We start from the raw sequence: 52,945 nt of genomic DNA, 5'->3' as shown, positions 1-52,945 counted from the left end.
CATTAGGAAACGCCCCCCGAGCAATCGGGGGGCGTTTCTCTATTCCTAATTGAATTGAATTCCGCGTATTCGAACAATGCCGAATTGTGGGTCTCTCGGTGCTGCCCGTATCCTTTACAGGTGGTTGACGACAGGCAAGGTAATTCCGGTGGACGTCCCGCGCGGCGCCCCTCCGGTGCAGGCGGTGCTTCGGGCCGCGACCGTCGCGGCCCCAAGGCTCCGTACCGTTCCGGTGGCGGACGGGCGCGCCAGGCCCAACCGCACTATCCGCCCGACGCCCAGGACACGGCGGCCCGGCCAAGCGGCCCGACGATCCCGGCGTCCATCGAAGCTAAACAGCTCGCGCCCGAAATCCGCCGTGAGCTCTCAACTTTGGACAAGACGACCGCGGACACGGTGGCCCGCCACCTCGTCGCTGCAGGCGAACTGATCGACGAGGACCCCGAGGCTGCACTGGCCCACGCGCAGGCCGCCCGCGCCCGTTCCGGCCGCATCGCCGCCGTGCGCGAGGCTGTCGGTATTGCGGCCTACGAGTGCGGTGATTGGGCTCAGGCGCTGTCGGAGTTCCGCGCCGCCCGTCGGATGGGCAGCAAATCCCAACTGCTGCCGCTGATTGCGGACTGCGAGCGCGGTGTCGGACGTCCCGAGCGTGCCATCGAATTGGCCCGTAGCGCCGAGGCGGCCGAACTCACCGGCGACGACGCCGACGAGATGCGGATCGTCGCCGCCGGCGCCCGCGCCGACCTCGGCCAGCTCGAGCAGGCCCTGGCACTGCTGTCGAGCCCGCAACCGGATTCCTCCCGCACCGGGACCACCGCCGCCCGGCTGTTCTACGCCTACGCCGAGGCGCTGCTGGCACTCGAGCGCAACGACGACGCGCTGCAGTGGTTCATCCATGCCGCAGCCGCCGACGTCGACGGTGTCACCGACGCCGAAGAGCGGGTCAGCGAGCTTGCCTGACGTGACAACACTTGTGCAGCAACATGATTGCCTGCTACTCGACCTCGACGGCACCGTCTTTCGGGGCCACGAGCCCACCGAAGGAGCCATCGAGGCGCTGGAGACGGCCGACACCCGCACATTGTTCGTCACCAACAATGCGTCTCGAGCCGCCGACGAGGTGGCCGAGCATCTGCGTGAACTCGGCTTCACCGCGACCGCCGACGACGTGGTGACCAGTGCGCAAAGCGCCGCCGGTCTGCTCGCACAGCAGCTGCCACCCGGGGCAAAAGTCCTCGTCGTGGGAACTGATGCCCTCGCCGGTGAGGTGGCCGCGGTCGGCCTGCAGCCGGTGCGCCTTTTCGCTGATGATCCCGTGGCGGTGGTGCAGGGACACTCGACGACCACCGACTGGCCGATCCTTGCCGAGGCCGCACTGGCGATTCGGGCGGGAGCCCTGTGGGTGGCGGCCAACGTGGACCGCACGTTGCCGACTGAACGCGGCCTGTTGCCGGGCAACGGTTCGATGGTCGCGGCGCTGAAAACCGCCACCGATGCCGAGCCGCAGGTCGCCGGCAAGCCGGCGCCGGCGCTGATGCGGGATGCTCTGGCCCGCGGCACATTCCACACACCGCTGGTGGTCGGCGACCGCCTCGACACCGACATCGAAGGTGCCAATGCCGCGGATCTGCCGAGTCTCATGGTGCTGACCGGGGTCAACAATGCCGCCGACGCGGTCCACGCGCGTCCTGAGCAACGCCCCACCTTGATCGCGGCGGATCTTCGCGATCTCCACAGCGAGGCCGCGGCCCTGGCGGTCGCGGCCCACCCGGCGTGGCGGGTCGAGGTCAGCGGGGCGACGGTGACTGTCTTCGCCGGCGGCAGCGGCCCGGTGGATGACGAGCTGTCGGTGGTCCGTGCGACCGCTCGTGCGGTCTGGGATGCATCCCCGGACGGCCGCGCCGTCACCGTCATCGCGGGGGACGACACCGCCCGCGCCGCGCTGGAGCGCTGGGCGCTGCTGGCGGCGGTTGATCGGCTAGCGTGAACGGTGAGATGACCACCGATCCTGAACAGATTCGCGCCGAGATCGATGCTGTCCTGGCCGAGTTGCCTAGCGTCGACTCCGAGCATGCAGACTTCGACGTCGTCGATATCGACGACGTCGGCCGCGGTCTCGAGGAAGCGCACCAGATCCTGGTCCGTGCGCTGGAGTCGGTGGAGAAAGGCTGAGGTCAGCGTGACGCGGCGTGCCCGGGTTGACGCAGAACTGGTCCGTCGTGGCCTGGCGCGGTCGCGCCAGCAGGCGGCCGAACTCATCGGCGCCGGCCGCGTCAGCATCGACGGTATGCCTGCGGTGAAACCGGCGACGGCGGTGTCGATCACCGCCAACCTCACCGTGGAGAGCGACGGCGAGAAGACCTGGGTGTCGCGCGGCGCCCACAAACTCATCGGCGCGCTGGACACGTTCGCCATCGACGTGACCGGCAGGCGGTGCATGGACGCCGGCGCCTCGACAGGCGGCTTCACCGAGGTGCTGCTGGATCGCGGCGCCGCCGAGGTCGTCGCCGTCGACGTCGGGTACGGGCAGCTGGCGTGGTCGCTGCGCTCCGATCCGCGGGTGCGGGTGATCGAGCGGACCAATGTGCGGGATCTGAGCTTCGAGGCCATCGGTGGTCACGTCGGCATCGTGGTCGCCGATCTGTCGTTCATCTCGCTGGCCACGGTGTTGCCTGCGCTGACTGCATGCGCCGATCCGGGCGCCGATATCGTTCCCATGGTGAAGCCCCAGTTCGAGGTCGGCCGCGACCAGGTGGGGTCCGGAGGCGTCGTCTCCGATCCGCAGTTGCGCGCTACCGCGGTACTGGCCGTTGCCGCCCGCGCCGAAACGCTGGGCTGGCAGACCGTCGACGTGACCGCCAGTCCGTTGCCCGGCCCGTCGGGCAATGTCGAATACTTCCTGTGGTTGCGCGCCCAGACCGATCGCGCGCTGGTGGGAACCGAACTTGACGCCGCGGTGCGCCGCGCCGTCGCGGAAGGACCGCAATGACTCAGGAGCGGGTGATCCTGCTCGTCGTGCACACCGGCCGCGACGAGGCCACCGACACCGCACGCCGCGTCGAAAAGGTGTTGAGCGACAATGGAATCGCGTTGCGCGTCCTGTCCGCCGAGGCCGTCGACCGAGGGGCGCTGCACCACGATCCGGCCGAGGTGCAGGGGCTCGAGGTGGTCGACGCCGACGAGCGTGCCGCCGAAGGCTGTGAACTGGTCCTGGTGCTCGGCGGTGACGGAACATTCCTGCGCGCAGCCGAACTGGCCCGCAACGCCGAGATCCCGGTCCTCGGCATCAACCTCGGGCGCATCGGTTTCCTGGCGGAGGCCGAGGCCGAAGCCATCGACACCGTGCTGGACCACGTCGTGGCCCGCACCTACCGCGTCGAGGAGCGGATGACGCTCGATATCGCGGTGCGGGTCGAGGGCAAGGTCGTGTCGCGCGGCTGGGCACTCAACGAGGCCAGCCTGGAGAAGGGCACCCGGCTTGGCGTGATCGGCGTCGTCCTGGAGATCGACGGCAGGCCGGTGTCGTCCTTCGGCTGCGACGGCGTGCTCGTGTCGAGTCCGACCGGTTCCACTGCATACGCCTTCTCGGCCGGCGGCCCCGTGGTGTGGCCCGACCTGGAGGCAATCCTGGTGGTGCCCAACAACGCCCACGCGTTGTTCGCCCGGCCGATGGTCACCAGCCCGCACGCGACGATCGCGATCGAGATCGATGCCGACAGCCACGACGGGTTGGTGCTGTGCGACGGCCGCCGCGAGATGCGGCTACCGGCCGGCGGGCGCCTCGAGGTGACCAAGTGCAGCACCCCGCTGAAATGGGTGCGGTTGGACAGCGCCCCGTTCACCGACCGTCTGGTGCGCAAGTTCCGCCTGCCGGTCACCGGCTGGCGCGGACGGTAACCCGACGATGCTGGCCGAGATACGGATCCAGGCGCTGGGTGCGATCAGCGCCGCGACCGCCGAGTTCGACAAGGGCCTGACCGTGCTCACCGGCGAGACCGGCACCGGCAAGACGATGGTGGTGACCGGCCTGCACCTGCTCGGCGGCGCGCGGGCCGATGCCACCCGGGTGCGTTCGGGTGCCGATCGGGCTGTCGTGGAGGGCCGTTTCACCACCGACGACCTCGACCCGGCCACCGCCAGGCAGATCGACGAGATCCTCGACTCCTCCGGTGCCGACCGCGACGACGACGCCAGCATCATCGCGCTGCGCTCGGTCAGCCGCGACGGGCCGTCGCGAGCCAACCTCGGCGGCCGTAGTGTGCCGGCGAAGTCGCTGACCGCTTTCACCAACGGTCTGCTCACCCTGCACGGCCAGAACGATCAGCTCAGGCTGATGCGGCCGGACGAACAGCGTGGCGCACTGGACCGCTTCGCCGGCGTCGAGGCCAAACTCGAGCGCTACAAGAAGGTCCGCAACGAGTGGCAGGTCGCGCGCCGTGACCTGGTCGACCGCATCAACCGGGCTCGGGAACTCGCCCAGGAGGCCGACCGGCTGAAGTTCGCGCTCACCGAGATCGACGGCGTCGACCCCAAACCCGGCGAGGACGAGTCGCTGGTCGCCGACATCCGTCGGCTCTCCGAGCTCGACGCGTTGCGGGAGGCCGCCGCCGGTGCGCGCGCCGAACTGTCTGCGTCGGACGACGTCTCCGAGGGCCAACCACATTCGGCCACCGACAGTCTCGGCCGGGCCATCGCCGCGCTGCAGTCCACCGACGACGCCGTGCTGGCCGCGCTGGCCCGCCAGCTCACCGAGGTGCTGACCGTCGTCGGCGATGCCGCCCGGGAGCTCAGCGACTTCCTCGGTGAGCTCCCCAGCGATGCCAGCGCGCTGGAGACCAAACTCGCCCGGCAGGGCGAGCTGCGCAGCCTGACCCGCAAGTACGCCGCCGACGTCGACGGTGTGTTGCGCTGGGCCGCCGAGTCGCGCGAGCGCCTTGCCCAGCTCGACGTCTCTGAGGAGGCGCTCAGCGGGCTGGCGCGCCGGGTCGAGGAGCTGGCGGGACAGGTGGCCGCGGCGGCCGGTGAACTCACCAAGGTCAGGACCAAGGCGGCCAAGGGACTGGCCAAGGCGGTGACCGCCGAACTCGCCGGGCTGGCGATGGCCGACGCCGACTTCACCGTCGAGGTGTCGGCGCTGCCCGCCCGCGATGACGACAGTGCGCCGCTGCGGTTGCCGTCCGGGCAGGTCGTGCATGCCGGTGCGGACGGGGTCGATCTGGTGGAATTCGGCTTCACCGCCCACCGCGGCACCGACGTGTTGCCGCTGAACAAGAGTGCCTCCGGCGGTGAGCTGTCCCGGGTGATGCTGGCGCTGGAGGTGGTACTGGCCGCCTCGGCCGAGGGAACAACCATGGTGTTCGACGAGGTCGACGCCGGTGTGGGTGGCCGGGCGGCAGTGCAGATCGGCCGACGGCTGGCGCGGCTGGCGCGCAGCCACCAGGTCATCGTCGTCACCCACCTGCCGCAGGTGGCCGCCTACGCCGACACCCACCTGGTGGTCGAGTCCGGGCGCAACGGGGCCAGCGAGGTGCGCAAGCTGGACACCGAGCAGCGGGTGGCCGAGCTGGCGCGGATGCTGGCCGGGCTGGGGGAGTCCGACACCGGGCGGGCCCACGCCCGCGAGTTGTTAGCAGCCGCGCAGGAGGACGACGCCGCAACCTGATCGTGTTGCTGATGTGACAGTTTGTGACTTGTGGGGCTGGTGTTACGGCGCGCCTCCGTCGATTAGCGCATCCTCGCCGACAGAATCGGCCCATGAAGATGTCAGCGCTCCTCTCGCGAAATACCAGTGCACGCCCAGGTGTGACCGGGACAGCCCGCGTCGACCGCGACATCGATCGGCTGCTGCGCAGGGTCGGCGAGGGCGACATCGTCGTGCTGGACATCCTCGATCTGGACCGGATGACCGCTGACGCTCTGGTGGATGCCCGCGTTGCCGGAGTGGTCAACGCCTCGCCGTCGATCTCGGGTCGCTATCCGAACTTGGGCCCCGAGGTGCTGGTGGCCAACAACATCGCCCTGATCGACAGTGTCGGCGACGAGGCTTTCAAGAAGATCAAGGACGGCGCCAAGATCCGTCTGCACAACGGCGGGGTGTACGCCGGCGACCGCCGCCTGGTCCATGGTGTCGAGCGCAGTGACGAAGAGATCGCCGACCTCATGCAGGACGCCAAGACCGGGCTCGTCGCGCATCTGGAAGCCTTCGCCGGCAACACGATCGAGTTCATCCGCAGCGAGAGCCCGTTGCTCATTGACGGAATCGGCATCCCCGACATCGACGTGGACGTCTTCCGCCGTCACGTCGTGGTCGTAGCCGACGGGCCTGGCGCCGAGGAGGACCTCAAGGCCCTCAAACCGTTCATCAAGGAGTACCAGCCAGTGCTTGTGGGCGTCGGCGGCGGCGCCGACATCCTGCACAAGGGCGGCTACCGGCCCGCGCTGATCGTCGGCAATCCCGATTCGATCAGCGCCGACGCTCTCAAGTGTGGCGCCCAGGTGGTGCTGCCTGCTGACGCCGACGGCCACGCTGTCGGCCTGGAGCGCATCCAGGACCTCGGCATCGGGGCGATGACGTTCCCGGCCGCCGGTTCGGCCGCCGACCTGGCGCTGCTGCTCGTCGACCATCACGGGGCGTCACTGATCGTCACTGCCGGACACTCGGCGACCATCGAGGAGTTCTTCGACCGCTCCCGCCAGCAGAGCAACCCCTCGACCTTCCTCACCCGGCTCAAGGTCGGCGAGAAGCTGGTCGACGCGAAAGCCGTAGCCACCCTGTACCGCAACCACATCTCGGGTGGCGCGATCGCCATGTTGATCCTGGCGGTGCTGTTCGCGATCATCGCAGCGCTGTGGGTGTCGCGCGCCGACGCGGTGGTCATCGACTGGATCGTGACCTACTGGAACCGCTTCACGGTGTGGGTGCAAGGCTGGGTGACCTAGCCCGGCCGCAGAGCAGAAAGGCTCATCGGCTGTGATTTCGCTACGCCACCATGCCATTTCGCTGGCAGCGGTGTTCCTCGCCCTTGCCCTCGGCGTCGTCCTGGGTTCCGGGGTGCTCTCCGATACGCTGCTGTCCGGCCTGCGCAGCGAAAAGCAGGACCTGGCCAACCAGATCAACGCACTCACCGACCAGCGCAACGCGCTCAACGAAAAGCTTGGTGCTGCAGACGAATTCGACACCGCGATGTCGGGTCGTATCCTGCGGGACGCGTTGGCTGGCAAGTCCGTGGTGCTGTTCCGCACGCCGGACGCCGACAATGACGACGTCGAGGCGATCAGCCGCGTCGTGGGTCAGGCCGGTGGCGCAGTCTCCGGAATCGTCGGGCTGACCCAGGAGTTCGTCGAGGCCAACTCCGCCGAGAAGCTGCGAACGGTGGTCAGCTCGTCGCTACCCGCGGGGGCACAGCTGAGTACCACGATGGTCGATCAGGGCTCGCAAGCCGGTGATCTGCTCGGTATCGCGCTGCTGATCAACCGCAACCCCGAGATCAAGCCCGTCGACGACCCGCAGCGTGACACCGTGCTGGCGGCCCTGCGCGAGACCGGCTTCGTCACCTACCAGGGCGATCGCATCGGAGCGGCCAACACCGCGATCATCGTCACCGGCGGCGCCCTCGGGGACGACGCGGGCAACAAGGGGTCCACGGTCGCCCGCTTCGCCTCCGGGCTCGCCCCGCACGGCACGGGGACGCTGCTGGCCGGCCGTGACGGCTCTGCGACCGGGACGTCGGCGATCGCGGTGACCCGCGCCGATGCCGGGATGGCGGCCGCGGTGAGCACTGTCGACGACGTCAGCGTCGAGTCGGGCCGGATCACCGCCGTGCTGGCGCTGCAGAAGCTGATCGACGGTGCACCGGCCGGGCAGTTCGGGATCGGGCCCGGTGCAGCCGGCATCACCGTCCCGCAGTAGTAGCCAGGGGTAGCAGGGACGTAACGCAGCCCACTGGCGTGTTAGCGACGGCTTGTCGGTGTCGGTGTTAGGGTGAGTTTCCGTGGGTCGGCAGGCCCCAACCAGATCTCGATCGTGATGTGAGACCTGGAAAACCAAGTCCTGCGCCGTCATCACGGAGGTTGCTCTTGCCACCATTGCGCAAGCACCCACAGACCGCGACCAAGCATCTGTTCGTCACGGGAGGTGTGGTGTCGTCACTCGGCAAGGGCCTCACCGCGAGTAGCCTCGGCCAGTTGTTGACGGCCCGCGGACTGCAGGTGACCATGCAGAAGCTCGACCCGTACCTGAACGTGGACCCGGGCACCATGAACCCGTTCCAGCACGGTGAGGTCTTCGTCACCGAAGACGGTGCCGAGACCGACCTCGACGTCGGCCACTACGAGCGATTCCTGGACCGCGACCTGTCCCAGTCGGCCAATGTGACCACCGGTCAGGTGTATTCAACGGTGATCGCCAAGGAGCGCCGCGGTGAATACCTCGGCGACACGGTGCAGGTCATCCCGCACATCACCGACGAGATCAAGAGCCGGATCATGGCGATGGCGCTGCCGGACGCGAGTGGCAACCGGCCCGATGTGGTGATCACCGAGATCGGCGGCACCGTCGGCGACATCGAATCGCTGCCGTTCCTGGAGGCGGCCCGCCAGGTGCGCCATGAGGTGGGCCGGGAGAACTGCTTCTTCCTGCACGTATCGCTGGTGCCGTATCTGGCGCCCTCCGGTGAGCTAAAGACCAAACCGACCCAGCACTCGGTGGCCGCCCTGCGCAGCATCGGTATCTCCCCGGATGCGCTGATCCTGCGGTGCGACCGCGATGTGCCCGAGCCGTTGAAGGTCAAGATCGCGCTGATGTGCGACGTGGACGTCGACGGTGTGATCTCCACCCCGGATGCGCCGTCGATCTACGACATCCCCAAGGTGCTGCACCGCGAAGAACTCGACGCCTATGTGGTCCGCAGGCTGAACCTGCCGTTCCGCGACGTCGACTGGTCGGAGTGGGACGACCTGCTGCGCCGCGTGCACGAGCCCAAGGAAACCGTGCGAATCGCGTTGGTGGGCAAGTACGTCGACCTCTCCGACGCCTACCTGTCGGTGGCCGAAGCGCTGCGCGCCGGCGGCTTCGCCCATCGCGCCAAGGTCGAGATGCGCTGGGTGGCCTCCGACGACTGCGAGACCGACAGCGGCGCGGCCGCGGTCCTCGACGACGTGCATGCCGTGCTCATCCCCGGGGGTTTCGGCATCCGCGGCATCGAGGGCAAGATCGGTGCCATCCGCTATGCCCGCCACCGCGGACTACCGGTACTCGGGCTGTGCCTGGGCCTGCAGTGCATCGTGATCGAGGCCGCCCGCTCGGTCGGCCTGACCGATGCCAATTCGGCCGAATTCGACCCGGACACACCGGATCCGGTGATCTCGACGATGGCCGACCAGCGTGACGCGGTGGCCGGTGACGCTGACCTCGGCGGCACGATGCGCCTGGGTGCCTACCCCGCGATCCTGGAGCCGGGATCGATCGTGGCCCAGGCCTACGACGCCACTCGGGTCTCCGAACGCCACCGGCACCGTTACGAGGTCAACAACTCCTACCGCGACCAGATAGCGGGCAGCGGGCTGAAGTTCTCCGGCACCTCCCCGGACGGGCATCTCGTCGAGTTCGTCGAGTATCCCCGCGACGTCCACCCGTTCCTGGTGGGCACCCAGGCCCATCCCGAGCTCAAGAGCCGGCCCACCCGCCCGCACCCGCTGTTCGTCGCCTTCATCGGCGCGGCCATCGATTACAAGGCGGCTGAACGGCTTCCGGTGGAGATACCCGAGCAGCACTCCAACGGCAGGGAACACCACGACACAACGGCACCGTCGCTGCCCGATCAGGTCCCAGAACACGTCACCCGTGGCTGACCACGATTTCGAGACCGTCTCCTCTGAAACCGTCTACCGCGGAAAGATTCTCGCGTTGCGCACCGACGAGGTGCGGATGCCGGGCGGCAACACGGCAAACCGGGAAGTGGTCGAACATTTCGGGGCGGTCGCTGTCGTCGCCGTTGACGACAACCGCCGCATTGCGATGGTCTATCAGTACCGCCACCCGGTGGGGCAGCGGTTGTGGGAGTTACCCGCCGGGCTTCTCGATGCCGCGGGGGAGGACCCGGCCGTGACCGCAGCGCGGGAACTGCACGAAGAGGCCGGACTGGCGGCCCAGCAGTGGAGCGTGCTGGTCGACATCGTGACCTCGCCGGGGTTCAGCGACGAGGCGGTGCGGGTCTATCTGGCCCGCGAGCTGTCCAACGTCGCCCGCCCGGACGCCGACGATGAAGAAGCCGACCTGACGCTGCACTGGGTCGACATCGAGCAGGCGGCACTGCAGGTGCTGGCCGGTGAGATCGTGAATTCGATTGCCGCCGTGGGCATTCTGGCTGCACATGCGGTGATCGTCGACGGCAAACAGACCCGCCCGGTGGACGCCGCATGGCCGCTGCGGCCGAGCGCGTTCGCCGCGGGGCAGGGGGCTCATGACCACGTTTAGCATCGCGGCCCTCGACGGCCAGCTGCAGGGCTACCTCGACCACCTCACCATCGAGCGGGGTGTCGCCGCCAACACGCTGAGCTCGTATCGGCGTGACCTGCGCCGCTACGCCGAGCATCTGCAGTTGCGTGGCATCGATGATCTGCGCAACGTCAGCGAGAACGACGTCAGCGACTTCCTGGTCGCACTGCGCCGCGGCGATCCCGAGGCCGGGGTCACCCCGCTGTCGGCGGTCTCGGCGGCACGCGCGCTGATCGCGGTGCGGGGGCTGCACCGGTTCGCCGCGGCGGAAGGCATCATCGACGCCGACGTCGCACGGGCGGTCAAGCCGCCCACGCCGAGCCGGCGGTTGCCCAAGAGCCTGAGCCTCGACGAGGTGCTGGCGCTGCTCGACGGCGCCGGCGGCGACGAGCCCTCCGACGGCCCGCTGACGCTGCGCAACCGCGCTCTGCTGGAACTGCTGTACTCCACCGGCGCACGTATCTCCGAGGCTGTCGGCCTCGACATCGACGACATCGACACCGAGGCCCGCTCGGTGCTGCTACGCGGCAAGGGCGGCAAGCAGCGGCTGGTTCCGGTGGGCAGGCCCGCGATCGCCGCCCTGGACGCCTACCTGGTGCGCGGTCGCCCCGAACTGGCCCGCCGGGGCCGAGGGCTCGGATCCTCCCCGGGTCGCTCCGCTCCTGCCCCAGGGGGCGCGATCTTCCTCAACGCCCGCGGCGGCCGGCTGTCCCGTCAGAGCGCCTGGCAGGTGCTGCAGGATGCCGCCGAGCGCGCCGGGATCACCGCGGCGGTGTCCCCGCACACGCTGCGGCACTCGTTTGCCACCCACCTTCTCGAGGGCGGCGCCGACGTCCGCGTCGTACAGGAGCTGTTGGGCCACGCCTCGGTGACGACCACCCAGATCTACACCCTGGTCACAGTGCACGCGCTGCGCGAGGTGTGGGCGGGGGCCCACCCGCGTGCGTGATGTCACCGGTATGGCTCTCGGGGAAACAACAGATGGCTAGACTTGCGCGGATGTTCACGCCGCCGATGTGCCTGTTCCGGGGGGCTTGGGCGTGACCGACGAGGCAGACGACGACGCGCCGATCGGTCTCACCGGCCGCCCGCCCCGCACCATTCCTACTCCCACCCCGCTGACCTCCCACGGTCCGGCCCGGGTGATTTCGATGTGTAACCAGAAGGGTGGCGTCGGCAAGACCACCTCGACGATCAACCTCGGCGCGGCGCTGGCCGAGTACGGCCGCCGGGTGCTGCTGGTCGACCTGGACCCGCAGGGCGCGCTGTCGGCGGGCCTGGGGGTGCCGCACTACGAGCTGGCACAGACCGTGCACAACCTGATGATCGAACCGCGGGTGAGCATCGACGACGTGCTGATCCACACCCGGGTCAAGGGCCTGGATCTGGTGCCGAGCAACATCGACCTGTCGGCCGCGGAGATCCAGCTGGTCAACGAAGTCGGGCGGGAACAGACGCTGGCTCGTGCCCTGCACCCGGTGATCGACCGCTACGACTACATCCTGATCGACTGCCAGCCGTCGCTGGGTCTGCTCACGGTCAATGCCCTGGCGTGCTCGGACGGGGTGATCATCCCCAGCGAATGCGAGTACTTCTCGCTGCGCGGTCTGGCGCTGCTCACCGACACCGTCGACAAGGTCCGTGACCGGCTCAACCCGCGGCTTTCGATCAGCGGAATTCTGATCACCCGCTTCGACACCCGCACGGTCAACGCGCGTGAGGTGATGGCACGGGTGATGGAGCGCTTCGGTGATCTGGTGTTCGACACCGTCATCACCCGCACTGTGCGCTTCCCCGAGACCAGTGTCGCCGGCGAGCCCATCACCACGTGGGCGCCGAAATCGGCTGGTGCACAGGCATACCGATCGCTGGCCCGCGAGGTCATCGACCGATTCGGCAAGTGAGCGCCGAGCCCGCGCCCGAGAAGGGCGGATTCCGCGTCCGGCTGACCAACTTCGAGGGCCCGTTCGATCTGCTGCTGCAGCTGATCTTCGCGCACCGCCTCGACGTCACCGAGGTGGCGCTGCATCAGGTCACCGACGAATTCATCTCCTACACCAAGGAGATCGGGCCCAAACTGGAACTCGACGAGACCACCGCCTTCCTGGTGATCGCGGCCACCCTGCTCGACCTCAAGGCCGCCCGGCTGCTGCCGGCCGGCGAGGTCCACGACGAGGAGGACCTGGCGCTGCTGGAGGTACGCGACCTGTTGTTCGCGCGGCTGCTGCAGTACCGGGCGTTCAAGCATGTCGCGGAGATGTTCGCCGAACTGGAGGCCGCTGCGCTGCGCAGCTACCCCAGGGCGGTGACCGTCGAGGACCGCTTCAGCGACCTGCTGCCCGAAGTGATGCTCGGTGTCGACGCCGCCAGCTTCGCCCAGATCGCGGCCGCCGCGTTCACGCCGCGGCCGGTGCCTGCGGTGCGCACCGACCACTTGCACGAGCCGCAGGTGTCGGTTCCCGAGCAGGCCGAGCGGCTGCTGGAGCTCCTCGAGCAGCGCGGGGTGGGGCAGTGGGCGTCGTTCAAGGAGCTGGTCGCCGACTGTGACGAGCCGATGTTGATCGTCGGGCGGTTCCTGGCGCTGCTCGAACTGTTCAGGGCCCGGACGGTAGCATTCGAGCAGTCAGAACCGCTTGGTGTGCTCCAAGTTTCGTGGACCGGAGACCGGCTGGTGAATGAAGAGCTGGTCAAAGCCGAGTGGGAAGAAGAGTAAAGCCGACCATGACCGACGAAGTCCCCGATCTCGACCTGGGTGTCGACGTCGCCAATGCTGAATTGGACGACGACGAGTTGACCCGGGTACTGGAGGCACTGTTGTTGGTCGTGGACACCCCGGTGAGCGCCCAGACCCTGGCGTCGGTGACCGAGCAGCCGGTGGAGCGGATCGGCGCGACGCTGACCGCGATGGCCGCCGAGTTGGCCGAGCGGGACAGTGGGATCGACCTGCGTGAGGCGGGCGGTGGCTGGCGGCTGTACACCCGTGCGCGGTACGCACCGTATGTGGAGCGGCTGCTGCTCGACGGGTCGCGTTCGAAGCTGACGCGTGCCGCGCTGGAGACCCTGGCGGTGGTGGCCTACCGCCAGCCGGTGACCCGGGCGCGGGTCAGCGCCGTGCGCGGGGTCAACGTCGACGCGGTGATACGGACGCTGGTCGCGCGCGGGTTGATCACCGAGGCGGGAACCGACGAGGACAGCGGTGCGACGACGTTCGCCACCACCGAGCTGTTCCTCGAGCGCCTGGGGCTGAGCTCGCTGACAGACCTGCCTGATATCGCCCCGCTGCTACCGGATGTGGATGTGATCGACGATTTGAGTGAGACCCTGGACAGTGAGCCGCGCTTCGCCAAGCTGGCCGGTGTCGGGCAGTCCAGTGGCGAACGCATTGCTTTCGATGTGGACACCGATGGCTGACACCGAGGGCGTGCGGCTGCAGAAAGTGTTGTCGCAAGCCGGAATTGCATCGCGTCGGGTGGCCGAGCGGATGATCCTCGACGGCCGGGTGGAAGTCGACGGGCGAATCGTCACCGAGTTGGGCACCCGGGTGGACCCCGACAACTCCGAGATCCGGGTCGACGGCAGCCGGATCGTCCTCGACGACTCCATGGTGTACCTGGCGCTCAACAAGCCGTTGGGCATGCAGTCGACGATGTCCGACGACCGCGGCCGCCCGTGCATCGGTGATCTGGTCGAGCACCGGGTCCGCGGCAACAAGAAGCTCTTCCACGTCGGGCGCCTGGACGCCGACACCGAGGGACTGCTGATACTGACCAACGATGGGGAATTGGCGCATCGGTTGATGCACCCGTCCTACGAGGTGCCCAAGACCTATCTGGCGACGGTGAGTGGCTCGGTGCCAAGGGGTTTGGGCAAGACGTTGCGCGCCGGTGTGGTTCTCGAGGACGGCCCGGCGTCCGTTGACGACTTCGCGGTGGTCGATGCCGTGCCCGGTAAGACGCTGGTGCGGCTGACGCTGCACGAGGGGCGTAAGCGGATCGTGCGCCGGCTGCTGGACGCGGTGGGCTATCCGGTGGAAGCCCTGGTGCGCACCGAGCTCGGGTCGGTCACGCTCGGGGAGCAGCGGCCGGGCAGCCTGCGGGCGCTGACCCGCAAGGAAGTCGGCGATCTCTACAAGGCGGTCGGGCTGTGAGTCCTGTGGTGGTGGCGGTCGACGGACCGGCCGGCACCGGAAAATCCTCGGTGTCAAGGGGTTTGGCGCGTGCACTGGGTGCCCGCTACCTCGATACCGGGGCGATGTACCGGATCGTGACGCTGTCGATGCTGCGCGGCGCCGTCGACCTCGATGACCCCGTCTCGATCGCCGCAGCGTCCGACGTGCCGCTGTCGGTGGGATATGACCCCGAGGTCGACCGTGCTTACCTTGGCGCAGAGGATGTTTCGGCCGAGATCCGCGGCGATGCGGTAACCCGCGCGGTGTCTGCGGTGTCGGCTGTGCCCCAGGTTCGGGCGCGGCTGGTGGCGTTGCAGCGTGAACTGGCCTCCGGCGCCGACAGTGTCGTGGTCGAGGGCCGTGACATCGGCACGGTCGTGCTGCCCGACGCGGACGTGAAGATCTTCCTCACCGCCTCGGCCGAGACCCGGGCCCGGCGGCGCAATGACCAGAACGTCGCGGCCGGCCTGGCCGACGACTACGAGACCGTGCTGGCCGATGTGCGCCGCCGCGACCACCTGGACTCCACCCGGGCAGTGTCACCGCTTCGGCCCGCCGAGGATGCGTTGATCGTCGATACCAGTGACATGACCCAGTCCGAAGTGGTGGCGCACCTCGTGGAGCTGGTCGAGCAGCGAAGCGGAGCGATGCGATGACCGAGGACGGCACGTGGTCTGACGAGAGTGACTGGGAAGTCGGCGACAACGGCTTCGCCGAGGACTCCGACGAGGGGGGTGCCCCGCCGCCGGTGGTCGCGGTTGTCGGCAGGCCCAACGTCGGCAAGTCCACGCTGGTGAACCGGATCCTGGGCCGGCGCGAAGCCGTCGTCCAGGACCTTCCGGGTGTGACCCGCGACCGGGTGTCCTATGACGCGTCCTGGACCGGGCGGCGCTTCGTCGTGCAGGACACCGGCGGTTGGGAGCCCGACGCCAAAGGCCTTCAGCAGCTGGTGGCCGAGCAGGCCTCAGTGGCGATGCAGACCGCCGACGCGATCATCTTCGTCGTCGACGCGGTCGTCGGCGCCACCACCGGTGACGAGGCGGCGGCGAGGATTCTGCGCCGCTCGGGCAAGCCGGTGTTCCTGGCGGCCAACAAGGTCGACAACGAGAAGATGGAAGCCGAGGCCGCCTCGCTGTGGTCGCTGGGACTCGGTGAGCCGCACGGCATCAGCGCCATGCACGGTCGTGGAGTGGCCGATCTGCTCGACGACGTCCTCGAGGCGCTGCCCGAGGCCTCCGAAGTCGCTTCTGCCCCAGGCGGTCCGCGCCGGGTGGCACTGGTGGGCAAGCCCAACGTCGGTAAGAGCTCGCTGCTGAACCGGCTGGCCGGCGCGCAACGCTCGGTGGTCCACGATGTCGCAGGAACGACCGTCGACCCGGTGGACTCGCTGATCGAATTAGACGGCAGGATATGGCGTTTCGTCGACACCGCCGGGTTGCGCCGCAAGGTCGGGCAGGCCAGCGGGCACGAGTTCTACGCCTCGGTGCGCACCCATAGCGCGATCGACTCTGCCGAGGTGGTGGTGGTGTTGGTCGACGCGTCGCAGCCGCTGACCGAACAGGACCAGCGGGTGCTGACGATGGTGATCGAGGCGGGCCGCGCGCTGGTGCTGGCGTTCAACAAGTGGGACCTGGTCGACGAGGACCGGCGCTTCCTGCTGGACCGGGAGATCGACCTGCAGCTGGCGCAGCTGCAGTGGGCGCCGCGGGTCAACATCTCGGCCAAGACCGGCCGGGCGGTGCAGAAGCTGGTGCCCGCGATGGAAGGCGCGCTGGAGTCGTGGGACAAGCGCATCTCGACCGGCCAGCTCAACACCTGGATCAAGGAGATCGTCGCCGCCAACCCGCCGCCAGTGCGTGGCGGCAAGCAGCCCCGCATCCTGTTCGCCACCCAGGCCACCGCGCGCCCGCCGACGTTCGTGCTGTTCACGTCGGGTTTCTTGGAGGCCGGCTACCGGCGATTCCTGGAGCGCCGGCTGCGCGAGACGTTCGGTTTCGAAGGCAGCCCGATCCGGATCAACGTGCGGGTCCGGGAGAAGCGCAAGCTCAAGCCCCGCTGAATCAGCGGTTCGCAGGGTCATCGCGGCGTCCGCGCAGTAGATTGCCAGTATGAAGTTTGCTGTGGCGGGTATCGCTGCCCTAGTCCTCGCGGGGGTTCCCGCTGGCGTGGTCGTGGCCGAGGTTTTCTCCGCGCCCGCGCCGCACATGCTGGCCTGCTCGGAGACCGATCAGGAGGACAGCTTCTCGATGGACTGTGCCCCCACGATCATTCCGGACACCTCAGACAACCTGACCGAAGCCGAAGTCGCCGAGCCTGGATGGAACGCCCATCCCGGTGGCAGCAGCGGCGGAGGAGGCGGCGGACACGGGCACGGCTGAGCCGTTACGTGTTGAGCCAAGCCCGTTTTCCGTAGCCGTCGAGGTGCACCACCTGTTCGACCGGTTTGCGCGTGGTCGGTCCGTAGCGTCCCTTGGGCCAGCCGAGCGGCACCACACACACCGGGGTGACGTTCAGCGGTAGGCCGAGGATCTTGCGCGCCGAGGTCACGTTCCACAGCGGCATGGTGATCAGCGACGCCCCCAGACCCATCGCGCGGGCGGCCAGCAGAAGGTTCTGCACGCTGGGGTAGATCGAGCCGAAGAACGACGTCTCGGCGACGAACGGCGAGGGCACATACGGCGGCCGGCCGCCGCGCAGGCACGGGATGACGAGCACCGGTATCTCGCTGAAGTGCTCGACCTGCCACTGCACTGCCCGCAGGATCTTCTGCATCGACTCGTCGCCGGCCGTCTTGCGCTGGCCGATCTTGTGGTAAATCGCCCACGGCTGGCGGTATCGCTTGGCGAGCTGGTCCTTGATGTGCTGATCCTTGACGACGATGAACTCCCAGTTCTGGCCGTTGGACCCGGTGGGTGCGCGCAGCGCGAGTTCGATGCACTTCAGGACGACGGCGTCGTCGACCGGGTCGGGGCGGACCCGGCGCACCGCGCGCTGGGTCATCATCGCGTCGAGCAAGGGCATGTCGAGGGCGGCCAGCGCCTGCTCGGTGGTCGGCACAGGGGTGGGGGAGTCGGTCATGTTTTCGAGGCTACGGGTGTTGCTTGGGCGCGAACAGCTTTCGCGGCTTTCCCCGGCGGCTGCGCTGGGGTGACGTCCGGGGTGGGCGGCGGCGGCCATAGGGTTGTCGGGTGTCTGTGGCCCACATGATTCTGATTGCCCTGGCCGGTATGGGGGCGGGTGCGATCAATTCGCTCGTCGGGTCGGGGACGCTGATCACGTTCCCGACGTTGGTGACGCTGGGCTATCCGCCGGTGACGGCGACGATGTCCAACGCGATCGGATTGGTCGCCGGCGGAGTGTCGGGCACCTGGGGGTATCGCCGCGAGCTGTCCGGGCAGTGGCGGCGGCTGCGCTGGCAGATTCCGGCGTCACTGACGGGTGCGGGGATCGGTGCGTTCCTGCTGCTGCACCTGCCGGAGAAGGTGTTCACCCAGGTGGTGCCGGTCCTGCTGATCGGTGCACTGGTTCTGGTGGTGCTCGGTCCGCGGATCCAGGCCTATGCGCGCAGGCGCGCCGAGGAGGCGGGCCGCTCCGTCGAGCACGTCTCGGCGGCGCGGATGACCGCCCTGGTGGCGGGGACGTTCGCGGTGGGGGTCTACGGCGGGTACTTCACCGCCGCGCAGGGCATCTTGCTGATGGGCGTGATGGGTGCGCTGCTGCCCGAGGACATGCAGCGGATGAACGCGGCCAAGAACCTGCTGTCGCTGCTGGTGAACATCGTCGCCGCGGTGGCCTACACGGTGGTGGCGTTCGACCGGATCAGCTGGGCGGCGGCGGGCCTGATCGCGCTGGGCTCGCTGATCGGCGGCTGGCTCGGGGCGCACTACGGGCGGCGGCTGTCGCCGAATGTGCTGCGGGCGGTGATCGTGGTTGTCGGCCTGATCGGGCTCTACCGGCTGCTGTCGGTGTGAGACACCGGTGCCCGGATTCGGGTCTGTGGGCGGGCTTGCGGTAGTCTTTCGTCCTGCTGCCGGCGATCCCGGCAGCGCCGCGGGCTGTGGCGCAGCTTGGTAGCGCACTTGACTGGGGGTCAAGTGGTCGCAGGTTCAAATCCTGTCAGCCCGACTTAGTGATGTCGCAGGACATCGGAATAGCCGCGGACCTACTTTGAGGCCGCGGTTTTTCCGTTTGGGGCCCTTGGGGGCGCCGGTGGGTTGGTAGTCCCTGGTGGGTGACTTCCAACCGGGCACGGCCAATCGTCCAATCGATTACCAACCTGGTCCTGGCAATATCCCCACCATGTGTGCGCGACTGACTCAGAGTGCTGGCCGCGGCCATACCGGCCCCCATGGCGCCGATGCGGCCGGGCATCAATTGTCCGACCGCAGCAAACTGACCGCGGGATTGCTGGGATTGTTCCTCGGCGGCTTTGGGCTCGGCCGGGTGTACCTCGGCTATACGACCGTGGCGATCGCACAGGTCGCGTTTACTTGGCTGACATTCGGGGTGGGAGTTATTTGGCCGTTGGCCGACGCTGTCTTGATTCTGATGGGCAGAATTCCGGACGCGCAGGGCCGCACGCTGCGCACCTGACCCCTGGTGTATAGCAAATTGCGACGTTTCATCGAGATGCTACAGATGTGTCATAGCTGTATGGTCACCCCAATTCAACGCTTGCTGCGAATCGGGTGAGATGATCCAGTACTACCTTTCGGGTGCAGTAATGGCCCGCGTTGACGGCACACCGGCGGGACTCGGCGGGCCTAAGCAGCGGTGTGTTCTGGCAGTTCTGCTGGCCAACCGCGGCAACGTGGTCAGTGTCGATCGGTTGATCGACGCCGTATGGGGCGACGAACCGCCGCCGAAAGCCCTGACATCTGTGCGTTCGTACATGGCGAACTTGCGTCGAATACTCGATCCGTCCAGTGTCGCCAGCCGGGCGGACGTCCAACGGTTGCCCTCGTATCCACACGGCTATCAACTGAATCTGCTTTCCGGCGATTCAGTCGATCTGTTCGAGTTCGAAAACCTGGTGTCGGCGGGGCGGAACGCGTTGATTAATGGTGATGCAGCGACTGCGGTCCGGACCTTGGGTGAAGCGCTGGCGTTGTGGCGCGGCCAACCCTTCGGAGAGTTCGCATATCACGAATTCGCCGCATCTGAGGGCATCCGGATCACGGCGCTTCGCACCACCTGCATGGAGGCGCGATTCGACGCTGCCCTGGAACTCGGTGGCGGGGCCGAGCTGATCCCGGAGATCGAGGCCGCAGTGGCGGAACATCCTCTGCAGGAACGCCTGTGGGGCCACCTGATGCTGGCGTTGCACCGGTCGAACCGATCCGCCGATGCGGTGCAGGCGTTCGACCGGGCGTGCACCACGTTGGCCCGCGAGATCGGTACCCGGCCGGGCGAAGGCCTGGTCACTCTATTCGACAAGATCCGTGCCGGCGCCCCCGAACTTCGGGTCGCGCCGGCACGCCAGGTGCACGCTGCGCAGCCCGCTCCGGCGGTCACGCAAACGCTCGTCGGTCGCGACGCGGAACTCGGTGCAGTCAGCGCCGCTGTGCGGCGCACAGCAGGTGGTGCCGGCGGATTGATGTTGGTCACCGGGGACAGCGGTATCGGCAAGACCACGTTGGCCCAGGCGGCCGTCGACCGGGGGCGGGCCGCAGGCCTGACGCTGGCCTGGGCCGCTCATCCGAGCGGAGTCAAGCTGCCGCTGTTGTGGACATGGATCCAACTACTGCGACAGCTGGGCGCCGAGCTGGGGGACGACGGCCGGCAGACGGTGCTTCGAGAGGTCCCAGGCGTGGTCGACGCACTGGTTCCGGAGTGGAACGGTGTCGATGGTCTGCAGTCCGCTGGTCGGCTGGCCGCAACGGGTTTCGCCCTCGTCGAGGGCATCGTGTCCGCATTGCGCGCGCTGTCAGACACCCGGCCGCTGCTTCTCGTCATCGACGATCTACAGAGGGCCGACCCTGCCTCGATCAACACGTTGGTGCTGTTGGCCGGGCAGTTCCCGCGGCTGCCGATTCAGGTGATCGGAAACTGGTCCTTCTTCGGTGCCGACCGCCCGATGAACCGCTCCACCTTCGGTCGACTGATCAGATCCAACGACACGGTGACAATGCACCTGTCCGGTATCGATTGCTCGGCGGCCACCCACCTCATCGACTCGATCGCTGGCGAGACCATTCCCCACACAGTCTCTGAAGAGGTGTGGCGTCAGGCCGGTGGAAACCCCTTCTACATCAGGGAACTCGCGCACTCGCTCGACGTCGATCGAGGGCAGCCTGCGCCCTCGGACGCGGTGGTCGGAGTGGTCGGGCGGCGGTTGAGTGTGCTGGACCGACCGTGTCGTTGGGTGCTTGCGGCAGCAGCCGTGATCGGTCCCGAATTCCACGTCGCAGACCTGGCAGATGTCGTCGACTTGTCTATCTCCACCGTGCAATCCAGACTGCGGCCCGCGTATGAGACGGGCCTGCTCAACGAACTGCCGGAACGCCCAGGCGCCTACCAGTTCAGCCATGGCCTGGTCCGGGACGCGCTGATCGCGCAACTGGCTACCACCGACCGAACCAGTGTGCACGCCGCGATTGCCACCACCCGCACGGCAACTCTTGCCACCGCAGCCTACGAACACGTGATCGGAGCCGCTGATCATGCCTGGCGGGCCGGCGCCGAACTGAATCCTGAAGTCGCCCTTGAGATCCTGGAGATCTCCATCCAGCGGGCCCTGAGCCGCTCGGCGTATCACGACATCGCCGGGCTGGCCGAACGCGCATTGCAGATCTGTGAGCGGTTGCCCGCCAAACCCGAACACCTGGATAGGCAGGCAACGCTGTGGCTGCATCTAGCGGGAACCAAGGGAATTCTCGAAGGGCAGGCCAGCGATTCCGCGGTCGCGGCCGTCCAGCGTGCTTTCGAGATCGGCCGGGAGGCCAAGGGCCGTAGCTTCTACAGCGCCACGGCCATGCGGTGCCTGATGTTGTGCGCGCACGGTCGAATCGATGAGGCTGAGATCATCGCCACAGGGCTTCGAGAGCAGTACGAGATGTCCGGTGATCCCGATATCGGTGTCGTCAACGATTTCGCCCACAGTATGGTGTATGCGCTACGCGGCAATATAGACGAGCTGATGGCCACCGGGCAGCACATGATGGACACCTTCCTACCGCCCGAGACCGTGACCGACCCTACGCACTTCTTCCACCCGCGGGTGTATTGCTGGATGGCGCTGGGGGAGGCCAACCGTGGGAACCAGGACAAGGCGCACGAGTACTACCGGCAGGCACTGCAGCTCGCGCAGAGTCGCGGTGACGTGTTCAACATCCTGGCCGCCAAGCTGACGTTCGTGGAATGCGCATCCATCCTCGGCATCGTTGAAGGCACCGCGGACCTCGCCGATCAAGTCGACCGCGAATTTTGCGCTGCCGGCGGCCAACAATGGGCCGCGGCCGCCCGCATCATCCGGGTGTGGGCAGAGGTGCTCGGCACCGGAAGCGGCGACGCGAGAACCGCATTCGAGGCGTTCGAGGTGTACACCTGCGACGGCACCACCGCTATGAGCGCGCTGTCACTGTGCCTGATGGCCGATATTGAATCCCATCAGAGTCGGACCGACAGCGCTCGTGAACTACTTCAGCGGGCCGGGCGCCTGGCGGACGCCACCGGAGAGCACGCCTTCGATCACATGATCAGCGAGCGGATCACAGCGCTGTCGGTCCAACGCGGGCGCGTCGTAATCAGAGCTTGACGGCGTTGCCCGGCAACTCCTCTCGCCACTGACGCCAGATGGCGCGGTCGGTCATGAGATCGAGCACGCTGCCGAAACCGGATGGATACACCAGCGAGACAATCCATCTTCGCGAGTCGCCGTAGCTCACCTCGCAGCCGCCCCGATAAAACTGCCCCAGCCACGTGACAGTCGCCGCATCCCGCGGGAAGTCGAAGATCACCACTTCCTCGCCCGCGGACAGTTTGGCTTTGTAGTCGGTCAGACCGAGCTCTTGGTCCACCCACTTCGCGTACTCCGAAGCGATGCACCGCACCGAGCTGTCGGTCAGCTCCAAGTCGACGTTCACCCACCAGGAATTGTTGCGGCTCTTGAGCAAGTACGCCTTGGACCGAGGCGGTGCGCTTGCCATCCCGGATCCACTCAGGGGGTGATGGTGATGGATTGATCGATGGACTGCAGGGCATCGAACAACGCCTGACTCTGGCTCTCGTCGCTCGTCGCGTTCATCTGCAGGACGTACAGGCCGTCGTTGCCCTTGAAGACGACGGTCTCCTGGCCCGAGGCGGCCTTGATGCCGTTGAGGTCATACTTCCCGGCGATCCGGTATGCGGGGTAGCCGGATACCGTGGCGCTCTCCTCGCCCGCGGGCACGAATCCGGGCAGGTTCTTCATCTCGCCGCCGGCGAGCTGGAGGAGTTTGTCGGGGTCGGCGGCACCGTCGAGTTTCGACAACAACGCAACGATGTTGGGTGGGTATCCCGATCCCTGTCCCGCGCCGGCACCATAGACGATAGCTCCGTAGGCGTAGTCGGGTGTGTCGTCGCCCGCGCTCTGCCAGCCGTCCGGGAGCTGGATATCCACCTTCGGGGCCCCCGGATCATCATGGTGGATCGGTGTTTCGGTGATGTTCTGCTCGCGGATGTAGTCGGCAATAGTCGGGTTGGCCGTGGAGGCGCCGGAATCCTCTAACTTTCGTGGCTGCAGTTTGGGTGTTGCGGCCGCCTTTATCGACGATGACGGCGAGCTGCTGCTCGAACTTGTCGAGCTGGACGTGGTCGAACTCTTGTCCTTGTCGTTACCGCCGCAAGCAGCGAGCGAGGCACTCAGGCAGACAGCGGTGACGACGGCGATGACGGGCCGATGCGAGATCTGCATCGTGACTCCTCAGGTTCGGTTTGCGGACGCCGGTCGCGTCCAGCGGCCACGGTAGGAACGCGCGATTGGAATTCCGTTGAACTCGATGGCGCCGCTGATTGGAATTGGCCTGTCCATGGCTCACCGGTCGGAGTTCCAATCGGATTCCAACTCGGGCGAGCTAACTTTTGCCGTCTCGCTTGATGGGTGTGGCGCCGACAGTAGGCGCCCGAACGCGGAGCAACCGCGAAAAGGATTGGCGGCATGAATAATACGACGTCCCGAAGGGTCGTTCTTGCGTGCGTGATCATGGTCGCGGCAGCCGGCGCCGCCGGATGCTCAAGTGGCCCGAAGAGCGTGAGCAAACACGATGTGGAAAGCCAGATAAGCAGCAAGATGACCGGTGCCGACGGGCAGAAGCCCGAATCGGTGACGTGCCCCGAGGACCTAGCAGCCCAGAAGGGCGCAGAGGTCGACTGCGCCATGAGATACGACGGCAAGACCAGTACGGTCAATGTCACCGTCACCAGCGTCGACGGCAATCAGGCGCAGTTCGACATGGTCAACACCGTGGACAAGGACCAGGTCGCCAACTCGATCAGCGATCAGCTGACACAGCAGTTCGGCGTCAAGCCTGATGCGCTGACGTGCCCGGAGAACCTGAAGGGAACCACAGGCGCGACGCTGCGGTGCGAGGTCACGGACGGCAACCAGAAGTACGGGGTCACTGTCACGGTCAACAACGTGCAGGGCTCGGACGTGAACTACGGCTTCAAAGTCGACGAGCAGCCCGAGAAGTAGGCCATGTCGATCAACCGCATGCTGTTGGGTATGACGGCGCTGGTGTCCAGTTGGGTCTTGACCTGTTCTGGCTGTGGCGCCAGTGCACATCTGAAACCGGAAGGGGTGCCGCCGCCCTCGTCGACACCGCAGGTCCAGATTCAGGGTGACACCTCAGATCCGGTGAACGCCATCGTGGCCAAATCGATCGACGACATACAGACTTTCTGGCGCGGCGAATTCCCGAAGCTCTACGGCAAGGACTACACGCCGGTCACCGGCGGCTTCTACGCGGTGCGGCCATCATCCGGTCAACTGCCGCCCTGCGCGTCCTCACCAGACGACATCGCAGGTAATGCGTTCTACTGCGCCAAAGCCGACGATGTTGCCTGGGACGTCGAAGGATTGCTACCGGACCTCCGTAAACGGTTCGGGGACTTCGTCATCCCGATCGTGCTGGCCCACGAGTGGGGCCATGCGATACAGGCCAGGGCCGGCTTTCAGGGCGAGACCGTGACCAAGGAGATTCAGGCGGACTGCTTCGCCGGAGCCTGGGTGGCACATGCCAAGAATGACACCTTCAAGCCCAGCGACGATGACCTGGACAACGCGTTGGCGGGCTTCCTGTTCCTGCGAGACGAACCTGGCACCGCAAAGCATGACCCGAGTGCACACGGCAGTGGATTCGATCGTGTCAACTCGTTCCGAACCGGTTTCGACAACGGCGCAGCAGCCTGCAAGACCTATCATGACGGTGACCCGGTGGTGGTGGAGATCCCGTTCAACGACGCCGCCGATGAGGCCAGCGGTGGGAACGCTCCCTATGACGCGATACTCGACGGTGTCCCAGCCGATCTCGAAGACTACTTCGCTCAGGTATTCCCGCAATTGGCCGGTAAGCAGTGGACGCCACTGCAGCCGGTACAGAAGCTGGACCCGAGCCATCAGCCGAACTGTGGTGACCTGCCAACCGCCGGTTACGTGTTGTTCTACTGCGTACCGGAGAACTACGTCGGCTTCGACGCCGTCAACGCGATGCCCGAAATCTACAGCCAGGGTGGTGATTTCGCCGTGGCGACACTCATCGCGACTCAGTACGGACTGGCGGCACTGACCCAGGCGGGTCAGGACACCAGCAGCAAGCAGGTCTCATTGCGCGCGGACTGCCTTGCCGGAGCCTGGGCGGCCAGCATCCTGTTGCAGAACCGGCCCGAGAGTACCTATCACCTCTCACCGGGTGACCTCGACAAGGCGGTGGCCGCGTTGCTGCTCTTTCGAGGCTCCGGTGACGTGCAACGTCAGGGCCACGGAGCCGACCGCATCGACGCCTACCGCGACGGCGTCTTCAACGGCGCCAAGACCTGCATGAGCCGATGACCGTCGACGCCCTGAATCCACAAGGAGGCAAACCAATGTCGAACGACCAACCGACCGTTCACGGTACTGACGCTGACGAGCCCGCCCGTCCCCAGCGCGGCTTCACCCACGAGGAACGGGGTCGCGATGTCAGCGACGCACAGGCGCGCGCTGAACAAGAGACGTCCGTCGGCCGAGGTCTGCTGCGTGCGATACGTCCGGGGTTCCTGTTGTCTCAGGCCGAGGGCTATCCCATCGGAGTCAAGCAGTTCCTACAGTTCTGTTTGTTGCTGATCTACCCGGCCTGGGTGTTCGCGGCGCTGATCTGCGCTGCGGTGTATTACCCGGTGTACGGCCTGTTGTGGGCCTTGTTTTGGCCGATACGGAATTGGATGAAGAGGAACCGTCCCGAAGAGTACGCCGCCAGCCAGCAAAAGTGATGGCGCTGCTATGTCGGCCCCTCCAGTCGGTGTGAGCGACGGTTTGTTAACTGCAAGGTGAGCCGAGGCCAGGCCGTATTTGGGCCCCAGCCCTAGGCCGAGAAGTGTGAGGTCTTCGAGCGCCCGGTGCGGTTTCGTTGTGATCGCCCAATCGTATCTGTTGGCGCGCAATTGATTACCGGAAAGTCCTGCGACGGGATTGCCGATATTCAAAGTTGGGAGGTGGGGATCGCGGTGAGGCGGGTGTAGTTGAGGGGGAAATAGGTGAAGAAGAAGGGCACTTCCAGGAAGGTGACTGTGGTCGTCAGGTAGGCCGTGTCCGGGGTGAGTGCTAGGCCATCACTGGCGAGGCCGGTGATCGTGATGGGAGTGCTGGTGACCGCACCGGTCGTGGTGTTGATCGCCGTGATTAGCGACCCGAGGGTTGCGGTGATCAGGTAGGCCGTCGATCCGTCCGGGCTCAGAATTATCGGGGTCCTCGCGGACCCCTGGATCTGGGTGGTCCAGATCGAGGTGCCGTCGGCGCCCACGGCCGCGACTGTCGCGTAACTGACTGCTGGGGTCCCGCCGCTCGATGCGGTCTCGACGTTTGTGGCTTGGTAGACGCGACTGCGATCCAGGCTGACGATCAGCGACGTCGAGCTGGTAGCCAGGGTGCCATCGAGGACGACCGGCGACCCGACCACGGTGCTGGTGTTGGTGTCGACCACCGTCGCGAGCGTGCTGTCCGAGCCGGGGTTGACCGAGGCCACGTAAATGGCGCCTCCGACAGGATCAGGGACCACGGATTCGACGCCGCTGCTCCCAGCGGGACCCACCACAACCGGTGTTCCCACCACCGTGCCGGTCGCGGTTTGGATGACAGTCAAGACCGGGCTCGCAACTCCATCTTGGGTAACCTCATTGACCCGGGCACCTCCCAGGGTGAAGAAGGTGCTGCTAGGCATCAGACCCAGGTCCGGCCATCCGTCGAGAGTGACCGGCACACCAACCACCGAACTCGTGTGGGGATCGATCAATGTCACAGTGGTTGTCGGCGGCCCCGAGACGCTTTGGGTGGCCTGGGCGACGAGGTCGCCCGCCGGACTGATGGCCACGCCGCCGGCGGCCACGCCGGCCAGCGTCAGCGGCTGGCCGACGACACTACTGGTCGCGGCATCGATCACCGTGACCGTCGTCGTTCCGACGTTCGAAATGCTGCTCTGGAAGACACGGGTTCCGTCCGGGCTCTGCTCGAGCGGACCAATCTCGAAACCGTTGATGGTCACCGGGTCACCGACGATGGAGCCGGTTTTCGCATCGATTACCGACACCGCCAGAGTGTCCGAGCCGACTGCCGTCTCCCGGAAGACGTGGGTCGCGTCAGGGCTCAGCAACAAGGAGCCGCCTGCCGGTGTTCCAGCGACGACGGCGGTGCCGGTGACGGTGTCGTTTGCGGTGTTGATCGTCGTCACGAAGGTCAGGGCTGCGCCGGTGACGGCGGCGCCCGTACTGGTGATGTACGCGCGGTTGCCATCCGGGCTGATCACCGGGTGTCCTGCTGGAGCCCCCGGCAACGCGACGGGCACACCGATAACGGTGTTGGTCTTAGTGTCAATCTCGGTGACGCTGCTCGTGAGCAGCCCCGTGCTGACCGCATAGACGATCGTGCCGTTGGGGCCTGACACGGTGGCGACAGGCTGACCGAGAAGGCGAATGACCGAGCCCGCTGAGCCGCCGGAGCCCTCGATGAGGTCGAGCAGACTCCGGATCGGGGTGTTGTTGATGATCGGAATCAGAACGTTGACGGCCTGCTGGATGATCTGCCCGATCGAAATCGATGCCAGGGGTGAGACGGATGAGACGGCTGCCGCGCTCGGTGCTGTAGTGAGAGGCGCCGCCGAGGCTGCCTGGGGCGGGGACTTGACCAATGACGACACGACGACTCTAGCGGCTGCATCGTGAGCTCGGCCGAAGCCCGCTGAGGGCTGCGACACAGAAGCTGTGCTGATCCCAGCCGCCGGGACAAAAGAGTTGGCGTCGACGCTCGTTGTCGTTCTCGCGGAGCCGGATTCAGTGCTTGCGCCTCCGGGACCTGTCGTGCCAAGAGCACTTCTGTTGTCGATGCCGCGTGCGTTCCGGTGGCTCCCGGCCTCAGGGTTTCTCGCCGCAGTCGGGCTGGGGGCCTCACTTCCGGTTGAGTGCGGCGATCCGGGGGACTGGGAGGTGTCGGCGTGGGCTACCCCGGCCGCGCTAGCCAGGGCCACGCCTACCCCGAGGGTGATCGCGCCCGCACCCAGCCAGGCATACGGCTCGCGGTGACGCTGTGGGGTGCGGTGGTGACCGTTCGTGCGCCGCGCCGTGTTCAGCGCGCGCTTAGGCTTGTTCATCTGCATTCGCCAGGCCGTGACGCGTTACTCCTGGCGCCGAGAATCTCCGCGCCGGCCGGGAGTGCGGCAGCTCCGCAGACCTGGCGAAGGGGCGTGGTTGGCGGCGTTGTGTCCATGGTGCGCTCCGCTATTCGCATTTGGTGTGATCGCATTTGGTGTGATCGCATTTGGTGTGATCGGCGTGAGCGAAATGTATCGCCGGGGCCTGCGCAGAGACTACGTAACCCGCTACCCAATTTTCCGCCTGTCGTGAACCGGGGCACGGTCCGGATACGGCGGTCGCCGAACCCCATCCATAGGCCTGAGGGCGGCAACTCTGCAACGAACACGATCCCCTGGCGTTGACCGCCAAGGCACGCGCTATAAATCAACGGTGAGCACACACGTGAACCTGACCGCCGATGAAGCCACGCTGATCGGCAAGTCCCATCCCGAGGCCTTGGAGCGCCTGGACGAGAAAGCCCTCAAGGATCTGCTCAGTCAGCTCCGGCGGGCGCGCGACAAGAACTTCAGCCTGTTGCGGCGCCAGGGCGCAGCCCGCGTCGAAGCTGAAAGCGCCCGCGGTGCCGCCCAGCCGGCCAACGAGAAGCGCGGCGAAAAGGTCGAGGTGTTCGACGAGGCACTGGCTCGAGTTCAGGACCGCCTCGACGCACTCGGTACCGCCGAATAGCCGCTTCCGGGTGAACATCGAGGGGCGCACGGTCGCGGTCACCGGCGCCGGAAGCGGGATCGGCGCCGCATTGGCCGTCGCTGCGGCCCAGCGCGGTGCGGGCGCCGTCGCCGTCATCGACATCAACCTCGATGCCGCTGAGAACACCGCCACCCGTATCCGGGAACGCGGTGTGACCAGTGCCGCGTTCGCCTGCGACGTCGCCGACCTCACGCAGGCCGAACACGTCGCGGCCGAGGTCGTCGACACCCTCGGAGTTCCCGGCCTGGTATGCGCGAACGCGGGGGTGAACACACCAGCGACCGCCTTGCTCGACGGCAACCTCGGCGATCTGCAATGGGCGCTGTCGGTCAACGTCATCGGAACCTGGGCCACCATCACGTCCTTCGGACAGCACCTGCGCAGCAGCGCCGATCCCGGCTGGTTCCTGGTCACCGCCTCCGAGCACGCCGTCGGAGTTCCCTTCGCGGGCAACGGTTTTACGGCGATGGCAACCGCTACCCGGAGATCGCCGCCGCCAGCGGTATCGCCAACCCGGACCTGATCAACGTCGGTCAGGTCGTCACCATCCCTTAACCGGGATTCCTGCGGGAACGACGCGGGTACGCAATAGTGCGTTGGTAACGATCGGCGAGCTACGCCGATACAAAGTCGACACACTATTGCGACCGCGTCGTTGACGGGTCGCCGAGCGATCGGGGAGTAAGGTGGCCCGCTTACCTCTGCGATATGCCGTCGCTGCGGCGTTGACCGCAGCGCTGTGCTCGACTTTCGCCCCCGTGGCGCAGGCCGACCCCGGCGTCGTTGTCTACCCCGGCATGGAGATCCACCAGGACAGCAATGTGTGCACCCTGGGCTATGTCGATCCGGTCCAGCGCATCGCATTCTCGGCCGGGCATTGCCGCGGCAGCGGGCCGGTCACCGACAAGGACGGCCGATTCATCGGCATGGTCTCGACGTTCCGGGACAACACCCCCGACGGTTCAGTGGTCCGGACTGATCAGGTGATCTCCGATTACGAGACCATCGGACTGGCCGCCGACGTCACGGTCAACAATGTTCTTCCCGGTGGCCGCCAACTGGTCGCCGACCCGGCCCCGGCCATGGCGGTGGGCCAGCCGGTCTGCCACTTCGGCGTCATCACCGGCGAGAGCTGCGGGGCCATCGAGCGGGTCAACAACGGCTGGTTCACCATGAACAACGGTGTGGTCAGCAAGAAGGGCGACTCCGGTGGCCCGGTCTACATGCTCGTCGACAACAACAAGGCCGTGATCGTGGGGCTGTTCAACAGCACCTGGGGTGCGCTGCCCGCCGCAGTGTCCTGGCAGGCCACCGGCCAGCAGGTCCGCGAGGACGTCGGCGGTGTCGTGAGCGTCGCCGCTTCCCAGCAGGGGTGAGGGCCGCCCGTTTCGCGGGAGTGATCTGACGCAGAAACACCGCACTGTCGCTGCGTCAGTTCCGTCTCGCGAAGCGGCTATGCGGATGCCAGTGCGAACACCGGGATCAACGGTGCCGCCGTCCGCATCTCCTCGGGGGTCGACGTCGGGGTCAGCCCGGCGATGTGCCCCTTGACTTCCCAGTACCACCTGTCCAGGTAGCGCTGCAGCAACGCCGGTTTGGCGGCGTCGGCGACCTCGGTCACCGGTACCGTCCGGCGCCGCCAGCGCGGGCCCACTTCGACCGTGCCGGCCGCCCGCGCATTGCGGGCCCATTGGGTGTTTCCGCGCGGGGAGACGACGTAGTCGGTGCCGTCGACGCGCAGCACGTTGACCACGACACCGCGCATGACGCCGCTGGTCCGGCCGCGAACCCGCAGCGCTCGGGTGCCTGCGACGCTGACGCCCAGTTCGGCGAGGTGGCGGATCACGGTGTTGAAGCAGCGGGCGGCGATGGTGGGCCGGTCGTAGTGAGTGGTCATGGGGCCTCCTCGGTAGAAGTGTGAGCAGTGCTCTCGTTTAGCGTGCCACGCCGCGGCCGGGGAAACAAGAGCAGTGATCTCTTTTCGTGTCAGACTGTGCGAATGGGCAAGCGACTGGAGTCCCGGCAGCGCATCGAGGCGGAGATCCTCGAGCTCGCCCGCCGTCAGCTCAGCACCGAGGGGGCGGCCGGGCTGTCGGTGCGGGCCATCGCGCGCGATCTGGGCATGGCGTCCTCGGCGGTCTACCGCTATGTCGCCAGCCGCGACGAACTGCTCACGCTGTTACTGGTCGCGACCTATTCCGAACTCGCCGACTGCGTCGAGCAGGCCCGCGGCCGCGTCGACGGCGACTGGCGGGCCGAGGTGGCGGCCATCGCCCACGCGATGCGCCGATGGGCCCTAGACCAACCGGCCTGCTGGGCGCTGCTGTACGGCAGCCCGGTGCCGGGCTACCACGCACCGCCGGAGCTGACGATCGGCCCCGGCACCAGGGTGGTCGGCGCCCTGTTCGACGCGGTGGGCAAAGGCGTGACCGCCGGCGCCATCGCACGCACCGACAACCCTGTGGCACAGCCACTTTCAGCAGACCTGCACCAGCTTCGAGTCGAGTTCGACTTTCCCGGCGACGATGCGCTGATGGTGCGGTGCACCACGGTATGGGGTGCGGTCGTGGGAGCGATCTGCCTCGAGGTCTTCGGCCAGTACGGCGCGGACAGCTTCACCGACACCGACGCGCTCTTCGGCCAGCAGATCCGGCTCATCGTCGGCTTGCTCAGCGGCGTGCAGCCCAACTAGAACACGTTCTAGCCATGCGCGCGGCACGGCGATATCCTCGTAGCGATGACAAATCAGACACCTGTCCAGATTGCCTGGGTGACCAGCGATCTCAGCGCCACCGAGGCGGCGCTGTCGGCGCTGCTCGGTGCGAAGAAATGGTTCCGGATGCCCGACGTGCACTTCGGCCCGGACACCTGCATCCATCGCGGTGAACCGGCCGACTACCGGGCCGACATCTCGCTGAGCTACGCGGGGGACACCCAGCTGGAGATCATCGCCCCGACCGGCGGCGACAGCGTCTACACCGAGTTTCTCGCCGAGAGCGGACCGGGCCTGCACCACATCTGCCGGGAGACCGCGGACTTCGACGCGGCACTGGCACAGGCCGCCTCGGTCTCGACCATCGTCGCGCAGGGCGAGATGGCCGGTGGGATGAAGTTCGCCTACGTGTCCGACGCCGCGGCCGGGGTGCCCTATCTGGAAATCGCCTACATCCCAACGGAAATGCAGGCGTTCTTCGACCATGTGAAACAGGAGCAGCAACGATGAGTGGCCTCGACATTCCCGCGACCGTGGACGCATCCGAGGTGACCGAGTGGTCCGACGAGGTCGACGTACTGGTTCTCGGCTTCGGAATCGCAGGCGGGTGCGCGGCGGTCAGCGCCGCCGCTGAAGGTGCGCGGGTGCTGGTACTCGAGAAGGCCGCCGCCGCTGGTGGCACCACCTCGATGGCCGGCGGGCACTTCTACCTCGGCGGAGGCACCGGCGTCCAGATCGCCACCGGTCATCCGGACACCGCCGACGAGATGTACAAGTACCTGGTCGCGGTCTCCCGCGACCCCGAACTCGACAAGATCCGCGCCTACTGCGACGGCAGCGTCGAGCACTTCGACTGGCTCGAAGATCTCGGCTTCGAGTTCGAGCGCAGCTTCTATCCGGGCAAGGTGGTCGTCCCGCCGGGTACCGAAGGCCTGTCCTACACCGGAAACGAGAAGGTGTGGCCGTTCTGCGAGCAGGCCAAGCCGGCACCCCGCGGCCACTCGGTTCCGGTGCCCGGTGAGCTCGGCGGCGCATCCATGGTGATCGACCTGCTGGTCAAGCGGGCCGACGAATTGGGCGTGACGGTGCTCTACGAGACCGGTGCCACCAATCTGGTGGTCGACGACGGCGCCGTGGTCGGCGTGCGGTGGAAGCGCTTCACCGAGACCGGAGCGATCAAGGCCAAGGCGGTGGTGATCGCCGCAGGCGGGTTCGTGATGAATCCCGACATGGTGGCCGCCCACACTCCCGAACTCGGCCAGCCGCGCAAGACCAAGCACCACGGACTCGTCGCGCCGTACATCCTCGGCAATCCCAACGACGACGGCCTCGGTATCAAGTTGGGTGAATCAGTCGGCGGCGCAGCCAAATTCATGGACGAGAAGTTCATCACCGCCGCCGCCTACCCGCCGGAGGTCCTGCTGACCGGGGTCATCGTCAACGCGCAAGGCAAGCGGTTCGTCACCGAGGATTCCTACCACTCGCGCACCTCGGCCTTCGTCCTCGAGCAGCCGGAGCAGGTGGCCTATCTCATCGTCGACGAAGCCCACACCGAGATGCCGGAGATGCCGCTGATCAAGTTCCTCGACGGATACGAGACCGTCGCGGAGATCGAGACCGCACTGAGCATTCCGGCCGGCAACCTGGCGGCCACCCTGGCGCGCTACAACGATTTCGCTGCCAAGGGCGAGGACCCCGACTTCCACAAGCAACCCGAATACCTCGCCGCCCAGGACCAGGGTCCCTACGCGGTGTTCGACCTCTCGCTGGGCCGGGCGATGTACTCCGGGTTCACCATGGGCGGGCTGGCCACCACCGTCGACGGCGAGGTCCAGCAGGCCGACGGTAGCGTCGTGCCCGGCTTGTATGCCGCCGGCGCCTGCGCCTCCAACATCGCACAGGACGGCAAAGGCTACTCCAGCGGCACCCAGCTCGGCGAGGGCTCATTCTTCGGCAGGCGGGCCGGAGCCCACGCAGCCCGGCATGTGCGAGCCTGAAATGCGTAGGGCCACAGTGTGATCGACCTCGGCGACGTCACCGTCGCGCGGATCGAGGAGAGCTACGGGATCGCCGTGCCCGCCGGTCTGGTCGTACCCGCATTCGACGCGCAGAGCGTAGCCGAACTCGGACCCGACACCGTGGCGCAACTGCTGGTGCCCGAGTCCGATCGCATCCTGCTCAGCATGCACACCTGGGCTGTCCGCACACCGCAGACGACGATCCTGGTCGACACCTGCAACGGCAACCACAAGCAGCGCACCCCGCCCAACATCGGCATGCTCGACACCGACTGGCTGCAGCAGCTGCTGGCCGCCGGCATCACCCCCGACGAGGTCGGCGCCGTGGTGTGCACCCACCTGCATGCCGACCACGTGGGCTGGAACACGACGCTGGTCGACGGGCAGTGGGTGCCCACCTTCCCCAATGCGCGCTACTACATCAACCGAACCGAGTACGAGTTCTGGAACCCGGCGGAACCCGGCCCCAGCGATCCCGGGTTCAACGCCAACGTGTTCGAGGACTCCGTCAAGCCGGTGTTCGACCGCGGCCAGGTGCTCTTGTGGGACGGCGACGGGGTCGACGTCGACGACCACCTGCACCTGGAACCGAACCCCGGCCACACCCCCGGGCACAGCGTCGGCTGGCTCACCGGCTCGCGGGGCCGTGCCCTGTTCTCCGGCGACGCTATGCACACCGCGCTACAGGCCTACCAGCCCGACTGGAGCAGCGCCTTCTGCTTCGACGCCGAACTGTCGGCGGCCAGCCGGCGACAGATCCTCGAGGCGGCCGTCGAGCGGCACGCGATGCTGCTGCCCGCCCATTTCGCCGCGCCGCACGCCTTCACCGTCACCGCCCGCGGCGACGGGTTCGCCCTCGCCGCCGCACCGTAAACCGGTGTGGCCCTGATGCTCAGACGCCCACCGGATCGGCTCTGCGGTCGAGCTCCCAGGCCCCGCCGCCGAGCAGGCGCAGATGGTGCTGATGGTGTTGTTCGACGGTGGCGCGGTGCGTCACCGACACCACGATGCAGTCCGGTAACCGGTTGCGCAGCAGCCGGTACAGCGCGAACTCCTGGCCCTCGTCGACCGCCGAGGTCGCCTCGTCGAGGAACACCGCCTTCGGTCCGGTCAGCAGGACCCGGGCGAAGGCGATGCGCTGCTGCTCACCGGGGGAGAGCACCTTGGCCCAGTCCTGACCCTCGTTGAGCCGTCCGGCGAGGTGGCCCAGCGCGACATCGTCGAGAACCGCCACCAGTTGCTCGGCGGGAATGCCCCCTTCGGTGGCGGGATAGGTGAGCACTGCACGCAGGTCGCCGAGTGGGACATAGGGCACCTGGGACAGGAACATCGTCTGCGCCCCGCCGGGCTGGCATACCGTGCCCGAACTGTAGGGCCAGAGCCGGGCGATGCTGCGCAGCAAGGTGGTGCGACCGCACCCCGATGGCCCGGTGATGACCAGCGCCTCGCCCGGCTCCAGCCGAAGGTCGAGACCGTCGATCAGGATCTCGCCGTTCGGCCGGCATACCCGGACATCGCGCAATTCGACTGTACCGTCGGCATTTTCGGACTCGTCCAGGCGTGGCAGCTCACGTGCCCGCTCGTTGGCGTCGACCAGGCCGTCGAGGCGGATGATGGTGGCGCGGTAGGCGGCGAACGAGTCGTAGACGCTGCGGAAGAACGCCAGCGAGTCATGGATGTTGAGAAAAGCACTCGAGGACTGGGAGACATCACCGAAGGTGATCTGCCCGGCGAACAACCGAGGTGCCTGGACCACCAGCGGCAGCGGCGTGATGATCTGGCTCATCGTCTGGTTCCAGCCCAGCAGGTAGAGGCTGCGCACCACATAGGCCCGGTAGTTGGCGATGATCGCGGCGAACCGCGAGCCCAGGATGGTTCGTTCGGCGGTCTCCCCGCGGTAGAACCCGATCGCCTCAGCGGCGTCGCGCAACCGCACCAGCGCGTAGCGGAACGCGGCATTGGTCAGCTCGTTGCGGAAGCTCAGCAGGATCAGCGGCTTGCCGATCCAGAACGCGATGACGGTGGCCACCGCGACGTAGACCAGCACCAGCCAGAACAACGCATGGCCAAGGGTGATGCCGAAGAAGGTCAGCGGGCCCGACAGGCCCCACAGGATGGGGGTGAACGACACTACCGACACCAACGAGTTGATCGCACCGAACAGCAGCGTGGTCGACGTGCCGACAGTCGGCGTATTCGTCTCTGCGCCAGTGCATGTGGTGAAGACGTCGATGTCCATCTGGATTCGCTGATCGGGATTGTCGATCGGCTTCTCGATGAACCGGCCGCGGTAGTAGGCCTCCTCGCCGAGCCAGTCGCCGGTCAGCCGGTCGGTCAGCCAGACGCGCCAGCGGATGATGAACCGCTGCATGAGGTAGATGTCGACGATCTGCCTGCTGATGTAGACCGTCGCGATCAGCGCGAAAGTCAGGATGGCAAGCCAGAATCCGTTGACTCCCGAGTCTCGGACCGCCGTGTTGCCTGCGCCGGCGCCCTCGAAGGCCACCTGCAGCGACGAGTAGAGGTCATTGCTGTAGTAGCTCAGCAGCACGTCCAGGCGCACCGCGATCATCGTGGAGAGCAGCAGCACGCCGAGCCAGACCCACACCACCCAGCTGGCGCGGCCGCGAAAGTATCCGCCGGTGACACGCCAGAACTGACGACCCCAGACCGTGTAGCGGGCCAGCAGCACCAGCACGAGGACGGCGAGCACCGCGCTGATCGCCCACGCCTTGGCTGCCCACAGCAGCGAGTGCGGGATCTCGTTGCTCCAGTCCAGGGAGGGTTTGTACATCTCCATGGGGGTGACTCCTGGCCGTCAGATCAGACTCTGGCCGGTTCGGTTCCCTCGATGCGGCCGAGCCGCCACTCGCCCTGGCCGAGTAGCTCCAGATGCCGCTGGTGATGCTGTTCAACGGTGCTGCGGTGGCTGACGCTGACCAGGATCGTCCGGGGCAGCTCGGTGCGGATGAGGTCGTAGAGCGCGAACTCCAAGCCCTCGTCGAGGGCCGAGGTGGCCTCGTCGAGGAAGGCCGCCTTCGGCCGGGTCAGCAACACCCGGGCGAAGGCGATCCGCTGCTGCTCGCCCGGGGACAGCACCTTGGCCCAGTCCTGGACCTCGTTGAGGCGAATCGTCAAGTGTGACAACGCCACCTGAGTCAGCGCGCGCTGCAGCTGCTCGTCGGGGATCTCACCGGAGTTGGCCGGATACGACACCACGGTGCGCAGGTCACCCAACGGCACGTAGGGCATCTGCGAGAGGAACATCGTGGAGTGGTCCTCGATGGGGCGGCGCAACGTCCCCGAGGTGTATGGCCACATCTGGGCCAGGCTGCGCAGCAGGGTGGTCTTGCCGGCGCCGGAAGCCCCGGTAATCACCAGGGTTTCGCCGGGCTCCAGCCGCAGGTCGATCGGGTCGATCAGTTGCGCCCCGCTGGGGGTGCGGACCTCGACCCGCTGCAGTTCGACCGAGCCGTCGTGGCTGTCGACGGTCGTCAGCTTGGGCAGCTCGCGCGCCACCGAGTTGGTCTCCACCAGCCCGTGCAGACGGATGATCGCCGCGCGGTAGGCGGCGAACGAGTCGTAGGCGTTGCGGAAGAACGACAGTGAGTCGTGGATCGATCCGAACGCACTCGAGGACTGCGTGACGTCACCGAGCTTGATCTGACCGGCAAATAGCCGGGGCGCCTGGATGATCAGCGGCAGCGGGTTGATGATCTGGCTCATCGTCAGGTTCCAGCCGGTGAGCGCGATCGTCCGGTTCACGTACCGCTTGTAGTTCTCGATGATCTCGGCGAACTTGCGGCGCAGCAGACCGCGTTCGGCGTCCTCACCGCGGTAGAAGCCGACCGCCTCGGCGGCGTCGCGCAACCGCACCAGCGCGTAGCGGAACACGGCGTTGGTCAGCTCGTTGCGGAAACTGAGCCGGATCAGCGGATGGCCGATCCAGAACGCGATCGCCGTCGCGAAGAATACGTACACCAGGACGACCCAGAACAGGGCGTGGCCGAGGGTGATGCCGGCGACCGTCAGCGGGCCGGACAGCTTCCACAGAATCACGGTGAACGAGACCACCGTCATCAGCGAGTCGATCGCCCCGAACAGCAACATGCTCGACGTGCCGATCATCGGGGTGTTCGGCGACGCGCCGACCCCGGCGGTGAAGATGTCGACATCCATCTGGATGCGCTGGTCGGGGTTGTCGATGTCGGAGTCGGTGAAACGCGTCCGATAGTAGGCGTGGTCGTCAAGCCAGTCGCAGGTCAGCCGGTCGGTCAACCACATGCGCCAGCGGATGATGAACCGCTGCGTCAGGTAGATGTCCAGCATCACCCGGCTGATGTAGATGGTTGCCAGGATCGCGAAGATGATCAGCGCGAGCCAGAAGCCTTTGACACCGGAGTCGCGCAGCTCAGCGTTATCGGCGCCGGCACCCTGGAATGCCGTCTGCAGCGCAGAGAACAGGTCGTTGCTGTAATAGCTGAGCAGCACGTTGAGGCGCACCGAGATCACCACGGACAACAGCAGCGCCGCGATCCACACCCACACCTTGATGCTCTGCCGGCCCTTGAAGTAGTCGCCGGTGATCCGCCAGTACTGCCTGCCCCACACGGTGTAGCGCGCCAGCAACACGAGGATCACCATGCTGACGACGGCGCTGATCGCCCACGCTTTGAGAATCCACAACAACGAGGGCACGAGTTCGTGCCCCCAGTCCATGGACGGCGTGTACATCTCCAACGCGTTCTCCTCCCGCGGCGGCGTCGCAGGCGACTCCGGTCCGGTGGCTTTCCGGCAACCTACCCCCGCGTCGCGGGGGAAGGCGTCCGAGCATCCGAGATGGCCAGCAAAAAGTCAGCCTCGGTCGCCCCACAGTACTTGCGCAGATTATGCGGGCCTGCCCGCCGCCGCGCCGCGCCGCGCGAATTTCCGGTGAACCGGGCTAGCCGTCACAGCCGTCGGCTGCGCCGCCGGTACCGTTGACCCGTGGCGAAGAAAAGCAAGACCACCACGGCGGGGCCGAACCGCCTCAGCCGCGGCTTCTGGCGCCTGCTCGGGGCGAGCACGGAAAAGACGAAAGCCGAGTCGATGGCCGAGGTGGACGCCTCAGCCGAGTTCGACGACAAGGCCAAAGGACTCGACGACGAGCAGTTGCGCAAGGCCGCCGAGCTCCTCGAACTCGACGAACTCGCCGGCTCCGCCGACATCCCGCAGTTCCTGGCCATCGCCAGGGAGGCTGCCGAACGGGCGACCGGGCTGCGCCCCTTCGACGTCCAGCTGCTCGGCGCGCTGCGGATGATGGCCGGCGACGTCGTCGAGATGGCCACCGGTGAGGGCAAGACCCTCTCGGGCGCCATCGCCGCCGCCGGGTACGCGCTGGCCGGGCGCAACGTGCACGTCGTCACCATCAACGACTATCTCGCCCGCCGCGACGCCGAATGGATGGGACCGCTGATCGAGGCGATGGGCCTGACCGTCGGCTGGATCACCGAAGACTCCACCGCGCAAGAGCGCCGCGCCGCCTACGCCTGCGACGTCACCTACGCCTCGGTCAACGAGATCGGCTTCGACGTGCTGCGCGACCAGTTGGTCACCGACGTCGCCGATCTGGTCTCACCCAACCCCGACGTCGCACTGATCGACGAAGCGGACTCGGTGCTCGTCGACGAGGCGCTGGTTCCGTTGGTGCTGGCCGGCACCACGCACCGCGAGACGCCGAAGCTGGACATCGTGCGCCTGGTCGGCGAGCTACAGGCGGGGCAGGACTACGACACCGACGAGGACAGCCGCAACGTCCACCTCACCGAGGCGGGCGCCCAGAAGCTGGAGAAGGCCCTCGGCGGCATCGACCTGTACTCCGAGGAGCATGTCGGCACGGTCCTGACCGAGGTCAACGTCGCCCTGCACGCACATGTGCTGCTGCAGCGTGACGTCCACTACATCGTGCGCAACGGTGCGGTGCAGCTGATCAACTCCTCCCGCGGGCGCATCGCCCAGCTGCAGCGCTGGCCGGACGGCCTGCAGGCGGCCGTTGAGGCCAAGGAGGGCATCGAGACCACCGAGACCGGCGAGGTGCTCGACACCATCACGGTGCAGGCGCTGATCAACCGGTATCCGACGGTGTGCGGGATGACGGGCACCGCGCTGGCCGCCGGTGAGCAGCTGCGCCAGTTCTACAAGCTGGGTGTGTCACCGATCCCGCCGAACACCCCCAACGTTCGCGAGGACCAGCCCGACCGGGTCTACATCACCACCGCGGCAAAGACCGAAGCCATCATCGAGCACATCATCGAGGTCCACGCCACCGGCCAGCCGATCCTGGTCGGCACCCACGACGTCGCCGAATCCGAGGAACTCTTCGAGCGGCTGGTGCGCCGCGGTGTGCCGGCCGTGGTGCTCAACGCCAAGAACGACGAGGAAGAGGCCGCCGTCATCGCCGAGGCGGGCAAGCTCGGCGCGGTGACGGTGTCCACCCAGATGGCCGGCCGCGGTACCGACATCCGGCTCGGCGGGTCCGACGAAGCCGACCATGACAAGGTGGCCGACCTGGGCGGGCTGCACGTCATCGGCACCGGCAGGCACAACACCGAGCGGCTGGACAACCAGCTGCGCGGTCGTGCGGGCCGCCAGGGCGACCCGGGGTCGACAGCGTTCTTCGCCAGCTGGGAGGACGACGTCGTCACCTCCCACGTCGAGCGGGGCAAGCTGCCGCTGGATACCGATGACACGGGGCGCATCTCGAGCCCGAAGGCCGCCTCGCTGCTCGACCACGCCCAGCGGGTCGCCGAAGGCCGGCTGCTCGACGTGCACGCCAACACCTGGCGCTACAACCAGCTCATCGCCCAGCAGCGCTCGATCATCGTCGAGCGGCGCAACACCCTGCTGAGCACGGCGGCCGCCCGCGAGGAACTGCAGGAGCTCTCGCCGGAGCGCTACGAGACGCTCGCGGACAAGGTCACCGAGGAGCGGTTGGAGAAGATCTGCCGCGACATCATGCTGTTCCACCTCGACCGCGGGTGGGCCGACCACCTGGCCTACCTGTCCGACATCAGGGAGAGCATCCACTTGCGCGCCCTGGGCAGGCAGAACCCGCTCGATGAGTTCCACCGGATGGCGGTCGACGCGTTCGGGCATCTGGCCGCCGACGCCATCGAAGCCGCGCAGCAGACATTCGAGACGGCCAACGTCCTGGAGGAGGAGCAGGGCCTGGACCTGTCCAAGCTGGCCCGGCCCACCTCGACGTGGACGTACATGGTTCACGACAACCCGCTCAACGACGACACGCTGTCGGCGCTGAGCCTGCCCGGAGTGTTCCGTTAGGTTCATCCCATGACGGACCGCGCCGGCGACCGGGTGCTGACCATCCCGAACGTGTTGTCGGTCATCCGCCTCGTCCTGGTCCCAGTGTTCCTGTACCTGCTGCTGGTCACCCACGCCTATGGGTGGGCGGTGGCGATCCTGATGTTCAGCGGGTTCTCCGACTGGGCTGACGGCAAGATCGCCCGGCTGGTCGACAACCAGTCCTCCCGGCTGGGCGCGCTGCTCGACCCGCTGGTCGACCGGATCTACATGGTCGCCGTCCCGGTGGGGCTGGGGTTTTCGGGCGTCGTCCCGTGGTGGGTGGTCGGCACGCTGGTGGGCCGCGACGCGGTGCTGGCCGCGACGCTCCCGGTGGTGCGCCGCCGCGGGCTGGCCGCACTCCCGGTGACCTACATCGGCAAGGCCGCGACGTTCGCCCTGATGTCCGGTTTCCCCCTGGTGCTGCTGGGTCAGTGGGACGCGACGTGGAGCCGGGTGATCGGCGCGATCGGCTGGGGCTTCGTCATCTGGGGCATGGGGATGTATCTGTGGTCGGCGGTGCTCTACCTCATTCAGGTGCGCCTCGTCGTCCGCACGTTGCCGCGACACAATCCCGACCGCGATGCCGACCGCGATGCCCGCACAGGCTGATCCCGCCCTCGGCGGTTACGACCCGCAGGCGGGCCTGCCCGCCAGCGAGATCGACCATGCCGCCCGTATCCCGCTGCCGTCGCTGCTGCGGTCCCTGCTGACCGAACACCTCGACCCGGGGTATGCCGCCGCGGCTGCCCGCCGACAGCAGGGGCAGACCCGCGCACCCGCGGTCGACCGGCTGTGGCAGGCGGTAGCAGCGCTGCTGATCGCGGTGGTGTTCGCCGCCGCGGTGGCCCAGGCCCGCTCGACGGCCCCCGGTGTCAGCGCCGCCCAGCAGGTGCTGGCCGCCAGTGTGCGCTCGGCCGAGACCAACACCGATCAGCTCACCCAGCGCCGCGATGCCCTGGCCGCCCAGGCCGACGACATCCAGCGCCGGGAACTTCGCGACGACGCCACTGGCCGGGAGCTGCTGAGCGGTCTGGACCGGCTGAGCCTGTCGGCGGGCACCACCCCGGTGATCGGGCCCGGTCTCGACATCACACTGACCGACCCGAACGTCGGGCGCGATCTGACCGACGTCTCAAAACAGCGGGTCCCCGGCAGCCGTCAGGTCATCCTCGACCGCGACCTTCAGCTGGTGGTGAATGCGCTGTGGGCCAGTGGGGCAGAAGCGATTTCGGTGGGCGGCGTGCGGATCGGGCCCAACGTGACCATCCGGCAGGCCGGTGGCGCGATCCTGGTGGACAACCATCCGATCGCCAGCCCCTACAAGATCCTGGCGATCGGGCCGCCGAACACCATGCGCGAAACCTTCGAGCGCAGTTCGGGGCTGCAACGGCTGCGGCTACTCGAGGCGTCCTACCGGGTAGGGGTCACAGTCAGCAGCGGTGACGGCCTGTCGCTGCCCGCGGGTCCGGTTCGGGAGATTAAATTTGCGAAGCAGATCGGGCCCTAGGAATCAGAAGCTGGATCGGCGGGCAGGAGCGGAGCGACCCGGGGAATATGAGGCAGACATGATCGGAATCGCGGCGCTCGTCGTCGGCATCGTGCTGGGCCTGGTGTTCCATCCGAGCGTCCCCGAAGTCATCCAGCCCTACCTGCCGATCGCTGTCGTGGCGGCGCTGGACGCCGTGTTCGGCGGCCTGCGGGCCTACCTCGAGAAGATTTTCGACGCCAAGGTGTTCGTGATCTCGTTCGTGTTCAACGTCCTGGTGGCCGCGCTGATCGTCTACGTCGGCGACCAGCTCGGGGTGGGCACCCAGCTGTCCACGGCGATCATCGTGGTGCTCGGTATCCGCATCTTCGGCAACGCCGCGGCCTTGCGGCGCAGGTTGTTCGGAGCCTGAGATGACCGAGGGGGAATCGCGGCGCACCCGCTCGCAGGTGGTGTTCGGGGCGCTCGGGGTGGTGCTGTGCCTGGTGCTGGGCATCGCGATCGTCACCCAGGTCCGCCAGACCGAGTCCGGCGACGCGCTGGAGACCGCCCGCCCGGCGGATCTGCTGGTGCTGCTCGACTCGCTACAGCAGCGCGAAGCCGCACTGAACACCGAGGTGGCCGAACTGCAGCGGAACCTGGCCGCCATGCAGGCCGCGGGCAGCAGCGATCAGGCCGCCATCCAGAACGCCCAGGCCAGACTTGCCGCCCTGTCGATCCTGATCGGCACCGTCGCGGCCACCGGCCCGGGAGTGAGCATCACCATCAACGACCCCGGGCCCGGCGTGGCGCCCGACACCATGCTCGACGTCATCAACGAACTGCGGGCCGCCGGCGCCGAAGCCATGGAGATCCGCGCGGGCTCGCAAGCGGTCCGCGTCGGCGTCGACACCTGGGTGGTCGGGACCCCTGGCGCGCTGCAGATCGACGACCTCACGCTGAGCCCGCCGTATTCCGTTCTGGCCATTGGCGATCCACCGACGCTGGCCGCGGCGATGAACATTCCCGGCGGCGCGGTCGACAGCGTCGAACGGGTCGGGGGGAGCATGACGGTGTCGCAAACCAGTCGTGTGGACATCACCACCTTGCGGCAACCGAAAGCACGCCAATACGCTCAGCCCGTCAAATGAGCGTTCTCAAAGGAGCACTGTGAGCGAAATCCCAGCCGACCTGCATTACACCCCCGAGCACGAGTGGGTGCGTGTCACCGGTGACCGCGTCGTGCGGGTCGGGATCACCGACTTCGCACAGTCCTCCCTGGGCGACGTCGTCTTCGTCCAGCTGCCCGACGTCGGCACAGAGGTCACCGCAGGTGAAGCGTTCGGCGAGGTCGAGTCCACCAAGTCGGTGTCGGACCTTTTCGCGCCGGTGACCGCGAAAGTAATTGCCGTCAACGGCGATCTGGACGCCGACCCGGCGCTGGTGAACTCCGACCCCTACGGGCAGGGGTGGCTGTTGGACCTCGAGGTCGACGGCGATACCCTCGAGCAGGGGTTGGCGGCGCTGCTCGATGCGGACGCCTATCGGGGCACAGTGACGGAATGAGCTTGTTAGGGTGCCTGCCAGCCACCGATCCGGCGGTGGTGGGCACATCGTCGACCACCGCGCGGTACGGTCGACGGAAGTGATGATGAAGGCGGACGGGCGCCTGGTGGAACTGCCCGCCAGGTATCGCCACGGCAGCCAGTGAGGAGCAGCGGGTGACGGACAAGGACCAGAACTCTGGGGCAGACCAGGTGTCTGACGAAGTCACCGTGGAGACGACATCCGTCTTCCGCGCCGACTTCCTCAACGAGCTGGATGCCCCGGCGAGCTCAGGCAGCGACAGCGGAGTGTCCGGGGTGGAAGGCCTCCCGGTCGGTTCCGCTCTGCTGGTCGTCAAGCGTGGCCCCAACGCGGGTTCGCGATTCCTGCTCGACCAGCCGACCACCTCGGCCGGGCGGCACCCCGACTCCGACATCTTCCTCGACGACGTGACCGTCAGCCGCCGCCATGCCGAGTTCCGGTTGGACGGCAACGAATTCCAGGTCGTCGACGTCGGCAGCCTCAACGGCACCTACGTCAACCGTGAACCCGTCGACTCGGCCACCCTCGCCAACGGCGACGAAGTCCAGATCGGCAAGTTCCGCCTGGTGTTCCTGACCGGACCCAAGCCGGCCGACGACGAAGGCGGTCCAGGAAGCTAGTGACCGCCCCCGATACTCCCGCGCTTGCCGGGATGTCGATCGGAGCGGTCCTGGACCTGCTACGACCGGACTTCCCGGACGTGACGATCTCCAAGATCAGGTTCTTGGAAGCTGAGGGTCTCGTCACGCCGCAGCGCAGCGGATCGGGGTATCGACGGTTCACCGCCTACGACTGTGCGAGGTTGCGGTTCATCCTGACCGCGCAGCGCGACCACTACCTGCCCCTGAAGGTGATCAAGGAGCAGCTCGACGCGTCACCTGACGGCGAGTTGCCGCCGACCGGATCCCCTTATGGCGTACCGCGATTGGTGCAGGTGTCCGAGCATGGCGGCGACGGCGCGGCGGCGGTGACCCGGGTCCAGGTGCGGCTCAGCCGCGAGGACGTGCTGGCCCGCTCGGGTGTGGACGACTCGTTGCTGAGCGCCCTGTGCAAGGCCGGGGTGATCACGACCGGCCCGGGCGGCTTCTTCGACGAGCACGCGGTGGTGATCGCCCAGTGCGCGCAGGCGCTCGGCGACTACGGGGTGGAGCCGCGCCACCTGCGTGCGTTCCGCTCCGCTGCCGACCGCCAGTCGGACCTGATCGCCCAGATCGCCGGCCCGGTGGGCAAGGCGGGTAAGACCGGGGCGCGCGACCGTGCCGACGACCTGGCCCGCGAGGTTGCCGCCCTGGCGATCACGTTGCACACCTCGCTGATCAAGTCAGCTGTACGCGACGTTCTGGATCGCTGAGGATTAGACTCGGAACCGACGGCACAACCAGCTCGGAGGTAAGACACAAATGGGTGAGGTTCGTGTAGTCGGGATTCGCGTTGAGCAGCCGCAGAACCAGCCGGTTCTGTTGCTGCGCGAGTCCAACGGGGACCGTTACCTGCCCATCTGGATCGGCCAGTCGGAAGCCACCGCCATCGCGCTGGAGCAGCAGGGCCACGAGCCGGCCCGGCCGCTCACCCACGACCTGATCCGAGATCTCATTGCCGCGCTTGGACATTCGCTCAAGGAGGTGCGGATCGTGGATCTTCAGGAGGGCACGTTCTACGCCGACCTGATCTTCGATCGCGATATCAAGGTCTCGGCGCGCCCGTCGGACTCGGTGGCGATCGCGCTGCGGGTGGGCGTGCCGATCTACGTCGAGGAGTCGGTGCTCGCCGAAGCGGGCCTGCTGATTCCCGACGAGGGCGACGAGGAGTCCAGCGGGGCCGTGCGGGAAGACGAGGTCGAGAAGTTCAAGGAGTTTCTCGACAGCGTCTCACCGGATGATTTCAAGGCGACCTGAGCGGTACTAGGCTGCCGGTCAAGATCACGGATGCGTCTCATCTAGGTCGGCGGGGGTTCGACACGCGCGCCGGATGCCGGGGAGCATGCCCGGCGGCGGCCATACTTTGATCACGACGACGAGCACGACCGCCCGTCGAGAAGCGTATGCTCGTACCACTCGGACTTGGGCAAACGCGGTGCGGAGTGGTCAGCGGGCCATGGTTCGAACGGCGAGAGGAACATCGTGGACGAGCAGCCACGTCAGGGACAGCTGGATCTTGCTGGCGCGGGCCTTTCCGATTCCGCAGGCCGCTTCGAGGACGACAGCGCGCTGCGTCCGGTGAGCGAGCCGGTGCAGGCCGGATTGTTCCCCGACGACTCGGTGCCCGACGAACTCGTGGGCTACCGCGGGCCGAGCGCTTGCCAGATCGCCGGTATCACCTACCGCCAGCTCGACTACTGGGCGCGCACTTCACTGGTGGTCCCGTCGATCCGCGGCGCGGCCGGCTCCGGCAGCCAGCGGCTGTACTCATTCAAGGACATCCTGGTCCTCAAGATCGTCAAACGTCTGCTCGATACCGGCATTTCGCTGCACAACATCCGGGTCGCCGTCGACCATCTGCGTCAGCGCGGCGTACAAGATCTGGCCAACATCACCCTGTTCTCCGACGGCACCACGGTCTACGAGTGCACCTCGGCCGAAGAGGTGGTCGACCTGTTGCAGGGCGGCCAGGGCGTGTTCGGAATCGCCGTGAGCGGTGCGATGCGGGAGCTTTCCGGCGCGATCGCCGACTTCCCCGGCGAGCGGGCCGACGGCGGCGAGTCGATCGCCTCGCCGGAAGATGAGCTCGCTTCGCGCCGCAAGAGCCGCGACCGCAAGATCGGCTGACGCCGACACCTGCCCGCCGGTGCGCCCGCGGGCCTGCGCACAGCTAGAATCGAGCCTGCATCGCCCTTGTGCGGGAGAGTTTCGTGACAGCCAGTCACGGACGCCGAAGGAGCAATACCTCTCCGTCAACCTCTCAGGCCCCCGGACCGCGCATGGCCACGATGCCTCTGGAAAGTGGTGACCGCAGGTCACCCGCCCATGGGGAAAGGCGCCTGATCGGGGCGCCGAATCTCTCAGGCACCCGGCACGGGTCGACGACAGAGGGAGAGGACGCCGCTGACGGCTGCGTCCGCCCTAGTCAGGAGTCCCCGATGTCCGACCACACCCAGCCCAGTTTCGCCGACCGCCACATCGGACCGGATTCCGACGAGGTGGCGACCATGCTCGAGGTCATCGGTGTGGCGAGCCTCGACGAACTCGCCGCCAAGGCGCTGCCCGCCAACATTCTCGACGCGCTCGGCTCCGACGGCACCGCGCCGGGCCTGGACCGGCTGCCTCCCGCGGCCGGTGAACACGAGGCGCTCGCCGAGCTGCGGGCGATGGCCGACACCAACACCATCGCCGTGTCGATGATCGGGCAGGGCTACTACGACACGCTGACCCCGCCGGTGCTGCTGCGCAACATCCTGGAGAACCCGGCCTGGTACACCGCCTACACGCCGTATCAGCCCGAGATCAGCCAGGGCCGGCTCGAGGCGCTGCTGAACTTTCAGACGATGATCTCCGATCTGACCGGCCTGGAGGTCGCCAATGCCTCGATGCTCGACGAGGGCACCGCGGCCGCCGAGGCGATGACGCTGATGCACCGTGCCTCGCGCGGATCGTCGAACCGGCTGGCCGTCGACTCCGACCTGTTCGCCCAGAACGCCGCCATTCTGGCGACGCGCGCCGAGCCACTGGGCATCGAGGTCGTCACCGCCGACCTGCGTAACGGCTTGCCCGAGGGTGAGTTCTTCGGTGTCATCGCGCAGCTGCCCGGCGCCAGCGGCCGGGTGACGGACTGGTCCAAGCTTGTCGAGCAGGCTCACGAGCGTGGTGCGCTGATCGCCCTGGGTGCCGACCTGCTGGCGCTGACGCTGGTCGCCCCGCCCGGTGAGATCGGTGCCGACGTGGCGTTCGGCAGCGCCCAACGGTTCGGTGTGCCAATGGGATTCGGCGGCCCGCACGCCGGTTATCTGGCCGTGCACTCCAAACACGCCCGTCAGCTGCCGGGCCGCCTGGTCGGGGTGTCGGTGGATGCCGATGGGTCACCGGCCTACCGGCTCTCGTTGCAGACCCGCGAACAGCACATCCGCCGCGACAAGGCCACCTCGAACATCTGTACCGCCCAGGTGCTGCTGGCCATCATGGCCGCGATGTATGCCAGCTACCACGGTGCGGCCGGGCTGACCGGGATCGCCCGCCGCGTGCACGGCCACGCCCGCGCCCTGGCCGCCGGCCTGAGCGCGGCCGGGGTGGAGGTCGTCCACGACACGTTCTTCGACACCGTGCTGGTGCAGGTGCCCAACCGGGCCGCCGCGGTGCAGGCCGAGGCCAAGGGGCGCGGCATCAACATCTGGCGGGTCGACGCCGACCACGTGTCGGTCAGCTGTGACGAGGCCACTACTGCCGAGCAGGTCGCGCTGGTGCTCGAAGCGTTCGGAGCCGCACCGGCGGCGACATCGGGCAGCAGCGCGGCCCCGGCCGGTGACTACTCCGGGCCCGAGATCGATTCGCGGACAAGTGAATTCCTGACCCATCCGGCGTTCACCCGGTACCGCACCGAGACTGAGATGATGCGCTACCTGCGCAGCCTGGCCGACAAGGACATCGCCCTGGACCGCAGCATGATCCCGCTGGGCTCGTGCACCATGAAGCTCAACGCCGCCGCGGAGATGGAGTCCATCACCTGGCCGGAGTTCGGCCGCCAGCACCCGTTCGCCCCCGCGGGCGACACCCCCGGACTGCGTAAGCTGATCGCGGACCTGGAGAGCTGGCTGACCGCCGTCACCGGGTATGACGCAATCTCGTTGCAGCCCAACGCCGGATCGCAGGGTGAGTACGCGGGCCTGCTGGCCATCCGCGACTACCACGTCGGGCGCGGGGACACCCACCGCGACGTGTGCCTGATCCCGTCGAGTGCGCACGGCACCAACGCGGCGTCGGCGGCGATGGTGGGGATGCGGGTGGTCGTGGTGGCCTGCCGCGACAACGGCGACGTCGATCCCGACGATCTGCGCGCCAAGGTCGCCGAGCACGCCGAGCGGCTGGCCGCGCTGATGATCACCTACCCGTCCACGCACGGCGTCTACGAACATGACATCGCCGACATCTGCGCGGCCGTGCACGATGCCGGCGGGCAGGTCTACGTCGACGGCGCGAACCTCAACGCGCTGGTGGGCCTGGCTCGCCCGGGAAAGTTCGGCGGTGACGTGAGCCATCTGAACCTGCACAAGACGTTCTGCATTCCGCACGGCGGCGGCGGCCCCGGCGTCGGCCCGGTCGCGGTGCGCGCGCACCTGGCCCAGTACCTGCCCGGCCACCCGCTGGCCGAGGAGCTGCCGCACGGCCACGTCGTGTCGGCGGCCCCGTACGGCTCGGCCTCGATCCTGCCGATCACCTGGGCCTACATCCGGATGATGGGTGGGCGTGGGCTGCGTGATGCGTCACTGACGGCGATCGCGTCGGCCAACTACATCGCGCGCCGCCTCGACGAGTACTACCCGGTGCTCTACACCGGCGAGAACGGCATGGTGGCCCACGAGTGCATCCTCGACCTGCGCGGGATCACCAAGGCCACCGGCGTGACCGTAGACGATGTGGCAAAGCGGCTGGCGGACTTCGGTTTCCACGCGCCGACGATGAGCTTCCCGGTGGCAGGCACGCTGATGGTGGAGCCGACCGAGAGCGAGAGCCTGGCCGAGGTCGACGCGTTCTGTGAAGCGATGATCGCCATCCGCGCCGAGATCGACAAGGTCGGCTCGGGGGAGTGGCCCGCCGAGGACAACCCGCTGCACAACGCGCCGCACACCGCCGCGTGCCTGCTCGTCGACGAGTGGACCCACCCGTACACCCGCGAGCAGGCGGCCTACCCGCTGGGCAAGGCGTTCCGGCCCAAGGTGTGGCCGCCGGTGCGCCGGATCGACGGCGCCTACGGCGACCGCAACCTGGTGTGCTCGTGCCCTCCGGTGGAGGCCTTCGCCTGATAACGTCCTGGGCGTGCTGCCTGCCAGTGTTCGCCAGTGGCAAGACGGGGGCCGGCTCGTGGCAACGAGCGTGGGCTCGGTCTTCGTCCGGTCCTCAGCCATCTCTGCGGTCCAGGGAAGCCCGACTGTGCTTCTGCTGCACGGCTTTCCGTCCAGCTCGTATGACTTCCGCGGGGTGGTGGACCGGCTCGGCGACCAGCCCTGGCTGACCCTGGACTTCCTCGGGTTCGGGCTGTCGGACAAGCCGCGCCCGCACCGCTACAGCCTGCTGGAACAGGCCGACATCGTGGCCGAGGTGGTTGCCGACGCCGGTGTGGGGCCGGTGGTGCTGCTGGCCCATGACATGGGTACGTCGGTGGCCACCGAGCTGCTGGCGCGTGACCTGTCCGGTGCGTTGCCGTTCGAGCTGCAGCGCGCTGTGCTCACCAACGGCAGTGTCATCCTCGAGCGGGCCAGCCTGCGCCCGAGCCAGAAGATCCTGCGCGGGCCGCTGGGTCCGCTGTTCGCCCGGCTGACCAACGAGCGCGGTTTCATGCGGGGCTTCGCCCGCCTGTTCAGCGCGGCGCACCCGTTGACCGCCGAAGAGGCCGAGGCGCAGTGGGCGTTGCTCGCCCGCGACGACGGGCACCGGATCCTGCACCTGCTGTGCGCCTACCTCGACGAGCGGGTCCGCTTCGCCCCGCGCTGGCACGGCGCGGTGCGGGACTGGACCAAGCCGCTGAGTTTCCTATGGGCCACCGGCGATCCGGTGGCCACCACCGAGGTGCTCGCCGGGTTGACCGAGCTGCGGCCGACCGCCGAGGTGATCAGGCTGGCCGGTATCGGTCACTACCCCCAGCTGGAGGTTCCCGACGAGTTCACCGCGGGGATGCGCCGGCTGCTGGCGCTCGACTAAGACAGCAGCTGGCTGACGGCGGCGACCAGATCGGGTGAATCCGAGGTCGCGACGTTCTGGTAGGAGCCGCCGGAGATCTGGGCGACCGCCTCCCACGTCGCGCGGTCCGAGTCGTCGCCGATATCGATGACGTTGATGGCGACCGGCCGGGCCGGGTCGGCGGCGGACTTGACGTACGCCTGCAGTCCCGGACCGTCCAGCGACTGGTCGGTGTGCGGGCCCTGGGTGATTACCAGAACCGAATTCGCTTGGCCCTGGCGGAAATTCGTCACGGCGTCGCCGTAGACCAGCCGCAGGGTGGTGAAGGACACCGCGCCGCCGCCCGTGGACGACAGCCCGTTGAGCGCATCGGTCAGCACCGCCGAGCGGGGCCGCCCGTCAAGCTGATCCGACAGCGGGCCCATGCTTACCGACGATCGACCCTCCACACCGTTGAACGTCCACAAGCCCACCGCCGCGTTGGGCGGAAGCGCACCGAGGCGGCCGTCCAGCGCCGCCACCACGTTGGCCAGCCGGGACTTGCCGCCCTCGTCACCGGCCATCGCTTGGTCGAGCATGATCGTGGTGGCCGATCCGGTCGCCGGTGCCGACAGCGCGGCGGCCAGCGTGGCCCGCACCGATTCGTCCCCGACAGCCAGGGGTGCGCCAAGCTGGCCGAAGCCGACGACGTCGTTGGCCGGCGGGGTGGCGCCCTCGGCCCGGAATCCGGCCTTGGCCAGTTCAGCGAGCTGTTCGGGTTTGCGCATGAAGCGGGCGAACTCGCTGGCCGCGCTCACCTGTTCCTCCGACAGCCACTTTCCGGCAAGCAGCACGGTCGGGAAGTCGGCCAGCGCGACTGGGCCCGGCGGCAGGAAACCGGCGATGTTGTCCTTGGCGTTGGCGATCGACGCCGACCGTGCGAACAGCTGCTGTTCGGTGGTGGCCACCGCGTGCACCGGGGCGGCCGCGGCGTCACCGGAGGCCAGCAGCGCCTTCCAGGCCTCGTCGGCGGTGTTCGCCGACAGTTTCGGCTGCCCGCCGATCAGCGTGTTGACCGCGCCGAGTCCGGCGGTCGCCGGCGCCCCGGGGGGAGCGGCCGCCGCCGCGACCGCCTCGGCGACGAGATACGTGGCGTCGCTGTCACCGGCGGTCGGCAGGGCCAGCCGCAACGACCCCCAGCCGGGCAGATCGAGTGACTCCAGCGCCGTCGGGTTGCTCTGCAGTCCCGGCAGCGCGCCCCAACCCTGTTGATCCAGGGCGGTTTTCAGCGCCGGCCGCACCGCGAGCAGCACCGGTGAGGTGACCAGGGAGCGGGCGTCGCTCACCGATTGTTTGCCCGCGGTGGCCTGCAGCCGTGCCGCCGATACCGAACTGGCCGGAATCCAGAGGGCGGGACGCTCACCGAGGTCGGTGGGCCACTGGTTGACGAAGCCGTTGACTACCGCGTCGGAATCCGCCTTGGTGACAACGACTTTGACGCAACGGTCACCAACCGGCGTCGCATTGGCGTTGTAGCTTTCGGCGAACTTGGTGACGTTGTCGGCGATCGACGGGTCGACCACGACCGGGATGTTGGCTGTTCCGGCCAGGCACTGCTGGGCGGCTTCGGTGGACCGATGTGACAGCACACCGCCGAAGAATCGCCAGCCGATGACCGCTGCGACCACCACCACGACGGCGACCAGTGCGGCGATCACGCCGAGACTGACGCCGCGGCGACCGCCTTCGCTGCGGTGACCGCCCTCCCAGCCACCGCGGCGCCGCCCGCCGTCGGACGGGGGTACCGGTGGCGGCTCGGCCGCGTAGGACGCCGGAGCGTCGTAGTC

The 52,945-nt window shown here is 67.4% G+C and carries 50 protein-coding genes, 1 tRNA gene, 2 pseudogenes and 1 riboswitch; of the genes and pseudogenes, 45 read left to right on the top strand and 8 right to left on the bottom strand.

The window, feature by feature from the left end:
- Window positions 1-120 precede the first annotated feature (120 nt).
- From HBE64_RS10810 to HBE64_RS10725, 18 genes are all read left to right on the top strand, one after another.
- Window positions 121-960, top strand: a complete 840-nt coding sequence (locus tag HBE64_RS10810) for a tetratricopeptide repeat protein (RefSeq protein ID WP_167101467.1) — start codon at window positions 121-123, stop codon at window positions 958-960.
- A gap of 1 nt (window position 961) precedes the next feature.
- Window positions 962-1,987 carry an HAD-IIA family hydrolase gene (locus HBE64_RS10805; RefSeq protein ID WP_167101464.1) on the top strand — a complete coding sequence of 342 codons (1,026 nt, stop codon included), beginning with the start codon at window positions 962-964 and terminating at the stop codon, window positions 1,985-1,987.
- Window positions 1,988-1,995: 8 nt separating this feature from the next.
- Window positions 1,996-2,172: a hypothetical protein gene (locus HBE64_RS10800; protein WP_167101461.1), complete on the top strand. Its 177-nt coding sequence runs from the start codon at window positions 1,996-1,998 to the stop codon at window positions 2,170-2,172.
- A 7-nt stretch (window positions 2,173-2,179) separates the two neighbouring features.
- The gene (locus HBE64_RS10795) at window positions 2,180-2,989 is read left to right on the top strand and encodes a TlyA family RNA methyltransferase (RefSeq protein ID WP_167101458.1); all 810 of its coding nucleotides are present in this window, start codon (window positions 2,180-2,182) and stop codon (window positions 2,987-2,989) included.
- The gene (locus tag HBE64_RS10790; protein ID WP_167101455.1) at window positions 2,986-3,897 is read left to right on the top strand and encodes an NAD kinase; all 912 of its coding nucleotides are present in this window, start codon (window positions 2,986-2,988) and stop codon (window positions 3,895-3,897) included. Before HBE64_RS10795 ends, HBE64_RS10790 begins: the two co-directional genes overlap by 4 nt.
- A 7-nt stretch (window positions 3,898-3,904) precedes the next feature.
- Complete coding sequence (recN, locus tag HBE64_RS10785; RefSeq protein ID WP_167101452.1) at window positions 3,905-5,662, top strand: DNA repair protein RecN; 1,758 nt, start codon at window positions 3,905-3,907, stop codon at window positions 5,660-5,662.
- Between the two features lie 92 nt (window positions 5,663-5,754).
- Window positions 5,755-6,939, top strand: a complete 1,185-nt coding sequence (gene steA, locus HBE64_RS10780) for a putative cytokinetic ring protein SteA (RefSeq protein WP_167101449.1) — start codon at window positions 5,755-5,757, stop codon at window positions 6,937-6,939.
- Window positions 6,940-6,970: 31 nt separating this feature from the next.
- Window positions 6,971-7,909 (top strand): copper transporter, encoded by a 939-nt coding sequence (locus HBE64_RS10775; RefSeq protein ID WP_167101446.1) that lies wholly within the window; start codon window positions 6,971-6,973, stop codon window positions 7,907-7,909.
- Between the two features lie 176 nt (window positions 7,910-8,085).
- Window positions 8,086-9,849: a CTP synthase gene (locus tag HBE64_RS10770; protein WP_167109053.1), complete on the top strand. Its 1,764-nt coding sequence runs from the start codon at window positions 8,086-8,088 to the stop codon at window positions 9,847-9,849.
- Window positions 9,842-10,474 (top strand): NUDIX hydrolase, encoded by a 633-nt coding sequence (locus tag HBE64_RS10765; RefSeq protein WP_167101443.1) that lies wholly within the window; start codon window positions 9,842-9,844, stop codon window positions 10,472-10,474. Before HBE64_RS10770 ends, HBE64_RS10765 begins: the two co-directional genes overlap by 8 nt.
- The gene (xerD, locus tag HBE64_RS10760) at window positions 10,461-11,444 is read left to right on the top strand and encodes a site-specific tyrosine recombinase XerD (protein WP_167101440.1); all 984 of its coding nucleotides are present in this window, start codon (window positions 10,461-10,463) and stop codon (window positions 11,442-11,444) included. Before HBE64_RS10765 ends, xerD begins: the two co-directional genes overlap by 14 nt.
- Before the next feature lie 91 nt (window positions 11,445-11,535).
- The gene (locus HBE64_RS10755) at window positions 11,536-12,399 is read left to right on the top strand and encodes a ParA family protein (protein ID WP_167101437.1); all 864 of its coding nucleotides are present in this window, start codon (window positions 11,536-11,538) and stop codon (window positions 12,397-12,399) included.
- Window positions 12,387-13,208 (top strand): segregation/condensation protein A, encoded by an 822-nt coding sequence (locus tag HBE64_RS10750; RefSeq protein ID WP_167109051.1) that lies wholly within the window; start codon window positions 12,387-12,389, stop codon window positions 13,206-13,208. The genes HBE64_RS10755 and HBE64_RS10750 overlap by 13 nt, the downstream gene beginning before the upstream one ends.
- 8 nt (window positions 13,209-13,216) lie before the next feature.
- The gene (gene scpB, locus HBE64_RS10745) at window positions 13,217-13,906 is read left to right on the top strand and encodes an SMC-Scp complex subunit ScpB (RefSeq protein WP_167101434.1); all 690 of its coding nucleotides are present in this window, start codon (window positions 13,217-13,219) and stop codon (window positions 13,904-13,906) included.
- Window positions 13,899-14,642 (top strand): pseudouridine synthase, encoded by a 744-nt coding sequence (locus HBE64_RS10740; protein ID WP_167101432.1) that lies wholly within the window; start codon window positions 13,899-13,901, stop codon window positions 14,640-14,642. Before scpB ends, HBE64_RS10740 begins: the two co-directional genes overlap by 8 nt.
- Window positions 14,639-15,319 (top strand): (d)CMP kinase, encoded by a 681-nt coding sequence (cmk, locus tag HBE64_RS10735; protein ID WP_167101429.1) that lies wholly within the window; start codon window positions 14,639-14,641, stop codon window positions 15,317-15,319. Before HBE64_RS10740 ends, cmk begins: the two co-directional genes overlap by 4 nt.
- On the top strand, window positions 15,316-16,722 hold the full coding sequence (gene der, locus HBE64_RS10730; protein WP_167101426.1) for a ribosome biogenesis GTPase Der: 1,407 nt from the start codon (window positions 15,316-15,318) through the stop codon (window positions 16,720-16,722). Before cmk ends, der begins: the two co-directional genes overlap by 4 nt.
- A gap of 49 nt (window positions 16,723-16,771) precedes the next feature.
- The gene (locus HBE64_RS10725; protein WP_167101423.1) at window positions 16,772-17,041 is read left to right on the top strand and encodes a hypothetical protein; all 270 of its coding nucleotides are present in this window, start codon (window positions 16,772-16,774) and stop codon (window positions 17,039-17,041) included.
- Between the two features lie 4 nt (window positions 17,042-17,045).
- Here HBE64_RS10725 and HBE64_RS10720 read toward each other — a convergent pair whose 3' ends face one another.
- The gene (locus tag HBE64_RS10720; RefSeq protein WP_167101420.1) at window positions 17,046-17,741 is read right to left on the bottom strand and encodes a nitroreductase family protein; all 696 of its coding nucleotides are present in this window, start codon (window positions 17,739-17,741) and stop codon (window positions 17,046-17,048) included.
- A gap of 125 nt (window positions 17,742-17,866) precedes the next feature.
- On the opposite strand from HBE64_RS10720, the gene HBE64_RS10715 reads away from it, so the two are divergent.
- The 4 genes from HBE64_RS10715 to HBE64_RS10700 all read left to right on the top strand — a co-directional run bounded on the left by HBE64_RS10715 (window position 17,867) and on the right by HBE64_RS10700 (window position 22,419).
- The gene (locus tag HBE64_RS10715; protein WP_208300673.1) at window positions 17,867-18,634 is read left to right on the top strand and encodes a sulfite exporter TauE/SafE family protein; all 768 of its coding nucleotides are present in this window, start codon (window positions 17,867-17,869) and stop codon (window positions 18,632-18,634) included.
- An 80-nt stretch (window positions 18,635-18,714) separates the two neighbouring features.
- Window positions 18,715-18,788 (top strand) — tRNA-Pro (locus HBE64_RS10710).
- A 102-nt stretch (window positions 18,789-18,890) separates the two neighbouring features.
- Window positions 18,891-19,256, top strand: a complete 366-nt coding sequence (locus tag HBE64_RS10705) for an NINE protein (protein WP_243841575.1) — start codon at window positions 18,891-18,893, stop codon at window positions 19,254-19,256.
- A gap of 130 nt (window positions 19,257-19,386) precedes the next feature.
- Window positions 19,387-22,419 (top strand): AfsR/SARP family transcriptional regulator, encoded by a 3,033-nt coding sequence (locus HBE64_RS10700; protein WP_243841574.1) that lies wholly within the window; start codon window positions 19,387-19,389, stop codon window positions 22,417-22,419.
- Here HBE64_RS10700 and HBE64_RS10695 read toward each other — a convergent pair.
- Both HBE64_RS10695 and HBE64_RS10690 read right to left on the bottom strand, forming a co-directional pair.
- Window positions 22,409-22,810 carry a hypothetical protein gene (locus HBE64_RS10695; protein WP_167101411.1) on the bottom strand — a complete coding sequence of 134 codons (402 nt, stop codon included), beginning with the start codon at window positions 22,808-22,810 and terminating at the stop codon, window positions 22,409-22,411. The two genes, HBE64_RS10700 and HBE64_RS10695, sit on opposite strands and share 11 nt — an antisense overlap.
- Before the next feature lie 11 nt (window positions 22,811-22,821).
- On the bottom strand, window positions 22,822-23,556 hold the full coding sequence (locus tag HBE64_RS10690) for an LpqN/LpqT family lipoprotein (RefSeq protein WP_167101408.1): 735 nt from the start codon (window positions 23,554-23,556) through the stop codon (window positions 22,822-22,824).
- Between the two features lie 243 nt (window positions 23,557-23,799).
- On the opposite strand from HBE64_RS10690, the gene HBE64_RS10685 reads away from it, so the two are divergent.
- The 3 genes from HBE64_RS10685 to HBE64_RS10675 are packed head-to-tail and all read left to right on the top strand — an operon-like array spanning window position 23,800 to window position 26,111.
- Complete coding sequence (locus HBE64_RS10685) at window positions 23,800-24,336, top strand: DUF4333 domain-containing protein (RefSeq protein WP_167101405.1); 537 nt, start codon at window positions 23,800-23,802, stop codon at window positions 24,334-24,336.
- Between the two features lie 3 nt (window positions 24,337-24,339).
- Window positions 24,340-25,692 (top strand): neutral zinc metallopeptidase, encoded by a 1,353-nt coding sequence (locus HBE64_RS10680; RefSeq protein WP_167101402.1) that lies wholly within the window; start codon window positions 24,340-24,342, stop codon window positions 25,690-25,692.
- Window positions 25,689-26,111 carry a hypothetical protein gene (locus HBE64_RS10675; RefSeq protein ID WP_243841573.1) on the top strand — a complete coding sequence of 141 codons (423 nt, stop codon included), beginning with the start codon at window positions 25,689-25,691 and terminating at the stop codon, window positions 26,109-26,111. Before HBE64_RS10680 ends, HBE64_RS10675 begins: the two co-directional genes overlap by 4 nt.
- 209 nt (window positions 26,112-26,320) lie before the next feature.
- Here HBE64_RS10675 and HBE64_RS10670 read toward each other — a convergent pair whose 3' ends face one another.
- Window positions 26,321-28,486, bottom strand: coding sequence for a PD40 domain-containing protein (locus tag HBE64_RS10670; RefSeq protein WP_208300620.1), 2,166 nt, complete (start codon window positions 28,484-28,486; stop codon window positions 26,321-26,323).
- Between the two features lie 367 nt (window positions 28,487-28,853).
- On the opposite strand from HBE64_RS10670, the gene HBE64_RS10665 reads away from it, so the two are divergent.
- From HBE64_RS10665 to HBE64_RS10655, 4 genes and pseudogenes are all read left to right on the top strand, one after another.
- Window positions 28,854-29,150, top strand: a complete 297-nt coding sequence (locus HBE64_RS10665) for a hypothetical protein (protein WP_167101396.1) — start codon at window positions 28,854-28,856, stop codon at window positions 29,148-29,150.
- Window positions 29,044-29,544 (top strand): annotated as a pseudogene (locus HBE64_RS10660) (SDR family NAD(P)-dependent oxidoreductase); the annotation flags it as partial. The gene HBE64_RS10665 and the pseudogene HBE64_RS10660, both read left to right, overlap by 107 nt.
- 77 nt (window positions 29,545-29,621) lie before the next feature.
- Window positions 29,622-29,726: pseudogene (locus HBE64_RS24915) on the top strand (LysM peptidoglycan-binding domain-containing protein); the annotation flags it as partial.
- A 131-nt stretch (window positions 29,727-29,857) separates the two neighbouring features.
- Window positions 29,858-30,547: a hypothetical protein gene (locus HBE64_RS10655; RefSeq protein ID WP_371744142.1), complete on the top strand. Its 690-nt coding sequence runs from the start codon at window positions 29,858-29,860 to the stop codon at window positions 30,545-30,547.
- Window positions 30,548-30,624: 77 nt separating this feature from the next.
- Here the strand turns inward: HBE64_RS10655 and HBE64_RS10650 are convergent, their stop codons facing one another.
- Entirely contained in the window at window positions 30,625-31,068 is a 444-nt protein-coding gene (locus HBE64_RS10650) for a nitroreductase/quinone reductase family protein (protein WP_167101390.1), read from the bottom strand.
- Window positions 31,069-31,170: 102 nt separating this feature from the next.
- On the opposite strand from HBE64_RS10650, the gene HBE64_RS10645 reads away from it, so the two are divergent.
- The 4 genes from HBE64_RS10645 to HBE64_RS10630 are packed head-to-tail and all read left to right on the top strand — an operon-like array spanning window position 31,171 to window position 34,775.
- Window positions 31,171-31,863, top strand: a complete 693-nt coding sequence (locus tag HBE64_RS10645) for a TetR/AcrR family transcriptional regulator (protein WP_167101386.1) — start codon at window positions 31,171-31,173, stop codon at window positions 31,861-31,863.
- A gap of 45 nt (window positions 31,864-31,908) precedes the next feature.
- On the top strand, window positions 31,909-32,394 hold the full coding sequence (locus HBE64_RS10640) for a VOC family protein (protein WP_167101383.1): 486 nt from the start codon (window positions 31,909-31,911) through the stop codon (window positions 32,392-32,394).
- Window positions 32,391-33,881 carry an FAD-binding protein gene (locus HBE64_RS10635; protein WP_167101380.1) on the top strand — a complete coding sequence of 497 codons (1,491 nt, stop codon included), beginning with the start codon at window positions 32,391-32,393 and terminating at the stop codon, window positions 33,879-33,881. The genes HBE64_RS10640 and HBE64_RS10635 overlap by 4 nt, the downstream gene beginning before the upstream one ends.
- A gap of 18 nt (window positions 33,882-33,899) precedes the next feature.
- A complete protein-coding gene (locus HBE64_RS10630; RefSeq protein WP_167101377.1) occupies window positions 33,900-34,775 on the top strand; it encodes an MBL fold metallo-hydrolase in 876 nt (291 codons plus the stop codon).
- Between the two features lie 19 nt (window positions 34,776-34,794).
- On the opposite strand, the gene HBE64_RS10625 is transcribed toward HBE64_RS10630, so the two are convergent.
- Window positions 34,795-36,702 carry an ABC transporter ATP-binding protein/permease gene (locus HBE64_RS10625; RefSeq protein WP_167101374.1) on the bottom strand — a complete coding sequence of 636 codons (1,908 nt, stop codon included), beginning with the start codon at window positions 36,700-36,702 and terminating at the stop codon, window positions 34,795-34,797.
- Between the two features lie 23 nt (window positions 36,703-36,725).
- Window positions 36,726-38,642 carry an ABC transporter ATP-binding protein/permease gene (locus HBE64_RS10620; RefSeq protein ID WP_371744140.1) on the bottom strand — a complete coding sequence of 639 codons (1,917 nt, stop codon included), beginning with the start codon at window positions 38,640-38,642 and terminating at the stop codon, window positions 36,726-36,728.
- Window positions 38,643-38,888: 246 nt separating this feature from the next.
- Between HBE64_RS10620 and secA2 the strand changes: the two genes are divergently transcribed.
- From secA2 to HBE64_RS10560, 12 genes are all read left to right on the top strand, one after another.
- Window positions 38,889-41,222, top strand: a complete 2,334-nt coding sequence (secA2, locus tag HBE64_RS10615; protein ID WP_167101368.1) for an accessory Sec system translocase SecA2 — start codon at window positions 38,889-38,891, stop codon at window positions 41,220-41,222.
- A gap of 9 nt (window positions 41,223-41,231) precedes the next feature.
- Window positions 41,232-41,852 (top strand): CDP-alcohol phosphatidyltransferase family protein, encoded by a 621-nt coding sequence (locus tag HBE64_RS10610; RefSeq protein ID WP_167101365.1) that lies wholly within the window; start codon window positions 41,232-41,234, stop codon window positions 41,850-41,852.
- Window positions 41,824-42,750, top strand: a complete 927-nt coding sequence (locus HBE64_RS10605) for a DUF881 domain-containing protein (protein WP_167101362.1) — start codon at window positions 41,824-41,826, stop codon at window positions 42,748-42,750. The genes HBE64_RS10610 and HBE64_RS10605 overlap by 29 nt, the downstream gene beginning before the upstream one ends.
- A 58-nt stretch (window positions 42,751-42,808) precedes the next feature.
- Window positions 42,809-43,141, top strand: a complete 333-nt coding sequence (locus HBE64_RS10600; protein ID WP_059019068.1) for a small basic family protein — start codon at window positions 42,809-42,811, stop codon at window positions 43,139-43,141.
- Window position 43,142: 1 nt separating this feature from the next.
- Complete coding sequence (locus HBE64_RS10595) at window positions 43,143-43,859, top strand: DUF881 domain-containing protein (RefSeq protein WP_167101359.1); 717 nt, start codon at window positions 43,143-43,145, stop codon at window positions 43,857-43,859.
- A gap of 19 nt (window positions 43,860-43,878) precedes the next feature.
- Window positions 43,879-44,274, top strand: coding sequence for a glycine cleavage system protein GcvH (gene gcvH, locus HBE64_RS10590; RefSeq protein ID WP_167101356.1), 396 nt, complete (start codon window positions 43,879-43,881; stop codon window positions 44,272-44,274).
- 155 nt (window positions 44,275-44,429) lie between these two features.
- Window positions 44,430-44,915, top strand: a complete 486-nt coding sequence (garA, locus tag HBE64_RS10585; RefSeq protein WP_167101353.1) for a glycogen accumulation regulator GarA — start codon at window positions 44,430-44,432, stop codon at window positions 44,913-44,915.
- The gene (locus HBE64_RS10580) at window positions 44,915-45,646 is read left to right on the top strand and encodes a MerR family transcriptional regulator (RefSeq protein ID WP_167101350.1); all 732 of its coding nucleotides are present in this window, start codon (window positions 44,915-44,917) and stop codon (window positions 45,644-45,646) included. The genes garA and HBE64_RS10580 overlap by 1 nt, the downstream gene beginning before the upstream one ends.
- Window positions 45,647-45,695: 49 nt before the next feature.
- Window positions 45,696-46,190 carry a bifunctional nuclease family protein gene (locus HBE64_RS10575; protein ID WP_167101347.1) on the top strand — a complete coding sequence of 165 codons (495 nt, stop codon included), beginning with the start codon at window positions 45,696-45,698 and terminating at the stop codon, window positions 46,188-46,190.
- A 225-nt stretch (window positions 46,191-46,415) separates the two neighbouring features.
- Entirely contained in the window at window positions 46,416-47,060 is a 645-nt protein-coding gene (locus HBE64_RS10570; RefSeq protein WP_208300619.1) for a MerR family transcriptional regulator, read from the top strand.
- A gap of 61 nt (window positions 47,061-47,121) precedes the next feature.
- A riboswitch (glycine riboswitch) is annotated at window positions 47,122-47,219 on the top strand.
- A gap of 152 nt (window positions 47,220-47,371) precedes the next feature.
- Window positions 47,372-50,245, top strand: coding sequence for an aminomethyl-transferring glycine dehydrogenase (gene gcvP / locus HBE64_RS10565; RefSeq protein ID WP_167101340.1), 2,874 nt, complete (start codon window positions 47,372-47,374; stop codon window positions 50,243-50,245).
- Between the two features lie 13 nt (window positions 50,246-50,258).
- The gene (locus HBE64_RS10560) at window positions 50,259-51,140 is read left to right on the top strand and encodes an alpha/beta fold hydrolase (RefSeq protein WP_167101337.1); all 882 of its coding nucleotides are present in this window, start codon (window positions 50,259-50,261) and stop codon (window positions 51,138-51,140) included.
- Here the strand turns inward: HBE64_RS10560 and HBE64_RS10555 are convergent.
- On the bottom strand, window positions 51,137-52,945 hold a 1,809-nt coding region (locus HBE64_RS10555; RefSeq protein WP_167101334.1), incomplete at its 5' end, for a substrate-binding domain-containing protein. The genes HBE64_RS10560 and HBE64_RS10555 overlap by 4 nt on opposite strands.

Origin of the sequence: Mycobacterium sp. DL592 (genome assembly GCF_011694515.1) — a bacterium.
Taxonomy (GTDB): Bacteria; Actinomycetota; Actinomycetes; order Mycobacteriales; family Mycobacteriaceae; genus Mycobacterium.
This window is presented reverse-complemented; position numbering and strand designations above follow the sequence as displayed.

What these genes read in the sequence shown, in the direction of transcription:
- recN (WP_167101452.1), top strand. Translation starts at nt 3,905, where the DNA reads ATGCTGGCCGAGATACGGATCCAGGCGCTGGGTGCGATCAGCGCCGCG.
- HBE64_RS10680 (WP_167101402.1), top strand. Translation starts at nt 24,340, where the DNA reads ATGTCGATCAACCGCATGCTGTTGGGTATGACGGCGCTGGTGTCCAGT.
- HBE64_RS10595 (WP_167101359.1), top strand. Translation starts at nt 43,143, where the DNA reads ATGACCGAGGGGGAATCGCGGCGCACCCGCTCGCAGGTGGTGTTCGGG.
- HBE64_RS10640 (WP_167101383.1), top strand. Translation starts at nt 31,909, where the DNA reads ATGACAAATCAGACACCTGTCCAGATTGCCTGGGTGACCAGCGATCTC.
- HBE64_RS10720 (WP_167101420.1), bottom strand. Translation starts at nt 17,741, where the DNA reads ATGACCGACTCCCCCACCCCTGTGCCGACCACCGAGCAGGCGCTGGCC.
- HBE64_RS10605 (WP_167101362.1), top strand. Translation starts at nt 41,824, where the DNA reads ATGCCGACCGCGATGCCCGCACAGGCTGATCCCGCCCTCGGCGGTTAC.
- HBE64_RS10575 (WP_167101347.1), top strand. Translation starts at nt 45,696, where the DNA reads ATGGGTGAGGTTCGTGTAGTCGGGATTCGCGTTGAGCAGCCGCAGAAC.
- HBE64_RS10715 (WP_208300673.1), top strand. Translation starts at nt 17,867, where the DNA reads ATGATTCTGATTGCCCTGGCCGGTATGGGGGCGGGTGCGATCAATTCG.
- HBE64_RS10690 (WP_167101408.1), bottom strand. Translation starts at nt 23,556, where the DNA reads ATGCAGATCTCGCATCGGCCCGTCATCGCCGTCGTCACCGCTGTCTGC.
- HBE64_RS10695 (WP_167101411.1), bottom strand. Translation starts at nt 22,810, where the DNA reads ATGGCAAGCGCACCGCCTCGGTCCAAGGCGTACTTGCTCAAGAGCCGC.
- HBE64_RS10675 (WP_243841573.1), top strand. Translation starts at nt 25,689, where the DNA reads ATGACCGTCGACGCCCTGAATCCACAAGGAGGCAAACCAATGTCGAAC.
- gcvP (WP_167101340.1), top strand. Translation starts at nt 47,372, where the DNA reads ATGTCCGACCACACCCAGCCCAGTTTCGCCGACCGCCACATCGGACCG.
- HBE64_RS10600 (WP_059019068.1), top strand. Translation starts at nt 42,809, where the DNA reads ATGATCGGAATCGCGGCGCTCGTCGTCGGCATCGTGCTGGGCCTGGTG.
- HBE64_RS10635 (WP_167101380.1), top strand. Translation starts at nt 32,391, where the DNA reads ATGAGTGGCCTCGACATTCCCGCGACCGTGGACGCATCCGAGGTGACC.
- HBE64_RS10645 (WP_167101386.1), top strand. Translation starts at nt 31,171, where the DNA reads ATGGGCAAGCGACTGGAGTCCCGGCAGCGCATCGAGGCGGAGATCCTC.
- HBE64_RS10725 (WP_167101423.1), top strand. Translation starts at nt 16,772, where the DNA reads ATGAAGTTTGCTGTGGCGGGTATCGCTGCCCTAGTCCTCGCGGGGGTT.
- der (WP_167101426.1), top strand. Translation starts at nt 15,316, where the DNA reads ATGACCGAGGACGGCACGTGGTCTGACGAGAGTGACTGGGAAGTCGGC.
- HBE64_RS10610 (WP_167101365.1), top strand. Translation starts at nt 41,232, where the DNA reads ATGACGGACCGCGCCGGCGACCGGGTGCTGACCATCCCGAACGTGTTG.
- HBE64_RS10700 (WP_243841574.1), top strand. Translation starts at nt 19,387, where the DNA reads ATGGCCCGCGTTGACGGCACACCGGCGGGACTCGGCGGGCCTAAGCAG.
- HBE64_RS10650 (WP_167101390.1), bottom strand. Translation starts at nt 31,068, where the DNA reads ATGACCACTCACTACGACCGGCCCACCATCGCCGCCCGCTGCTTCAAC.
- HBE64_RS10790 (WP_167101455.1), top strand. Translation starts at nt 2,986, where the DNA reads ATGACTCAGGAGCGGGTGATCCTGCTCGTCGTGCACACCGGCCGCGAC.
- HBE64_RS10800 (WP_167101461.1), top strand. Translation starts at nt 1,996, where the DNA reads ATGACCACCGATCCTGAACAGATTCGCGCCGAGATCGATGCTGTCCTG.
- scpB (WP_167101434.1), top strand. Translation starts at nt 13,217, where the DNA reads ATGACCGACGAAGTCCCCGATCTCGACCTGGGTGTCGACGTCGCCAAT.
- HBE64_RS10670 (WP_208300620.1), bottom strand. Translation starts at nt 28,486, where the DNA reads ATGCAGATGAACAAGCCTAAGCGCGCGCTGAACACGGCGCGGCGCACG.
- HBE64_RS10740 (WP_167101432.1), top strand. Translation starts at nt 13,899, where the DNA reads ATGGCTGACACCGAGGGCGTGCGGCTGCAGAAAGTGTTGTCGCAAGCC.
- xerD (WP_167101440.1), top strand. Translation starts at nt 10,461, where the DNA reads ATGACCACGTTTAGCATCGCGGCCCTCGACGGCCAGCTGCAGGGCTAC.
- HBE64_RS10625 (WP_167101374.1), bottom strand. Translation starts at nt 36,702, where the DNA reads ATGGAGATGTACAAACCCTCCCTGGACTGGAGCAACGAGATCCCGCAC.
- steA (WP_167101449.1), top strand. Translation starts at nt 5,755, where the DNA reads ATGAAGATGTCAGCGCTCCTCTCGCGAAATACCAGTGCACGCCCAGGT.
- HBE64_RS10685 (WP_167101405.1), top strand. Translation starts at nt 23,800, where the DNA reads ATGAATAATACGACGTCCCGAAGGGTCGTTCTTGCGTGCGTGATCATG.